At 64.9% G+C, this 56,318-nt stretch carries 52 protein-coding genes, 1 rRNA gene and 1 riboswitch (1 of these 54 running past the window's edge); of the genes, 28 read left to right on the top strand and 25 right to left on the bottom strand.

Features of this window, described 5'->3' with window-relative positions; all coding sequences use genetic code 11:
* Both QA649_RS39950 and QA649_RS39945 read left to right on the top strand, forming a co-directional pair.
* Window positions 1-96 carry the final stretch of a glycoside hydrolase family 16 protein gene (locus QA649_RS39950; protein ID WP_283021941.1) on the top strand. The gene continues 906 nt to the left of window position 1, outside the view, so only the last 96 of its 1,002 coding nucleotides appear in the window; its start codon lies off the left edge, out of view; it ends in the stop codon at window positions 94-96.
* A 2-nt stretch (window positions 97-98) separates the two neighbouring features.
* Complete coding sequence (locus tag QA649_RS39945) at window positions 99-1,562, top strand: GH1 family beta-glucosidase (RefSeq protein WP_283021940.1); 1,464 nt, start codon at window positions 99-101, stop codon at window positions 1,560-1,562.
* 9 nt (window positions 1,563-1,571) lie between these two features.
* Here the strand turns inward: QA649_RS39945 and QA649_RS39940 are convergent, their stop codons facing one another.
* From QA649_RS39940 to QA649_RS39900, 9 genes are all read right to left on the bottom strand, one after another.
* Entirely contained in the window at window positions 1,572-2,129 is a 558-nt protein-coding gene (locus tag QA649_RS39940) for an HNH endonuclease (protein ID WP_018646514.1), read from the bottom strand.
* A 202-nt stretch (window positions 2,130-2,331) separates the two neighbouring features.
* The gene (locus QA649_RS39935; protein ID WP_283021939.1) at window positions 2,332-3,309 is read right to left on the bottom strand and encodes a peptidyl-alpha-hydroxyglycine alpha-amidating lyase family protein; all 978 of its coding nucleotides are present in this window, start codon (window positions 3,307-3,309) and stop codon (window positions 2,332-2,334) included.
* 131 nt (window positions 3,310-3,440) lie between these two features.
* Window positions 3,441-5,216, bottom strand: a complete 1,776-nt coding sequence (locus tag QA649_RS39930) for an NAD(P)/FAD-dependent oxidoreductase (protein ID WP_283021938.1) — start codon at window positions 5,214-5,216, stop codon at window positions 3,441-3,443.
* 78 nt (window positions 5,217-5,294) lie between these two features.
* Window positions 5,295-6,380 carry a DUF2855 family protein gene (locus QA649_RS39925; protein ID WP_283021937.1) on the bottom strand — a complete coding sequence of 362 codons (1,086 nt, stop codon included), beginning with the start codon at window positions 6,378-6,380 and terminating at the stop codon, window positions 5,295-5,297.
* 181 nt (window positions 6,381-6,561) lie between these two features.
* Entirely contained in the window at window positions 6,562-7,188 is a 627-nt protein-coding gene (locus QA649_RS39920) for a general stress protein (RefSeq protein ID WP_283021936.1), read from the bottom strand.
* A 15-nt stretch (window positions 7,189-7,203) separates the two neighbouring features.
* Window positions 7,204-7,524: a hypothetical protein gene (locus QA649_RS39915; protein ID WP_283021935.1), complete on the bottom strand. Its 321-nt coding sequence runs from the start codon at window positions 7,522-7,524 to the stop codon at window positions 7,204-7,206.
* 295 nt (window positions 7,525-7,819) lie between these two features.
* Window positions 7,820-9,328, bottom strand: coding sequence for an acyl-CoA synthetase (locus QA649_RS39910; protein ID WP_283021934.1), 1,509 nt, complete (start codon window positions 9,326-9,328; stop codon window positions 7,820-7,822).
* A 25-nt stretch (window positions 9,329-9,353) separates the two neighbouring features.
* Window positions 9,354-10,538 carry an ABC transporter substrate-binding protein gene (locus QA649_RS39905; protein ID WP_283021933.1) on the bottom strand — a complete coding sequence of 395 codons (1,185 nt, stop codon included), beginning with the start codon at window positions 10,536-10,538 and terminating at the stop codon, window positions 9,354-9,356.
* Window positions 10,539-10,589: 51 nt separating this feature from the next.
* Entirely contained in the window at window positions 10,590-11,564 is a 975-nt protein-coding gene (locus QA649_RS39900) for a nitronate monooxygenase family protein (protein ID WP_283021932.1), read from the bottom strand.
* Between the two features lie 181 nt (window positions 11,565-11,745).
* Here QA649_RS39900 and QA649_RS39895 point away from each other — a divergent pair, with 181 nt between their 5' ends.
* Window positions 11,746-12,633, top strand: coding sequence for a LysR family transcriptional regulator (locus QA649_RS39895; protein WP_283021931.1), 888 nt, complete (start codon window positions 11,746-11,748; stop codon window positions 12,631-12,633).
* Here QA649_RS39895 and QA649_RS39890 read toward each other — a convergent pair.
* Window positions 12,630-13,280, bottom strand: a complete 651-nt coding sequence (locus QA649_RS39890) for a DNA-3-methyladenine glycosylase 2 family protein (RefSeq protein WP_283026204.1) — start codon at window positions 13,278-13,280, stop codon at window positions 12,630-12,632. The two genes, QA649_RS39895 and QA649_RS39890, sit on opposite strands and share 4 nt — an antisense overlap.
* Before the next feature lie 127 nt (window positions 13,281-13,407).
* Between QA649_RS39890 and gluQRS the strand changes: the two genes are divergently transcribed.
* Both gluQRS and QA649_RS39880 read left to right on the top strand, forming a co-directional pair.
* Complete coding sequence (gluQRS, locus tag QA649_RS39885; protein ID WP_283021930.1) at window positions 13,408-14,277, top strand: tRNA glutamyl-Q(34) synthetase GluQRS; 870 nt, start codon at window positions 13,408-13,410, stop codon at window positions 14,275-14,277.
* 103 nt (window positions 14,278-14,380) lie between these two features.
* A complete protein-coding gene (locus tag QA649_RS39880) occupies window positions 14,381-15,631 on the top strand; it encodes an ATP-binding protein (RefSeq protein ID WP_283021929.1) in 1,251 nt (416 codons plus the stop codon).
* Here QA649_RS39880 and QA649_RS39875 read toward each other — a convergent pair.
* Entirely contained in the window at window positions 15,558-16,451 is an 894-nt protein-coding gene (locus QA649_RS39875; RefSeq protein WP_283021928.1) for a YihY/virulence factor BrkB family protein, read from the bottom strand. The genes QA649_RS39880 and QA649_RS39875 overlap by 74 nt on opposite strands.
* Window positions 16,452-16,682: 231 nt before the next feature.
* Between QA649_RS39875 and QA649_RS39870 the strand changes: the two genes are divergently transcribed.
* The 6 genes from QA649_RS39870 (at window position 16,683) to QA649_RS39845 (ending at window position 20,832) form a co-directional block, all read left to right on the top strand.
* On the top strand, window positions 16,683-16,877 hold the full coding sequence (locus QA649_RS39870; RefSeq protein ID WP_018646527.1) for a twin transmembrane helix small protein: 195 nt from the start codon (window positions 16,683-16,685) through the stop codon (window positions 16,875-16,877).
* 88 nt (window positions 16,878-16,965) lie between these two features.
* Window positions 16,966-17,538: a cob(I)yrinic acid a,c-diamide adenosyltransferase gene (locus tag QA649_RS39865; RefSeq protein ID WP_283021927.1), complete on the top strand. Its 573-nt coding sequence runs from the start codon at window positions 16,966-16,968 to the stop codon at window positions 17,536-17,538.
* Window positions 17,539-17,664: 126 nt separating this feature from the next.
* The gene (locus QA649_RS39860) at window positions 17,665-18,414 is read left to right on the top strand and encodes an electron transfer flavoprotein subunit beta/FixA family protein (RefSeq protein WP_130363342.1); all 750 of its coding nucleotides are present in this window, start codon (window positions 17,665-17,667) and stop codon (window positions 18,412-18,414) included.
* Window positions 18,414-19,358, top strand: a complete 945-nt coding sequence (locus tag QA649_RS39855) for an FAD-binding protein (RefSeq protein WP_283021926.1) — start codon at window positions 18,414-18,416, stop codon at window positions 19,356-19,358. The genes QA649_RS39860 and QA649_RS39855 overlap by 1 nt, the downstream gene beginning before the upstream one ends.
* 208 nt (window positions 19,359-19,566) lie before the next feature.
* Window positions 19,567-20,448 (top strand): 3-hydroxybutyryl-CoA dehydrogenase, encoded by an 882-nt coding sequence (locus QA649_RS39850; protein ID WP_283021925.1) that lies wholly within the window; start codon window positions 19,567-19,569, stop codon window positions 20,446-20,448.
* Between the two features lie 189 nt (window positions 20,449-20,637).
* Complete coding sequence (locus tag QA649_RS39845; RefSeq protein ID WP_027562813.1) at window positions 20,638-20,832, top strand: putative motility protein; 195 nt, start codon at window positions 20,638-20,640, stop codon at window positions 20,830-20,832.
* A 4-nt stretch (window positions 20,833-20,836) separates the two neighbouring features.
* Here QA649_RS39845 and QA649_RS39840 read toward each other — a convergent pair whose 3' ends face one another.
* Window positions 20,837-21,502 carry a TlpA disulfide reductase family protein gene (locus tag QA649_RS39840; RefSeq protein ID WP_026312545.1) on the bottom strand — a complete coding sequence of 222 codons (666 nt, stop codon included), beginning with the start codon at window positions 21,500-21,502 and terminating at the stop codon, window positions 20,837-20,839.
* A gap of 101 nt (window positions 21,503-21,603) precedes the next feature.
* On the opposite strand from QA649_RS39840, the gene argH reads away from it, so the two are divergent.
* The 3 genes from argH (at window position 21,604) to lysA (ending at window position 24,675) form a co-directional block, all read left to right on the top strand.
* A complete protein-coding gene (gene argH / locus QA649_RS39835; RefSeq protein WP_283021924.1) occupies window positions 21,604-23,001 on the top strand; it encodes an argininosuccinate lyase in 1,398 nt (465 codons plus the stop codon).
* Between the two features lie 94 nt (window positions 23,002-23,095).
* A complete protein-coding gene (locus QA649_RS39830; RefSeq protein ID WP_283021923.1) occupies window positions 23,096-23,386 on the top strand; it encodes a lipoprotein in 291 nt (96 codons plus the stop codon).
* 23 nt (window positions 23,387-23,409) lie between these two features.
* Window positions 23,410-24,675 (top strand): diaminopimelate decarboxylase, encoded by a 1,266-nt coding sequence (gene lysA / locus QA649_RS39825; protein ID WP_283021922.1) that lies wholly within the window; start codon window positions 23,410-23,412, stop codon window positions 24,673-24,675.
* Between the two features lie 111 nt (window positions 24,676-24,786).
* Here lysA and QA649_RS39820 read toward each other — a convergent pair whose 3' ends face one another.
* Window positions 24,787-25,695, bottom strand: coding sequence for an NAD(P)-dependent oxidoreductase (locus QA649_RS39820; RefSeq protein WP_283021921.1), 909 nt, complete (start codon window positions 25,693-25,695; stop codon window positions 24,787-24,789).
* Window positions 25,696-25,910: 215 nt separating this feature from the next.
* Window positions 25,911-26,294 carry a carboxymuconolactone decarboxylase family protein gene (locus tag QA649_RS39815; RefSeq protein ID WP_008567285.1) on the bottom strand — a complete coding sequence of 128 codons (384 nt, stop codon included), beginning with the start codon at window positions 26,292-26,294 and terminating at the stop codon, window positions 25,911-25,913.
* 168 nt (window positions 26,295-26,462) lie between these two features.
* Between QA649_RS39815 and QA649_RS39810 the strand changes: the two genes are divergently transcribed.
* Together QA649_RS39810 and QA649_RS39805 are read left to right on the top strand one after the other, a co-directional pair.
* Complete coding sequence (locus tag QA649_RS39810) at window positions 26,463-28,376, top strand: TIGR02302 family protein (RefSeq protein ID WP_283021920.1); 1,914 nt, start codon at window positions 26,463-26,465, stop codon at window positions 28,374-28,376.
* Window positions 28,364-29,515 carry a DUF4175 family protein gene (locus QA649_RS39805; RefSeq protein ID WP_283021919.1) on the top strand — a complete coding sequence of 384 codons (1,152 nt, stop codon included), beginning with the start codon at window positions 28,364-28,366 and terminating at the stop codon, window positions 29,513-29,515. The genes QA649_RS39810 and QA649_RS39805 overlap by 13 nt, the downstream gene beginning before the upstream one ends.
* Window positions 29,516-29,733: 218 nt before the next feature.
* Here the strand turns inward: QA649_RS39805 and QA649_RS39800 are convergent, their stop codons facing one another.
* Together QA649_RS39800 and QA649_RS39795 are read right to left on the bottom strand one after the other, a co-directional pair.
* Window positions 29,734-30,108, bottom strand: a complete 375-nt coding sequence (locus QA649_RS39800) for a response regulator (RefSeq protein WP_283021918.1) — start codon at window positions 30,106-30,108, stop codon at window positions 29,734-29,736.
* Between the two features lie 45 nt (window positions 30,109-30,153).
* Complete coding sequence (locus QA649_RS39795; RefSeq protein WP_283021917.1) at window positions 30,154-31,032, bottom strand: MJ0042-type zinc finger domain-containing protein; 879 nt, start codon at window positions 31,030-31,032, stop codon at window positions 30,154-30,156.
* Window positions 31,033-31,202: 170 nt separating this feature from the next.
* Between QA649_RS39795 and ftsE the strand changes: the two genes are divergently transcribed.
* The 4 genes from ftsE to QA649_RS39775 all read left to right on the top strand — a co-directional run bounded on the left by ftsE (window position 31,203) and on the right by QA649_RS39775 (window position 34,567).
* Window positions 31,203-31,862 (top strand): cell division ATP-binding protein FtsE, encoded by a 660-nt coding sequence (gene ftsE, locus QA649_RS39790; protein WP_018646542.1) that lies wholly within the window; start codon window positions 31,203-31,205, stop codon window positions 31,860-31,862.
* Window positions 31,855-32,823: an ABC transporter permease gene (locus QA649_RS39785; RefSeq protein WP_018646543.1), complete on the top strand. Its 969-nt coding sequence runs from the start codon at window positions 31,855-31,857 to the stop codon at window positions 32,821-32,823. Before ftsE ends, QA649_RS39785 begins: the two co-directional genes overlap by 8 nt.
* Before the next feature lie 231 nt (window positions 32,824-33,054).
* Window positions 33,055-33,759: a YdcF family protein gene (locus tag QA649_RS39780; RefSeq protein WP_283021916.1), complete on the top strand. Its 705-nt coding sequence runs from the start codon at window positions 33,055-33,057 to the stop codon at window positions 33,757-33,759.
* A 34-nt stretch (window positions 33,760-33,793) separates the two neighbouring features.
* A complete protein-coding gene (locus QA649_RS39775) occupies window positions 33,794-34,567 on the top strand; it encodes a lysophospholipid acyltransferase family protein (protein ID WP_283021915.1) in 774 nt (257 codons plus the stop codon).
* On the opposite strand, the gene QA649_RS39770 is transcribed toward QA649_RS39775, so the two are convergent.
* The gene (locus QA649_RS39770) at window positions 34,564-35,172 is read right to left on the bottom strand and encodes a gamma-glutamylcyclotransferase (RefSeq protein ID WP_283021914.1); all 609 of its coding nucleotides are present in this window, start codon (window positions 35,170-35,172) and stop codon (window positions 34,564-34,566) included. The two genes, QA649_RS39775 and QA649_RS39770, sit on opposite strands and share 4 nt — an antisense overlap.
* A 110-nt stretch (window positions 35,173-35,282) precedes the next feature.
* Here QA649_RS39770 and QA649_RS39765 point away from each other — a divergent pair, with 110 nt between their 5' ends.
* Window positions 35,283-36,467 carry a DUF2125 domain-containing protein gene (locus tag QA649_RS39765; protein ID WP_283021913.1) on the top strand — a complete coding sequence of 395 codons (1,185 nt, stop codon included), beginning with the start codon at window positions 35,283-35,285 and terminating at the stop codon, window positions 36,465-36,467.
* A gap of 217 nt (window positions 36,468-36,684) precedes the next feature.
* Here QA649_RS39765 and QA649_RS39760 read toward each other — a convergent pair whose 3' ends face one another.
* From QA649_RS39760 to QA649_RS39750, 3 genes are read right to left on the bottom strand one after another with little or no spacing between them, the layout of a single operon-like run.
* On the bottom strand, window positions 36,685-37,623 hold the full coding sequence (locus QA649_RS39760) for a prephenate/arogenate dehydrogenase family protein (RefSeq protein ID WP_283021912.1): 939 nt from the start codon (window positions 37,621-37,623) through the stop codon (window positions 36,685-36,687).
* Complete coding sequence (hisC, locus tag QA649_RS39755; protein ID WP_283021911.1) at window positions 37,620-38,717, bottom strand: histidinol-phosphate transaminase; 1,098 nt, start codon at window positions 38,715-38,717, stop codon at window positions 37,620-37,622. The genes QA649_RS39760 and hisC overlap by 4 nt, the downstream gene beginning before the upstream one ends.
* A gap of 35 nt (window positions 38,718-38,752) precedes the next feature.
* A complete protein-coding gene (locus QA649_RS39750) occupies window positions 38,753-39,601 on the bottom strand; it encodes a chorismate mutase (RefSeq protein ID WP_283021910.1) in 849 nt (282 codons plus the stop codon).
* Window positions 39,602-39,805: 204 nt separating this feature from the next.
* Window positions 39,806-39,885: riboswitch (SAM riboswitch) on the top strand.
* Between the two features lie 90 nt (window positions 39,886-39,975).
* Here QA649_RS39750 and QA649_RS39745 point away from each other — a divergent pair.
* Window positions 39,976-41,178, top strand: coding sequence for a homoserine O-acetyltransferase (locus QA649_RS39745; RefSeq protein WP_283021909.1), 1,203 nt, complete (start codon window positions 39,976-39,978; stop codon window positions 41,176-41,178).
* Between the two features lie 2 nt (window positions 41,179-41,180).
* Window positions 41,181-41,843 (top strand): methionine biosynthesis protein MetW, encoded by a 663-nt coding sequence (metW, locus tag QA649_RS39740; protein WP_018646552.1) that lies wholly within the window; start codon window positions 41,181-41,183, stop codon window positions 41,841-41,843.
* Window positions 41,844-41,959: 116 nt separating this feature from the next.
* On the opposite strand, the gene QA649_RS39735 is transcribed toward metW, so the two are convergent.
* Window positions 41,960-42,823: an alpha/beta hydrolase gene (locus QA649_RS39735; RefSeq protein ID WP_283021908.1), complete on the bottom strand. Its 864-nt coding sequence runs from the start codon at window positions 42,821-42,823 to the stop codon at window positions 41,960-41,962.
* A 215-nt stretch (window positions 42,824-43,038) separates the two neighbouring features.
* On the opposite strand from QA649_RS39735, the gene QA649_RS39730 reads away from it, so the two are divergent.
* The gene (locus QA649_RS39730) at window positions 43,039-43,671 is read left to right on the top strand and encodes a TIGR02594 family protein (RefSeq protein WP_283021907.1); all 633 of its coding nucleotides are present in this window, start codon (window positions 43,039-43,041) and stop codon (window positions 43,669-43,671) included.
* A 114-nt stretch (window positions 43,672-43,785) separates the two neighbouring features.
* Here the strand turns inward: QA649_RS39730 and QA649_RS39725 are convergent, their stop codons facing one another.
* Window positions 43,786-44,589: an MOSC domain-containing protein gene (locus QA649_RS39725; protein WP_283021906.1), complete on the bottom strand. Its 804-nt coding sequence runs from the start codon at window positions 44,587-44,589 to the stop codon at window positions 43,786-43,788.
* Window positions 44,590-44,828: 239 nt separating this feature from the next.
* On the opposite strand from QA649_RS39725, the gene clpB reads away from it, so the two are divergent.
* Window positions 44,829-47,468 (top strand): ATP-dependent chaperone ClpB, encoded by a 2,640-nt coding sequence (gene clpB / locus QA649_RS39720; protein ID WP_283021905.1) that lies wholly within the window; start codon window positions 44,829-44,831, stop codon window positions 47,466-47,468.
* A gap of 84 nt (window positions 47,469-47,552) precedes the next feature.
* On the opposite strand, the gene QA649_RS39715 is transcribed toward clpB, so the two are convergent.
* On the bottom strand, window positions 47,553-47,819 hold the full coding sequence (locus tag QA649_RS39715; RefSeq protein WP_283021904.1) for a hypothetical protein: 267 nt from the start codon (window positions 47,817-47,819) through the stop codon (window positions 47,553-47,555).
* 298 nt (window positions 47,820-48,117) lie between these two features.
* On the opposite strand from QA649_RS39715, the gene QA649_RS39710 reads away from it, so the two are divergent.
* The gene (locus tag QA649_RS39710) at window positions 48,118-49,032 is read left to right on the top strand and encodes a hypothetical protein (protein ID WP_260388317.1); all 915 of its coding nucleotides are present in this window, start codon (window positions 48,118-48,120) and stop codon (window positions 49,030-49,032) included.
* A gap of 301 nt (window positions 49,033-49,333) precedes the next feature.
* Window positions 49,334-49,615, top strand: coding sequence for a hypothetical protein (locus tag QA649_RS39705; RefSeq protein WP_283021903.1), 282 nt, complete (start codon window positions 49,334-49,336; stop codon window positions 49,613-49,615).
* 178 nt (window positions 49,616-49,793) lie between these two features.
* Here QA649_RS39705 and QA649_RS39700 read toward each other — a convergent pair whose 3' ends face one another.
* Entirely contained in the window at window positions 49,794-51,413 is a 1,620-nt protein-coding gene (locus QA649_RS39700) for a hypothetical protein (protein ID WP_283021902.1), read from the bottom strand.
* A gap of 151 nt (window positions 51,414-51,564) precedes the next feature.
* Complete coding sequence (locus QA649_RS39695; protein WP_283021901.1) at window positions 51,565-53,628, bottom strand: M23 family metallopeptidase; 2,064 nt, start codon at window positions 53,626-53,628, stop codon at window positions 51,565-51,567.
* 1,025 nt (window positions 53,629-54,653) lie between these two features.
* On the opposite strand from QA649_RS39695, the gene QA649_RS39690 reads away from it, so the two are divergent.
* Window positions 54,654-56,141, top strand: a 16S ribosomal RNA gene (locus QA649_RS39690).
* The last annotated feature ends 177 nt before the right edge of the window (window positions 56,142-56,318 follow it).

The following is a 56,318-nucleotide window of genomic DNA, read 5'->3' as shown; positions in this document are numbered from 1 at the left end:
GTAGGGCCGGTCGACGCAGAATCGCCGCCGAACGTGGCCTTCGAGATCGACAGGATTTCCGTCTATCAGATCGATATGGAGCAGGCGCGGAGATAGCGATGTCAGCTGATGTCTCGCGGCGCGAATTTGCCATGCTCGCCGGCCTTGCCGCACTCGGCGCCGCGACAGGCGCCAAGGCCGCGGAGAGTGAAGCGCCGGCATCGATCGATCGCCGCGCGCCTTTCCCGAAGGATTTTCTGTGGGGCACGGCGACCTCGTCCTACCAGATCGAGGGCGCCGTCAACGAGGACGGCCGCGGCAAATCGATCTGGGACATCTTCAGCCACACGCCCGGCAAGATCGAGGACGGCTCGACCGGTGACCGCGCCAACGAGCACTATCACCGCTACAAGCAGGACGTCGCGCTGATCAAGGCGCTCGGCGTCAAGGCCTATCGTTTCTCCATCGCCTGGCCACGCGTATTCCCGGAGGGAGCCGGCCAGCCCAATCCGAAAGGGCTCGATTTCTACGACCGCCTCGTCGACGAGCTGCTCGCGAACGGCATCACACCCTATGCGACGCTCTATCACTGGGACCTGCCGCAGGCGCTGCAGGACCGCGTCGGCGGCTGGCAGTCGAGCGACACCTCGAAGGCCTTCGCCGATTACGCCGGCTATGTCGCCGCACGCCTGACCGATCGCGTCAAGACCGTCTTCACCGTGAACGAGGTCGGGCGCTTTGTGAATTTCGGCTATGGCTGGGGCATCGACGCGCCCGGCCTGAAGCTGCCGACCGCGCAGCTCAACCAGGCCCGCCATCACGTCGCGCTGGCGCACGGGCTTGCCGTGCAGGCGATCCGCGCCTCCGGGCGGGCCGGCACCCGCGTTGGCGCAGCCGAGAACATCGCCGCCTGCGTGCCGGCGATCGCGACGCCGGACAACATCCGCGCCGCCGAGATCGCGACGCGCGAGCTCAATGCCGGCTTCCTCGGCGTGGTGCTGGAGGGAAAGTACACCGACGGCTTTCTTGCTTATGCCGGCGCGAACGCGCCGAAATTCACCGCGGAGGAGTTGAAGATCATCGGCACGCCGAACGATTTCGTCGGCCTCAACATCTACGCGCCGCAGTTCTACGTCACCGCCGCCGACCGCGCGCCGGGCTTCCACGTGCTGCCGTTCCCGACCTCATTCCCGCACATGAATTCGGAATGGCTGCGGGTCGGCCCAGAGGTGATCTACTGGGCCCCGCGCCTTGCCGCAAAAATCTGGAACATCGACAATATCTACATCAGCGAGAACGGCACCTCGTCCGAGGACAGGATCGCCAGCGACGGCCAGGTCTACGATCTCGACCGCATCATGTTCCTGCGCAACTACCTGACCCAGATGCAGCGCGCGATCAGCGAGGGTGTGCCGATCCGCGGCTATTTCCTCTGGAGCCTGATGGACAATTTTGAATGGATTTTTGGCTACGGGAAGCGGTTCGGCCTCTATCGGGTCGACTTCGAGACGCAGGCGAGGGTGCCGAAGCTGAGCGCGGCATTCTATCGCGACGTGGTGGCGCGGAATGCGATCGGGGTTTGAGACCAGATCCTACGGATCCAGCTCCGTATCCCAGTACAGGTAGTCCAGCCAGCTATCATGCAGATAGTTCGGCGGGAACAGCCGGCCGTTGCGGTGGAGCTGGTGCACGGTCGGGGCGAACGCGCTCTGGCGCGGAAACATTTTTGCCTGCGCCGGGGTGAGGTTGCCCTTGCGGAGGTTACACGGCGAGCACGCGGCGACCACGTTTTCCCAGGTAGTCTGGCCGCCTTTGCTGCGCGGGATGATGTGATCGAAGGTGAGGTCTTCGGGCGAGCCGCAATATTGGCAATTGAAGCGGTCGCGGAGGAAGACGTTGAACCGGGTAAAGGCAGGATGGGTGGTCGGCTTGACGAAGGATTTGAGCGAAACGACGCTCGGTAATTGCATCTCTAACGTCGGACTTCGAACCGCCTGGTCGTAATGGGCGACGATGTTGACGCGGTCGAGGAACACCGCCTTGATCGCGTCCTGCCACGACCACAGAGACAGTGGGTAGTAACTCAGCGGCCGGAAGTCCGCATTCAGCACCAACACCGGCCAACTGCCTTGCGAGACATGTGCGTTCAAGTAACGCTCCCGGCCTCCAATATACGCTGCGAAGCAGCATGTACTGACATACTACATGCAGCGTGACGGGATTGTGAAGCCCGTTGAGCGACTTATTCAGCCGCGGCCAATGCGGCGGCGGGGTGGCGAAGCGCCCAAAAACGCCGTGATTCGGGGAGGGGCGGGCGAGGCCGGCCGGAACCGCTGGGCGGTCGCCGATATCTCATTCCGGCACCCGCTCCAGCTTCTGCAGGCACCGCGTCGCGCGCACCACGGGCGGCATCTCCTCGTCCGGAAAGCTCGTCTTCCAGTTGGTGACGCCGACCTCGCCGACATAGATGTCGCCCTTCGAATCCAGCGCGATGCCGTGCGGCGCCAGGAACCTGCCGTTGGCAACACCCGGACCTTCCTCGCCGCCAAGACGTGCGATGCGTTTGCCCTGCGCATCAACGATCGACAGCCGCGGGCCGAGATTGGGCACATTACGGTTGATGTCGAGGCCGGGACCGAGCTCGCCGATGACGAAGGTCGGGCGCTTGGCCCCACCGCAGCAGCACAGCGCGCAGGGCCGGTGAAGGTTGTTCCACTGCGTCTCGTACTTGCCTTCGCCGTCGAACACCTGCACGCGGTGGTTCTCACGGTCGGCGACATAGACCCAGCCGTCGGCATCGGTGGCGATATTGTGCACGATGTTGAACTGGCCGGGGTCGGTGCCCGGCTCGCCCCAGCTCTTGATCAGCTTGCCGTCGGGCGTGAACTTGTGCACGCGCGCATTGCCATAGCCGTCCGAGACGTAGATCTCGCCCTTCGGCGACAGCGCGGTATGGGTGCAGCGGTGGAACGGCTCGCCGCTCATGAACGGCGCCGGCTTTGCGGGGATGCCGATCGTCAGCAGTACCTTGCCGTCCGTGGTGCATTTGCGCACCGTGTGGTCGCCGTCGTCGGTGCAGTAGAGATTGTCGTCGGCATCGATGTGAAGGCCGTGCGCACGGGAGAACAGGCCTTCGCCCCAACTACGGAGAAAATTACCCTCGCGGTCCAGCACCACCATCGGATGGGCGCCGCGATTGAAGACGTAGATGCGGTCCTTGCTGTCGACGGCGACCGAGGCGACGTCGGTCAGCGTCCAGCCGTCGGGCAGTTTCGCAAAATTTTCGACGACGCGGTAGCGGTGCTCGCCGCTGCCGAGAATGGCCGGCATGGGTGTGTTCCTTTCGCTGTCTCTGTCGTGCTCGCCTGCATCCGCTTCGCCATTGCGAGCGCAGCGAAGCAATCCAGAATCTTTCCGCGGAGACAGCCTGGATTGCTTCGCTGCTCGCAAATGACGGGGGCTCAAGTTGCACCAACCTCGCGCCCCAACATCCCTTCCTCGATCGCCTTGATCTGGAGCGCGAGGTATTTCGAGTTGATGCGGCATTGCGCGAGGCTGCCGGCGATGAACCAGAGGCCGGGTTGCCCGGTGCGCGTGTACATGTTGCGCAGCTCGAAGCCGTCGCCAAAGCCCCAGATCGGGCCGACGCGGTCGGCGATGCCGTCGCCGAACAGCTTTCGCACCAGGTAGTCCTGCGGCTTGTAGCCGGTGGAGAGCACGATCAGATCAGCGGCAATGGTCGAGCCGTCCGTCATCCGCGCGCCCTCGGCGACGAAGCGCTCGATGTCGGAAAACTGCCTGAGCTTGACCGCGCCCTCGACGATCAGGTTGGAGCAGCCGACGTTGAAATAATAGCCGCCGCCGCGGGTAAGATATTTGAACTGCCAGCCGGTGCCGGCCTCGCCGAAGTCGAGCTTGAAGCCGACGCGCGCGAGGCCGTCGAGCAGCTCCTTGTCGAGTGCCTTCGACTGCTCGGTCAGCATCACATGCGTCTTCTTCGCGAGCGGCGTCGGCATCGAGGCGGCGATCAGATCGTTGTCCTCGAGCGTGCCCTCATTGTAGAGGGCGTAGGCCAGCTGCGCCGACGGCTCGATATTGGTGACCAGCGTCGGCGAACGCTGCACCAGCGTCACTTCGGCGCCGCTGGAATAAAGATCTTGCGCGATATCGTGGCCGCTGTTGCCCGTGCCGATGACGATGGCGCGCTTGCCGGTCCAGTTCTCGCCGTCCTCGTAGCGGCTGGAATGCACCAGCGTGCCCTTGAAATTGTCGAGGGTCGGAATGTCTGGAACATTGGCGATGCCGCTGACCCCGGTCGCCATGATCACATGGTGTGGCTGCATGGTGCGTCTGCTGCCGTCGGCGCGGCGCAGCGTGACGGTCCAGTGGCCCTTGGTCTCATCGTAAGAGCCGCCCTCGAACTCTGTGCCGGTCCAGAAGTTCAGCTCCATGGCATCGACATAGGCCTCGAACCAGTTGGCGAGCTTGTCCTTGGGAATATAGACCGGCCAGTTCGGTGGGAACGGCATATAGGGCATGTGATTGACCTGCACCTGGTTGTGCAGGGTGAGCGCGTGATAGCGCTTGCGCCAATTGTCCCCGATCCGCATCCCGCGATCGACGATCAGGGTGTCGACCATCAGCTGCTTCAGCCGCGCCGCAATCGCGAGCCCGGCCTGGCCGCCGCCAACCACCAGCACGGCCGGGTCGCGATCGGAATAGTCGCGCGAGGCGTTGCGCAGGTCGAGCCAGTTCGGCCCGCGGAAATCGCGCGAATAGGCCTGGCCGCGCGGCCGCGAGGTGCCGAGCTGCTCCTCAAAGCTCTTCAATTCGTCGAGGGCGGTGAGCAGCGTCCATGCCTTCAAGCGGTCGCCGTCGGCGGCGTCAGGGACGAGCCGCACGATGCCGCTGCCGCAGCCTATCGCGGTCTCGAAACTGAAGATGGCTTCGATGTTGTTCGTGCCGGCGCGCGTCACCCAGCGCGGCGGCGCGCGGTTCGGTGCGATCTTGAAACTGGCCGGCGCGGCCTTTGGTGCGAGTGCTGTCAGCGCCCGAGGGACTGCGTCGTGGCCGGCGATCGTTTGCAGGTTCCAGCTCAGTGCCAGCACATCGCGCCAGAAACATTCGGCGACGAATAGGCGGGCGAGTGCTTCGCGATCGGGGTTGCCCAGCGTCCGCTCGAAATCGTCGAGCCAGGCCTGTGCGGCGACGGAAATATCCTTCGTCCTGTCCAGCATTGGCGACCTCGTGGCCGTCTTCGCGGCGCTTCCTCTGAGATCGAACGCTATACCGGATCAATCCATGTCAAAAGCGCTTTACCCGAGCAGCGAGAGCATATGGCCCTGCTCCGGCGGAATGCGGCCCTGCAGCGTGTCGAGATAGACCTGCCGCACCGCGTCGGGCCCGCGGCCCTCGACCACGGTCAAGCATCGCTCCAACATCGGCGCGAAGCCGGCCCATGCCGCGCCAAGGCGCTGCTCGATGCCACCCGGACCCCACTCCTTGGCGCGCTTGCGGATGTGGTCGGGCGCGAAGAACCAGCGCGGCTTTGCGCCGGGCAGGACGCCTTCGTCGGCATCGGTCGCGCGATGCGTCAATCCGACGCGTACCGAGCATTTCATCTGGTCGCCGAAATGCCGGTGCAGCGTGGTGCGCAGCGCGCTGTTGCCGGCCATGTCGACGAAGGCGACCGGCGCGTCCGACGGCAGCGACGTCACGCGGTCATAGGTGACGACCTCGTCATAGCAGCCGAGCGAGGTGACAAAGCCGGTATTGCCTGACGAGGTCAGGCCGATCGCCTTGCGGCCGCGCGTGTGAAGCAGATGCGCGAGCCCGAACGCAGTCTTGCTCGACGCGCTCGAGAGGAGCACGGCGCGCGCGCCGAAATCGTCGTTCGCGGCGAGGAAGTCGTCGACCAGGAACGACAGCATGAACAGCGGCCGCAGCAGCGCCTGGTAGTCGCCCTGCCGCCCGGCGTAAGCGGGGTCGCCGCCGACGCGCGCATAGGCATTGTAGACGGGTGCAACGCCCTGCCGGTGAGCGGCGCCGTCGCGCAAGCCCCGCTTGCTGACGTCGGTCGCCTCGATCACGAGATGCGTCGCCATCGGGAAATAGCCGAACAGGCGCTCGCCGACCGGCACGTTCGGATGGTTCGAGGCGATCACCTCGCCAAAGCCCCACACCGGAATGCTGCCGAATCCCTCAGTCGTGGGAAAGATCTGCCAGTATTTCAGCTCGTCGCCCATCACCGCATAGGTGATGTTGTTGGCGGTGAACGCAAAGCGCTCGATCCTCACCAGCAGCGCATCCTGCGGCAGCGCGTCTGCCGCGGGAAGCCCGGTTGCGATCGTCTTGCAGGTTTCGAGATTGTCCCGTGCAACGATGAAGTCGGTGGCTGTCATGATGTCGATCCCGGCTCTGATCCGCACCGGCATCTCATCGGCTATGCGCGCCCCGTTTGCAACCTCAACATAGTTTTAAACGCTGTTTGCTGCTGCGGGGCATGCACAAAGGAAAGGCTCCACTTCAGCGGAGCCTTTCTTGCGAATTGAACTGCCTGTCACTCCACAGGTGGCAAGCCGACTATCTTCGGGTGCCCGCGCCATACAGCTCGCGTTCGCGCCCGACATCATCGGGGGACAACGGCGGGCTGGCGGCATCGAAGTCAGTCCAGCCGGCCTTTTGCCAGGCAGCGCTCCGATCCTGCAGGTTCACCGACCTCTCGTGCAGAAGGGCATCGAGACGCGAGCGGTCCTGATCGGGGACCTTCGCCGAAACCAGCGTTCCGCCCCTGCGAACGCCCTCTGCATAGCGCGACGCATCGTCCCTGGACACGCCGGCCTCAGTCAGCGCGCCGACGATCCCGCCCGTTGCAGCACCGGCTGCGGCACCCGCTGCGGTCGATGCCAGCCAGCCCGCAGCGACGACGGGTCCAAGGCCGGGAATAGCCAGCAATCCGAGCCCCGCAAGCAGGCCCGCCGCGCCTCCGAGGCCCGCGCCGACGCCGGCGCCCGTGCCCGCACCTTCGGCGCGGTCGTCGACGCCGTCGCGATCGCGATCGACCTTTCGGGTCGAGGTGCCGTACCAATTGTCGGAATTGTTGGCGACGATGCTGATGTCGGAGTGCGGCACTCCGGCGGCCTCGAGACGGGTGACTGCACGTTCCGCATCCGAATAGTTGTCATAGAGTCGAGAAATGGTGGTGGTCATGTTGCATCCTCCGGCTTACTTGGCGGGGTTCACGTTGCCCTGGAAGTCGACGCTCACGTCGGTCTTGGCCCCGGCCTTGTCGGCCTTGCCGCGCCACACGCCGTCGTTGTCTTTCTGCAGGCCGGATACGTTGGAATAGCCCGCGCCCTCGATCTTCGATTTCGCCTGGCCTTCGGTGAAGCTGTTGCGGCCCGCGACCGGGGCGTTCGAGTTGTTCTGATCGGAACTGTTGATCGCGTTGTTGCCCGGCCCGCTTTGTGCGGGCTGCGACTGTGCGCTGAGGGGCGCTGACCCGAGCAGCAGGAGTGCTGCGACCAGAATGGGTAGACGTGACATTATTGTCCTCCGACAGTTGATTGTGCCGGGCGACAACAGACGAGAGTCCGATTGGTTGCTCCGCGATGGCGATCAAAGCGCGCGTGAGCAATGCGCAGTGGGTGCGGCAATGGGCGCCGTTACGAACACCACGTGACGCGACGATGCGCAGGAACCATGGCCGATACGTCCCGTTGACGCATCTTTGCAACTCGGTACGCGTTGCCCCTTCGCGTGCCCTTTAGGCGACGCTTGCTGATCGCCGGCGGCATGCTTGCCGCGGTATCGATCATCGAGCCCGGGGGCGTGGACCTGATCACGCCGCCCAATAGGGATCGCGCAGCTTGCGCTTGAAGATCTTCCCGGTCGCCTCGCGGGGCAGCGCATCCAGGAACTGGACCTCCTTCGGCACCTTGAAGTTGGCCAATCGCTCGCGCAGAAAGGCCTGGACCGCGGCGGCGGAGAGCTGCGCGCCCGTCTCCGGCTCGATGCAGGCGCACAGTCGCTCGCCAAATTCGGCGTCGGGGATGCCGAACACGGCGCAGTCGCGCACGCCGGGCATTGCGATCAGCACGTTCTCGATCTCGGCGGGATAGATGTTGACGCCGCCCGAGATCACCATGTCGCGCTTGCGATCGCACAGGAACAGATAGCCGTCTTCGTCGAGATAGCCGACGTCGCCGACGCTGACGAGACCGTCGCGCCCGGCCTCTGCCCGCGCCTGCGCCTTGCCGTGATAGTCGAAGTCCGGCACCGCGGTCTGGCGCATGTAGATCTCGCCGACCTCACCAGCGCCGCAGAGGCTGCCGTCGTCGCGAAAAATCTTGACGATGCCGCCTTCGATGGCGCGGCCGACAGTGCCGGGCTTCTTCAACGCCTCCTCGGCCGAGTGCCACACCGGGATGCCGGTCTCGGTCGAGCCGAAATATTCGTTGATCACGGGTCCCCACCACTCGATCATGGCCCGCTTGATCTCGGGCGGGCAAGGCGCGGCACCGTGCACCACGAAGCGCAGCGAGGAGAGGTCGTAGCGCTGTCTCACAGCCTCGGGCAGCCGCAGCAGCCGGACGAACATGGTCGGCACCATGTGAATATGCGTGACGCGGTGGCGCTCGATCAGGGCCAGCAGCTCCTCGGCGTCGAACCGCGCCTGGAGGACGATGGTGCAGCCGCTGCGGAACGCCAGCATGCCGTAGGAGTGCGGCGCCGAGTGATACATCGGGCCGTTGATCAGCACGACCTGATTGTCCCGCGGCTTGATGCCATAGGCGATCGCGCCGACGCGCTCGGAGGCGGCTGCCTGTTCGGGCTGCATCGGCATCCGCCGCACGCCCTTCGGCATGCCCGTGGTCCCCGACGTGTAGATCATTGCCGTGGCCCGGCGCGGCGGCTCCTGATTTTCCGGATGGCCGTCGCGCCAGCGGTCCCAATCGGTCAGGCCCGCCGGGACCTGGGTCAGCTCGGGGAGAACGGCGAAGGTCGCCGCGAGCTCGGACGGCGTCGCGACGACGAGCAGGCGGACATCCTCGGGCAGGCCCGCGCGGATCTGCGGCAGCAGATCGGCATGGCAGACCAGGATCCTCGCACCGCTGTCGGTCAGGATGTAGCGGACCTCCTCGGCCTTGAGATGCCAGTTGATCGGCACCACCGGGCTGCCCAGCGCGGCAGAGGCCGCAACCACCTCGAACAGCGCAAAATCGTTGCGCAGCATCATGGCGACCGGAGCGCCTTCGAGAAGGCCAAGGGCGCGAAGCCCGCTCGCCGCCCGTCTGATGCGGATCTGGATCTCGTCGTAGCCGATCCGGCGTTCGCCGCTGATGATCATGGCGTGTCCCTTTTCGCGCTCGAGCTTAGCGATCGTCCAGCACGTCGCCGAACCCGACCCAGCTCTTGCCGTTGAAGCGCCGGAGCTGCAGCTGCTGGAAAGGCAGATAGTCATCGGGGCCGGTGGTGACGGACATGCCCGGCAGCAGCAGCGGCAGCTTCACCTCCTTCAGCGAGGCGGCCTGGCGCATGATGTTGTCGCGGCTGAAATCATCCTTGCAGGCCTTCAGCACCGTCATCAGCAGCGTCGCATAGTGGTAGCCGGCCGCGTAGTTGGAGTTGGAGAGGTCCGCGGTCGGCATGTATTGCTTCATGAAGGCGAAGTACTCCTTCACGCCGGAATCGCCGGCCCATTGCGGGTCCATCGTGTCCTTCTGGTTGCTCGACGAGATCAGGCCGACCGCGTTGTCGAGCCCGGCCGGCTCGAGGAACGAGATCGACGAGGCCGACGTCGGCACGAAGAACAGCTCCGGCTTCCAGCCGATCTCGGCGACGCCCTTGATCATCTGCGAGGTGAACTTGCCGAGCACGACGCCGAACAGCACGTCGGCGCCCGATGACTTCAGGGTCGAGAGCTGCGAGCTGATCGTCGGCGCGCTGGTCTCGTAGGTCTGCTCCGCCACGATCATGCTGGCGCCTTTTTCGCCGAGCGCGCGCTTGAAGCCGGCGACATAGTCGCGGCCGAAATCGTCGTTCTGGGACAGGATGGCGATCTTCGCGCCGGGCTTGGTTCGCAGCACGTGCTTGGCATAGACCACGCCCTCGGATTCGTAGGCGGCCATGCCGGGCATGGTCCACGGATATTTCTGCGGATCGGCCCATTTCGTCGCACCCGAGAGCACGAACAGCTGCGGCACCTTCTTGCCGTTGAGGTAGCGCTGCACGGCACTGTTGGTGGCGGTGCCGAGCGAGCCGAACATCATCAGCACCTCGTCCTGCTCCACCAGCTTGCGGGTCTGCTCCACCGTCTTGGGCGGCGAGTAGGCGTCGTCCAGTGTGATGAACTTGACCTTGCGGCCGTTGATGCCGCCCTCGGCATTGACCTTCTCGAAGAACGCCTCCTGCGTCCGTCCGATCGCACCGAAGCCGGAGGCCGGGCCACTATAGGGCAGCGTCTGTCCGATGCGGATCTCGTCGCCGCCTTCGGCACGGGCGGTCCCGGTTGCGAGCGTCAGCAACGACAGGCCGATCAGTGCGACTGCCAGCTTCATGATGTCCTCCCGTTTTTCTTGTCAGTCCAATTTTCTTGTCGGACCAGGCCGTCAGGCACTGGCGCGCATCAGGAAATCCTGCCGGGCCTGATCGAACTCGCCCTTCATCCGGTCGACGAGCTCTGCGACCGGAGGGACGTCGGTGATCTGGCCGATGCCCTGGCCCGATCCCCAGATGTCGCGCCACGCCTTGGATTTCATGTTGCCGCCGGAACCGAAATTCATCTTCGACTTGTCGGCGGCGGGAAGGCTATCCGGATCGAGCCCCGCGGCCGCAATCGACGGCCCAAGATAATTGCCGTGCACGCCGGTGAACAGGTTGGTGTAGACGATGTCGTGTGCGGCATGCTGCGTCAGCGCCGACTTGTAGGCTTGGTCGGCATTGGCTTCCTGCGTCGCGATGAAGCGCGTGCCCATATAGGCGAGGTCGGCGCCCAGCGTCAGCGCGGAGGCGATGCCAAAACCGTCGCTGATCGCGCCCGACAGCAGGATCGCGCCGCCAAACCATTGCTTGACCTCGCGCACCAGCGCGAAGGGCGACAGCGTGCCGGCATGTCCGCCCGCGCCGGCGCAGACCAGAATCAGGCCGTCGACGCCCTGTTCGGCGGCTTTGCGCGCATGCTTGACGTTGATGACGTCGTGGAACACCAGCCCGCCATAGGAATGCGCGGCTTCGACGATCTCCGCCGGCGGCCGCAGCGAGGTGATGATGATCGGCGCCTTGTGCTTCACGCAGGTTTCCATGTCCTTCATCAACCGGTCGTTGGAGGCATGGCAGATCTGGTTGACGGCGTAGGGTGCGACCTTCTTGCCGGGATTGCGCGACTTGTATTCGCCGAGCTCGTCCTCGATCCGGCTCAGCCATTCGTCGAGCTTCTCGACCGGACGGGCATTGAGTGCGGGAAACGAGCCGACGACACCCGCCTTGCACTGGGCGATCACCAGCTCTGGTCCGGAGACGATGAAGAGCGGCGAGCCGACGACGGGCAGCTCCAGACTGTTCTTGAGCAGGGCGGGCAGTGCCATCCGATCCTCCTGATGGCGCGCATCGCCGGTCCTTGCGGCCGATGGTGAGCGCTTCCATGTCGATTTGTCGCGCCGGCAGAGTGTCCTGCCTGGCGGGTTTGACCGCACTATAGGGTTGGACGGCGGGAGCGGATCGTTCAATATTGAACAAGCGGGTATTCATGTTTGAACGGAGCCGCCGGTGGACTGGGACCTCTGCAAGACCTTCGTCGCGGTCGCCGATACCGGCAGCTTCACGGCTGCGGCAAAGCGTCTGCACGCCAGCCATCCGACCGTCAGCCGCAAGGTCGCGGCGCTGGAGGCGCAGCTCGGCACCAAGCTGCTGGCGCGCGCCGCAGACGGCTTCGTGCTCACCGCCGACGGACGTACGCTGCGCGAGCATGCGGAGGCGATGGCGGCTGCCGCGCTCCGGGCCGAGGCGGCGGTCGGCGCCGGCGGCCGCAAGGCGCGTGGCACGGTCAAGCTGTCGATCGGCGCGACGCTGGCCTCTCACTGGCTGATGCCGCGGCTGCGGTCCTTTCTGGGCGCGCATGACCATATCCGGCTCGAGATCATCACCCATCCGTTTCCGGCCAGCGTGCGCCGCCGGGAGGCCGACGTGGTGCTGCGACCGGTCGACAGCGGCGAGGAAAACCTGGTCGGCCGCAAGATCGGCCGTCTCGGCACCGGCTTTTATGCCTCGCGCGACTATGCCGCTGGCCGCTCCCTGCCGGAGCGCAGCGGCGAGTGGAAGGGGCATAGTGTCATCGGCTTTGCCGACCAGGATTCCAACGCGCAGCTGGCGCGCTGGAGCGATGCGATCACGCGCCAGGGCACCGTCGTGATGCGCTGCTCGTCGCAAGGCGACATGCTGGCGGCGGTGCGTGCCGGGATCGGAATCTCCGCGCTGTCCTGCTTCGTCGCGGAAAGCTATCCGGACCTCGTGCGCGTCGCGCCGCAGAAGCTCGTCAGCGTCGCCGACCTCTGGCTGCTCGCCCATCCTGATCTGGTCGAGCTGTCCGCGGTGCGCGCCGTGGTCGACTTCGTGGCCGAATGCGCCCGCGCCGATCGCGAGCGGCTGCGGGGCTAATTTCCGGCGAGCACGCCTTCGCGCTTCTTGACGGCGCGATAATAGCTCCACCACAGATGCGCCGCCGCGCCGCGCAGGGGACGCCAGGGCTCGGCGAGCGGCGCCATCTGCTTCTCCGTCGGCCGCGCCTTGAGGCCGAGGCCAATCTTGATGCCCTCCTGCACGGCGAGATCGCCGGCCGGCCAGGCATCGCCATGGCCAAGGCAGAACAAGAGATAGACATCCGCCGTCCACGGCCCGATGCCGGGCAGCGAGATCAGCGTGTGGTGCGCGGCGTCGGCATCTTCCTCCGCGAGCACGTCGAGGTTCAGCCGCTGCGCATTGATCTCGCGTGCCAGATGCTTCAGCGTCTTGATCTTGGCGGCGGACAGGCCGAGCCGCCCCAGCCGGTCGGTGCGGGCGCGGCGCACGGCATCATGGTCGAACGGATCAAAGGCGGCGGACAACCGCCCCCAGATCGCCGACGCGCTGGCGGTTGAAAGCTGCTGTCCGCAGACGATGTGCGCGAGCCCGGTAAAGCCCGGCTCGCGCCGCCGCAGCGCCGGCATGCCCGCGGTCTCGAGCACGGGCTTGAGCCGTGGATCGCGCTTGATCAGCGCGTGGACGGCTTCTTCGAGGTCGGACTGGGATTCGAGATGGATGGTCATGTGGCTCGGTAAGCTCTCTCCGGCGTCATGGCCGGGCTTGACCCGGCCATCCATCTCCTATCGTAACAGAGTCATGGAAGATGGATTGCCGGGTCAAGCCCGGCAATGACGAGTCTTGAGAGAATTCATGCCACCCGTTTTCCGATTTGCCCCCAGCCCGAACGGCTTCCTGCATCTCGGCCACGCCTATTCCGCGCTGCTCAACTTCGATCGGGCGCGCGGGACCGGTGGGCGGCTGTTGCTGCGGATCGAGGACATCGATGCGACACGCTGCCGGCCGGAATATGAAGCCGCGATCTACGAGGACCTCGCCTGGCTCGGGATCGCCTGGGAGACGCCGGTGCGGCGGCAGTCGGAGCATCTGTCCGACTATCGCGCTGCGCTCGAAAGACTCTCCGAGCTGGGCCTCGTCTATCCTGCCTTTGAAAGCCGCGCCGAGATCGCAAGGCTGGTGACCGCGCGAGAAGCCGACGGGCCGTGGCCGCGCGATCCCGACGGCGCACCGCTTTATCCAGGTGACGCCAAATCGCTGTCTTCAGGCGAGCGGACGCGACTGATCGCCTCGGGCGCGCCCTACGCGCTCCGGCTCGACATGGCTGCCGCCTGCCGCCGCGTCGACGGCCTGAGCTGGAACGAGCTCGGCGAGGGACCCGACGGCGAGAACGGCACCGTCCCGGCGCGACCGGAGGCCTGGGGCGATGTGATCCTGGCCCGCAAGGAGACGCCGACCAGCTACCATCTGTCCGTGGTCGTCGACGACGCGCTCCAGGGTGTCAGCGAGATCGTGCGGGGGCAGGACTTGTTTCACGCAACCGCGGTGCACCGCCTGCTCCAGGTTTTGCTCGTCCTGCCGGAACCCGCTTACCGCCACCATGCCCTGATTCGCGACGAGGAGGGGCGGAAGCTGTCGAAATCCAGCCGCGCGACGGGGCTGCGGGAGTTGCGCGCCGCGGGCGCCACGCCCGCCAGTGTCCGCCGGCTGGTGGGATTAGGTTAAGTTTCTCTGGGGGTTAGCGAAACGCTGCCGTGACTCCGAGGGTTCCGTCATGCCATGCTTGCCTGATAGCCCGGGTTCGAAGGGGATACTTCGAAGGGGAATTATGGCGGCGAAAACGCGCGCGGTGCGCACTACGCGGACGTCCAGGCGACCGCCTCGGAAGCGGTCCGGGGCGGCCGGGCGGTCGCGCAAGCGCGCCACCAAGGCCGCCGCGCCAGATGTGGTCCAGGCGGCGCTCGCCGCCTTTGCCCACGAGGTCCGCACCCCCCTGACCGGCATTCTCGCCATCAGCGATCTGCTCGCGACCTCCGATCTCGGGGAGCGGGAGAGGCGCTGGGCCGACACCATCAAGGCGGGTGCCGAGCATCTGGCGAGCCTTGCTACACTGTTCGTGGACGCTGCCAAAACGGGCAAGGGCGCCGGCAGCACGCTGCGGCAGGATCTGTTCGACTTGCGGGCGCTCGCGCGCAGCACCGGCGATTCGCTCGCCGGGCGCGCCGCGGCCAAGGGGCTCCAGGCCCAGGTCGAGATCTCGGACAAGCTGCCGGGGCTGGTGGTCGGCGATCCCGTCCGCCTGCGCGCCGCGCTCGAGAACCTGATCGACAATGCCGTGAAGTTCACCGAGCAGGGCGGCGTGGCGCTCGCTGTGACGCCCTGGCGTCCGGCCAGGAAGGGCAAGGGCAGGGTCGGCGTCGCCTTCGCGGTGTCCGACAGCGGCATCGGCCTCACCATGGCCGAGATCAAGCGGCTGTTCCGCCCGTTCACCCAGGCCAATGTCACCATCGCCTCGCGTTTCGGCGGCGCCGGCCTCGGGCTGTCCTCGGTGAAGCAACTGGCGCGCGCGATGGGCGGCGACATCTCCGTCGCGCCGCGCAGTGGCGGCGGCGCGACCTTCACATTGACGGTGTCGCTGGATGCGACGGGACCGGCCAGGTCCCGCAAATCGAAGGGCCAGGCCGAGGTGGACGCGGTGGCTGCGCTGCGCGTGCTTAGCGTCGAGGACAACCCGTTCGGCCGCGTCGTGCTCAACACCATCCTCACCGAGCTCGGCCATCATGCCGAGTTCATCGGCCGCGGCGAGGATGCCGTGAACCGGCTGGAGCAGGGCGCCTTCGATGCGGTGCTGATGGACATGGTGCTGCCTGGGATCGACGGCGTCGAGGCGATCAGGCGGATCCGCACCATGCCGGCGCCGCTGGCTCAGATCCCCATCATCGGGGTCTCCGGGCGCGGCGAGGACGAGGCGGCCTCGCGTGAAGCCGGCGCCGACGCTTTCCTGGTCAAGCCTGTGTCTCCGCGGGCTCTAGCGACTGCGCTGCTTGAAGCGACACGCCGTGAGGAAGCTGCGACTTGATGATCGCGGCATTGAGCTCGCCGCCGTAAACGAAGATCGCGGCGATGAAATACAGGAACACCAGCGCGATGATCACCGAGGCGAGGCCTGCATACATCGTCACGTAATTGTTGGCGAAGCGCGCCAGATATTGTCCGAAGACGATGCCTGAGATCAGCGACGCCACGATGGTGAAGACGATGCCGGGCAGGATCTGGAAGAAGCTCCTCCGGCCCGCCGGCAGCCAGGCATGCAGGATCACCAGCGCCACCACCAGTGCGCCGATGGTGATGCCGTAGCGCAGCCAGGTGAGGATGCTCTCGTTGGATTCGACGAACAGCGGGATATGGCGCCGCGCCGCCTCGATGAAGAGCGGACCGAGCACGATCAGGAACGCCATGGCGAGCGCAGTGAAGGCCGCGACCAGCGTGTAGCCGATCGATTCCAGCCGCAGCCAGTACCAGCGCCGCATCTCCACCACGGCATAGGCGCGGTTGAGCGCGACGCGGAGCGCCTCGACGCCGTTCGAGGCGAAGTAGACCGACAGCGCCGCGCCGATGGTCAGCACCCCGGTGCGGGTGGTGGTCAGCACGTCGTGGATTTCGCCCGAGATCGAATCGGCGACCTGCTTGGGCCAGACCTGGAGCATCAGGCTGGCGGCTTGATCGGCGAGTTCCTTGGAGCCGAAGAAGCCGGCGAGCGAGGTCAGCACGATCAAGAACGGAAACAGCGCCATCAGCGTCGACAGCGCGATATGGCTCGCGATCGCCCAGCCGTCGTCGGCCAGGAACGTATAGAACGCATCCTCCAGCACGCAGTAGATGTAGCGGATCGCTTTCACGGCTTGCTCCAGAGCAATGTTGCTCTCGCTCCGCTTGCGGCCCGGATTCGCCTCGCCCCGCTTGCGGACTGCGCGCGCATTCCGGCTTCTCCGCGCAGGCGGGGAGAGGCGAAGAGAACAGGCCGCTCGCGCAAATCGGAAATCATCCAGCCAGCTTCTGATATAATTGGCTTAAAAGCCAGATCGGGAACGCCATGGCGAACCGCCGCACACGGTGTTATCTACCCTCAGATGGCATCTATCCTGAGTACTTTCATCCTGCCGATCGCGGTCGGCGCCGTGGCACTGGTGCTGCTGCTCGGTCTCGTCAACATGATGCGCGGCGGCTCGCCAAACACCTCGCAGAAGCTGATGCGCTGGCGGGTGCTGCTGCAGTTCGTGGCGATCGTCATCGCCATGGCCGCAGTCTGGGCGATGGGGCGGTAGGGCATGATCCGGACCCGTAGGGCCGCGTTCGCGCAAAGTGCGAAGCGGTTTTCCGACAAGATCATGACCTAAGATTGAGGAATCTATCATGGTGGTGCTGAACCGCATCTATACCAAGACCGGTGACGACGGCACGACGGCGCTCGGCTCGGGCGAGCGCCGTCCGAAATACGATCTGCGCATCGAGGCCTATGGCACCGTCGACGAGACCAATGCCGCGATCGGCGTTGTCAGGCTCCACACCCATGACATGCCCGAGTTCGACGCGATGCTCGGCCGCATTCAGAACGACCTGTTCGACCTCGGCGCCGATCTCGCCGTGCCCGAGCGTGAGGGCAAAGCGGAGCGGCTGCGGGTGGTCGCGAGCCAGGTCGAGCGGCTCGAGCGCGACATCGACGCGCTCAACGACAAGCTCGCGCCGCTGACCTCCTTCGTGCTCCCCGGCGGCACGCCGGCCGCAGCCCATCTCCATGTCGCGCGCACGATATGCCGCAGGGCGGAACGCGTCATCGTGGAACTGGCGGCCCGACCGGGCGAGCCGGTCAGCGCGGCTGGCATCCAGTATATGAACCGCCTGTCGGATTTCCTGTTCGTGGCGAGCCGTGCCGCTAACCATAACGGCGCCGGGGACGTGCTCTGGGTTCCGGGCCAGAACCGCTGACCCATTTGGGCGGTGCATTTCTAAGGTCTAAAAATTGGCCGCTTCGCGCGTTGACCGGGCCGGATCAGGCCTTTAGGTTCCGCGCCAGTTGATAACCCCCCTCCCAAATTGAGTGAAAGAGGATCGATGAAGGTCTTAGTGCCGGTAAAGCGGGTGGTCGATTACAACGTCAAGGTCCGCGTCAAGGGCGATGGATCGGGCGTTGAACTCGCCAACGTCAAGATGTCGATGAACCCGTTCGACGAAATCGCGGTCGAGGAAGCGCTGCGTCTGAAGGAAGCCGGCAAGGCGACCGAAGTCGTGGTGGTCTCCATTGGACCGGCGCAGGCGTCGGAAACGATCCGCACCGGTCTTGCCATGGGCGCCGATCGCGGCATCCTGGTGAAGGCCGAAGGCACCGTCGAGCCGCTCGCCGTCGCCAAGATCCTGAAGAAGGTTGCCGAAGAAGAGCAGCCTGGCCTCATCATCCTCGGCAAGCAGGCGATCGACGACGACAGCAACCAGACCGGCCAGATGCTGGCCGCGCTGCTCGGCTGGTCGCAGGCGACGTTCGCTTCCAAGCTCGAGGTCGAGGGCTCCGACTTCAAGGTCACGCGCGAAGTCGACGGCGGCCTGCAGACCGTCAAGCTGAAGGGACCGGCGATCGTCACCACCGACCTCCGTCTCAACGAGCCGCGCTATGCCTCGCTGCCGAACATCATGAAGGCGAAGAAGAAGCCGATCGCGGAGAAGACCGTCGCCGATTACGGCGTCGATGTCGCCGCGCGCCTCGAGGTTCTCAAGACCACTGAACCGGCGGGCCGCAAGGCGGGCGTCAAGGTCAAGGACGTCGCCGAGCTGGTGTCGAAACTCAAGAACGAAGCCGGGGTGCTCTGATGACGACGCTTCTGATTGCCGAACACGACAATTCGTCGCTCAAGGATGCGACCAACAAGACCCTCACCGCGGCTGCCGCGCTCGGCGCGGACGTCGAGGTGCTGGTCGCCGGCCAGAACGCCAAGGCCGCGGCTGATGCCGCCGCCAAGCTTGCCGGCGTGAAGAAGGTGCTGCTCGCCGACGGCGAGCTCTACGCGCATGATCTCGCCGAGCCGCTGGCCGCGCTGATCGTCTCGCTGGCCCCGTCCTATGACGCGATCGTCGCGCCCGCGACCTCGCGCTTCAAGAACGTGATGCCGCGTGTCGCCGCCCTGCTCGACGTCATGCAGGTCTCGGAGATCATCAAGGTGGTCGCCCCCGACACCTATGAGCGCCCGATCTATGCCGGCAACGCCATCCAGACCGTGAAGTCGAAGGACGCCAAGAAGGTCATCACGGTGCGGACCTCCACCTTCGCCGCGGCAGGCGAAGGCGGCAGTGCTCCGGTCGAGACCGTGGCGGCGGCGGCCGATCCCGGCCTGTCGTCCTTCGTCGGTGAGGAAGTGGCCAAGAGCGACCGTCCCGAGCTGACCTCGGCCAAGATCATCGTCTCCGGTGGCCGCGCCATGCAGAGCCGGGAAAACTTCGCAAAGTACATCGAGCCGCTCGCCGACAAGCTGGGCGCCGGTGTCGGTGCCTCGCGCGCGGCGGTGGACGCGGGCTATGCCCCGAACGACTGGCAGGTCGGCCAGACCGGCAAGGTCGTGGCCCCCGAGCTCTATGTCGCCGTGGGCATTTCCGGCGCGATTCAGCATCTGGCCGGCATGAAGGACTCCAAGGTGATCGTCGCGATCAACAAGGACGAGGACGCGCCGATCTTCCAGGTCGCCGATTACGGCCTGGTCGCCGACCTCTACCAGGCGGTTCCGGAGCTGACGGCCGAACTCGGCAAGCTCGGCAAGTAAAACGCGTTCAAAACACCGGCCGGAGGTATAAACTCCGGCCGGTGTTTCATTTTTGAGCGTTTTCTTTGGCGTGGGGCACGCCTTCGAAGCGATCCAATCTAGGTTTCGAGCCAAGGTTCTGATTAAATCAGGCTTCTGGTCAAATCAGACCTCCCGGCTCAGGGGATAGGCAGGGCGCGATCTGCGCGCCGTTCCGGTGGATGACATTATGGCGGCAGTGATCAAGAAGGTCGGCGTGATCGGCGCGGGTCAGATGGGCAATGGCATCGCGCATGTTGCGGCGCTCGCCGGCTTCGACGTGGTGCTCAACGACGTTTCGGCCGACCGCCTCAAGTCGGGCATGGCCACCATCAACGGCAATCTGGCCCGCCAGGTCTCCAAGAAGGTCGTTACCGAGGAGGCCAAGACCAAGGCGCTGTCGCGCATCGTGGCCGCCGAGAAGTTCGACGACCTCGCCGATTGCGATCTCGTGATCGAGACCGCGGTCGAGAAGGAAGAGGTCAAGCGCAAGATCTTCCACGAGCTCTGCGCCATCTTGAAGCCCGAGGCGATCGTCGCCTCCGACACGTCCTCGATCTCGATCACCCGCCTTGCTGCCGCCACCGACCGGCCCGAGCGCTTCATCGGCATTCATTTCATGAATCCGGTGCCGCTGATGGAGCTGGTCGAGCTGATCCGCGGCATCGCCACGGATGATGCGACCTTCGAGGCGGCCAAGGAATTCGTCGCCAAGCTCGGCAAGCAGGTCGCGGTCTCCGAGGATTTCCCGGCCTTCATCGTCAACCGCATTTTGCTGCCGATGATCAACGAGGCGATCTACACGCTGTATGAAGGCGTCGGCAATGTCGAGGCGATCGACGCTGCGATGAAGCTCGGCGCGCACCATCCGATGGGGCCGCTCGAGCTTGCCGATTTCATCGGCCTCGATACCTGCCTGTCGATCATGCAGGTCCTCCACGAAGGCCTCGCCGACTCCAAATACCGCCCGTGCCCGCTGCTGGTGAAATACGTCGAGGCCGGCTGGCTCGGTCGCAAGACCCAGCGCGGCTTCTACGACTACCGCGGCGCCAAGCCGGTTCCGACGCGCTGACGTCGTAGGGTGGGTTAGCGAAGCGTAACCCACCTCTTCTGCCTCTCCGGATACGAAGAGTGGTGGGTTACGCCTTCGGCTAACCCACCCTACGGCACTGTCGCCCTACGGCCGCACATCCGCTTCGTGACAATTCATGTCCCATTAACCCCTCGCGTCTAGGTTACAGCCGGTACGAGGGTTCGCGTAATGGACATGATGGCGATGGTCAGCACCATGCTGGCCGCTCAGCAAGGCGCGCTGCAGTCGAATATTGCGGCGACGCTGACCAAGCAGAACATGGACATGGAGAAATCCACCGTCCTGACCCTGCTCGGCGCCGGTCAGCCTTCGCTGGCCAATGTCGGCCCCGGCGTCGGCGGCAACCTGAACGTGACGGCCTGAGCGCTTAAAGCGACGCAGCGGCCTTGCCGGTCGCGGCCCGCAGCAGCTTCAGCGCATCCTCGCTCGCCCATTCCGCCGGCCCCGCGATCGTCGCGATCTCGCAGCCTTGCGGGTCGACCAGCACCGAGGTCGGCATGCCCAGCGCCCGGCCTATCGCTTTAAGATCCTGGAAAACCTTGGCTTTCTGGTCGTTGAAGTAACCCAGCCGGGTCAGGTTGGCCTCTTTCAGGAAGGTTTTCGGCTTTTCGGGGTCGCGGGTGTCGATGTTGATCGCCACCACCTCGAAATTCGGCCCCGACAGCTTGCCCTGGAGCTCGTCCAGCGCCGGCATCTCCTTCCGGCACGGCACGCACCAGGTGGCCCAGAGGTTCACCAGCAGCGTCTTGCCGCGGAAATCGGACAGTTTCTTCGGCTTGCCGTCGGCGTCCTCGAAGGCCAGGTCGGGCAGCTTCAGGGGCGCGGTCGCCATGGTCAGCGCCGCCACCTCGCCATGGGCGAGCGGGGCGATTTTTTGCGCCGTCGCCACCGCCGGCTTGCAGGTCGGATCGCCGCCAGGAGCCCGGCTCAGGCCCAGCCCGTACAGCGCGGCGAAGCCGGCCAGCCCGCCGATCGCCACGGTGGCGATGACGAGGGGTATCCGGCGCGTGGCGGAGGGCTTTTTGTCGAGCATATCGTTTGTCATCCGGTCGCAGATATGGCTATCAGGGGCCTCTTAATACGGCTGGCCTCGGCCAGCAAACGTGCGGCAAAGCAAGGCGTGAGCAGGGGATCATGAGCAACAAGATGTGGGGCGGCCGGTTCTCGGAGCGTCCCGATGAGATCATGGAAGAGATCAACGTCTCCATCGACGTCGATCGTCACCTCTTTGCCCAGGACATTGCCGCGTCCAAGGCCCACGCCGCGATGCTCGCCGCGAAGGGCATCATCACGGCCTCTGATGCGAAAAATATCGGCAAGGGTCTAGACACGATTTTGTCAGAGATCGGCAAGGGCGGCTTCGAGTTCAAGCGCGCGCTCGAGGACATCCATATGAATGTCGAGAGCCGCCTGTCGGAGCTGATCGGCCCCGCGGCCGGCCGCCTGCACACCGCGCGCTCGCGCAACGACCAGGTCGCGACCGACTTCCGTCTCTATGTCCGCGACGTCCTCGACGAGACCGACGCGGCGCTCGCCGCATTCCAGCAGGCACTGGTCCAGCGCGCGCTGGAGCATGCCGGCACCGTGATGCCCGGCTTCACCCATCTGCAGACCGCGCAGCCCGTGACCTTCGGCCATCATCTGCTCGCCTATGTCGAGATGGCCGCGCGCGACCGCGGCCGTTTCCAGGATGCGCGCAAGCGGCTCAATGAATCGCCGCTCGGCGCCGCCGCGCTCGCCGGCACCTCGTTCCCGATCGACCGCCATGCCACCGCGAAGGCGCTCGGCTTTGACCGCCCGATGGCGAACTCGCTCGATGCCGTCTCCGATCGGGATTTCGTGCTGGAGACGCTGTCGGCTGCGTCGATCTGCGCCGTGCACATGTCGCGCTTTGCCGAGGAGATCGTGATCTGGACCTCGCCCTTGGTCGGTCTGATCCGGCTGAGCGACAAGTTCACCACCGGTTCCTCGATCATGCCGCAGAAGCGCAATCCGGACGCCGCCGAGCTGGTGCGCGCCAAGACCGGCCGCGTCATCGGCGCGCTCAATGGCCTGCTGATCGTGATGAAGGGCCTGCCACTCGCCTATCAAAAGGACATGCAGGAGGACAAGCAGGGCGCCATGGAGGGCTTTGCCGCGCTGTCGCTGGCGATCCGCGCCATGACCGGCATGGTCCGCGACCTCGTCCCTGACGAAGCCAAGATGAAGGCGGCTGCCGGCGAGGGCTATGCCACCGCAACCGATCTGGCCGACTGGCTGGTGCGGACCCTGAAGATGCCCTTCCGCGACGCGCATCACGTCACCGGCCGCATCGTGGCCAAGGCCGCCGAGGGCGGCGTGGCGCTGCACGAGCTGCCGCTGAAGGAGATGCAGGCGATCGAGCCGAAGATCACCAAGGACGTGCTCGGCGTGCTCTCGGTCGAATCGTCGGTGAAGAGCCGCACCAGCTTCGGCGGCACCGCGCCGAAGAACGTGGCCTCTCAGGCCAAGGCCTGGGCGAAGCGGCTGGAAAAAGAGCGAAAATTGGGCTGAGCGGCAAAATTTCGCTTATGTTTCATGGTCATCCGGCTCTCGCCAGAGCGTGCCAATCTCTGTATGGTGCGGCCCGCGTAGTGGGGATTTCGTCGTGACGTCAAAGTTTCGCCCGGCCGGCTCGGGGTGGGCCATCATTGTCTTGAGCCTGACAGCGCTCGCGCTTGCCGGCTGCGGCCGCAAAGGGCCGCTCGACCTGCCGCCGACCGCGTCCAGCGCGTCCACGGCCAATGTCGCCGCGCCCACCGACACCGAGATCGAGACCCAGAGGACGCCGAGCCTGTTCAACCCCACCTACGGTGCGGACGCTGCGCCTGCGGCTGCCAAGGGCAGCAAGAAATCGTTTATTCTCGACCCGCTCCTGGACGACAAGCCCGGCCGGTAGGCTGGAGTAACTGAGCCAACGCCATGAACCATTTCGACTATCGCAACGGCGTGCTGCACGCCGAGGCGGTGAACCTGTCCGAGCTGGCCGCAACGGTCGGCACGCCGTTCTATTGCTATTCGACCGCGACGCTGGAGCGGCACTACCGCGTCTTCACCGAGGCTTTCGCCGGCGAGAAGGTGCTGGTCTGCTACGCCATGAAGGCGAACTCCAACCAGTCGGTGCTGCGCACGCTGGCAAAGCTCGGCGCCGGCGCCGACGTGGTCTCGGGCGGCGAGTTGAAGCGCGCGCTGGCGGCCGGCATTCCCGCCAGCAAGATCGTGTTCTCCGGCGTCGGCAAGACGGAAGACGAACTGAGGGCCGCACTGGCCGCCGACATCCTCTGTCTCAACGTCGAATCCGAGCCGGAGCTCGAACTGCTCTCGCGCCTTGCGACCGAGGTGGGCAAGACCGCGCGGATCTCGTTGCGCGTCAATCCCGACGTCGATGCCGGCACGCATGCCAAGATTTCCACCGGCAAATCCGAGAACAAGTTCGGCATCCCGATCGTGCATGCCCGCGAGGTCTATGCGCGCGCGGCAAAGCTGCCCGGAATCCAGGTGACCGGCACCGACGTGCATATCGGCAGCCAGATCACCGATCTCTCCGGCATGGAGACGGCGTTCCGCATTCTCTCCGAATTCGTGCAGACGCTGCGTAGCGACGGCCACGACATCAGCCATGTCGATTTCGGCGGCGGCCTCGGCATTCCCTATTACATGGACCGCGAGGCGCCGCCGGCGCCCGCCGCCTATGCCGCCATGGTCAAGCGCGTCAGCCACAATCTCGGCTGCACGCTGATGTTCGAGCCGGGCCGCATGATCGTCGGCAATGCCGGCATCCTGGTCGCCAAGGTGATCTATGTGAAGCACGGCGACGGCAAGAATTTCGTCATCATCGACGCCGCGATGAACGATCTGATCCGCCCGACACTGTATGAAGCCCATCACGACATCCTGCCGGTGACGCAGCCGGCGAAGGACGCCGCCACGATCACGGCCGACGTGGTCGGTCCGGTCTGCGAGACCGGCGACTATCTCGCGCTCGACCGCACGCTGCCGACGCCGAAGGCGGGCGATCTTCTCGCCATCATGACCGCCGGCGCCTATGGCGCCGTGCAGGCCGGCACCTACAACACGCGCCCGCTGGTGCCCGAGGTGCTGGTGAAGGGCGACCAGTACGCCGTGGTGCGCCCGCGCATCGAGGTCGAGCAGCTGATCGCGATGGATACGCCCGCGCCGTGGCTGTGAGCAATTGATCGTAGCCCGGATGGAGCGAAGCGAAATCCGGGTTCTCGTCCGCTGCAATAACCCCGGATTACGCTACGCTCCATCCGGGCTACAGCGGCGGATGTGGGTGCGCTACTTCCCCGCCAATCCGCCCTTGGCTCTACCCACCACGACCCCCGCCTTCTTCTCGATCGGCTTGATCGCCGCGGTGAAATCCGACTCCGCGCCTTCGGCGCTGATCACGGTCTCCCACAGCCGCCCGACGGCGTCGGCGACCTCCATCGACAGGCCGAGCTGCTTCATCTCCTCCAGCGCCAGCCGCACGTCCTTGACCATCAATCCCGTGGCGAAGCCGAAATCGAACGTGCGCGGCAGCACCGAGCGCGGAAACTTGTCGCGGCTCGCGGTGTTCATGCCGGAGCCGGCATTGATGACGTCGATCATCACGGCGGGATCGAGCCCGGCCTTGACGCCCATCACCACGGCTTCCGACGTCGCCACGATCGCCGTGGCCGACAGGAAATTGTTGGCGAGCTTCATGGTCTGCGCCGCGCCCGGCTTCTCGCCGATGAAGAACACTTTTCCGATCACGTCGAGCGCGGGCTTGAGCAGCTCGAACTCCGCCTTCGGCCCCGAAACCATCACCGCCAGCGTGCCCTTCTCGGCGCCGCCGACGCCGCCGGAGACGGGAGAGTCGATCTGCACGATGCCGCGCTCGGCGAGCAGGCCGTGAATCTTCGAAGCCATCGCCGAGCCGACGGTGGAGAGATCGATGAAGCGCTTGGCGCGGCTCCCCTCGATCACGCCGTTCGCGCCGGTTGCAACGTCAAGCGAAGCCTGCAGCGAGGGCAGGCTCGCCATCACGGTCTCGACCTGATCGGCGACGTCCTTCGGCGAGGTCGCCGCGATGGCGCCGCGCGCCACCAGCTTGTCCGTGACCTCCTTGCGCGTATCGAACACAACGAGCCTGTGTCCGGCTTCGATCAGCCGCCGCGCCATCGGGAAACCCATGTTTCCGAGCCCGATGAATCCGATGTCCATGGTGTTTCCCTTTTTCGTTTTCGTTGTTTATCGATCTGCGCGCGTCCATTCCCGGTGTCGTCCTGGCGAAAGCCAGGACCCATTACCCCAGGCAGCAATCGCTACGCGCGGTGGCAACCACCAGTCTTCGCATCACATCCGTCGGTGGTTATGGGTCCTGGCTTTCGCCAGGACGACGGCGGTGAGGGAGTTCGCGTCCCTCACGCATGCCTGCCTCACGCCTTCCCATCGATCTCCGCGAACACCTCGCGCGCGATGCGAAAGCTGTCGACGGCGGCCGGCATGCCGCCGTAGATGGCGACCTGCATCAGGATCTCGCGGATTTCGTCGCGGGTGACGCCGTTGGTGAGCGCGCCCTTCAGATGCGCGCGAAACTCGTGCTGGCGGTTGAGGATCGCGATCATCGCGATGTTGAGCATGCTGCGGGTCTTGCGCGGCAGCTCCTCGCGGCCCCACACCGTGCCCCAGCAATATTCGTTGAGCATCTCCTGGAACGGACGGTTGAAATCGTCGACGTTCTTCAGGGCATTGTTGACATAGGCTTCTCCCAGTACCGCTTTGCGGACCTCGAGGCCCTTGTCGTGCATCTTCTTGTCCATGGCGTTTCCTTCGTTTCCCTCAGGTGGCGGCACGGAAATTACGGGGTTGCGGCAGGCCAGTCACGTCCTCGTGTTATGCGGGAAAAGGGGTGTCTCCCGTACAGGAACGGATGCCTCAGTGCTGCCGTTGTGGTACGCTTCTCTCTACCGGGCAACCTGGAGAGCTGATTGAACGGCGTCACCCCCGACCCGTCAGACCCGAACCGCGATGGCGACGCTCTGTCGCGGCTGAAGCTGGCGCAGGCCCTCGACAGGGCCATCTATGCCATCGCGTGGGAGCGTGCCTGGCCAAATTTCGCGCGGCTGCTGACCGTCATCGGCCTGTTCCTGGTGGTGTCCTGGGCCGGTCTCTGGCTGGCGCTGCCGTTCCTGGCCCGCGCCGTCGGCCTCGTTATTTTTGCCGGCATTGCGATCGCCGCGCTGTTCCCGCTGCTTCGGTTCCGCTGGCCGAGCCGCGAGGAAGCGCTGAGCCGGCTCGACCGTGGCTCAGGCATCCGGCATCGCCCGGCGACGACACTCACGGACACGCTGAGCTCGCAGGACCCGATCGCGAAGGCGCTGTGGCAGGCGCAGCGTGAACGCACGCTGGCTTCGCTGAAGCGCATCCGTGCCGGTCTGCCGCGCCCGCGGCTCGCGCTTCACGATCCCTGGGCGCTGCGGGCGCTGGTCATGGTGATGCTGGTTGCGACCTTCTTCGCGGCCGGCGACGAACGCGCGATGCGCGTCGGGGCCGCCTTCGACTGGAACGGCGTGCTGGCGCCGGCCAATGTTCGCGTCGATGCCTGGGTCACGCCGCCGCTCTACACCGGCAAGCCGCCGGTGATCCTGTCGGCCGCCAACAAGGAGGCGGCAGCGCTGCCGGCGAGCGGTCCGCTCGCCGTTCCCGCCGGCTCGACGCTGATCGTGCGCTCGTCCGGCGGCAGCCTCGATGTCGTCGTCTCCGGCGGCCTCAAGGAGGTCGCCCCCACCGAAGCCACGCCCAAGGGCACCAACGAGAAGCATTTCGCCATCACAGCCGACGGCACCGCGCATGTCCGCGCGCCTTCCGGCCAGCCGCAATGGGCGTTTGCCGCGACGCCCGATCGTGCGCCGACGATCTCGCTCGCCAAGGATCCCGAGCGCCAGGCGCGCGGCGGACTTCAGCTCTCCTACAAGATCGAGGACGATTACGGCGTCACCGGCGCCGAGGCGCAAATCGGTTTGCGCGATGGCAAGGACGACAGCAAGGCCGCGGCGCGGCCGCTGTTCCAGCCGCCGCAATTCCCGCTGGTGCTGCCGAACGCGCGCACCCGCAACGGCGTCGGTCAGACCGTGAAGGACCTCAGCGAGGATCCCTATGCCGGCGCCGACGTCACGCTGACGCTCACCGCCAAGGACGAGGCCGGCAACGAGGCGAGAAGCGAGCCGTTCAACATGCGCCTGCCCGAGCGCCTGTTCACCAACTCGCTCGCGCGCGCGCTGATCGAGCAGCGCCGCATCCTCGCGCTCGACGCCAACAAGAATTCCGACGTCTACGCCGCGCTGGACGCGCTGATGATCGCGCCCGAATTGTTCACGCCGGATGCCGGCTGCTATCTCGGCCTGCGCAGCCTCGCTGCCCAGCTCGAGGCGGCCCGCACCGACGATGCGCTGCGCGAGGTGGTGGCGAGCATGTGGGCGTTCGCGGTCACCATCGAGGACGACGGTGTCGCCGGCAGCGTCAACGCCGCGCTGCGCTCGGCGCAGGACGCGCTCAAGCGGGCGCTGGAACGCGGCGCCAGCGAGGACGAGATCAAGGTGCTGACGCAGAAGCTCCGCGAGGCCATGGCCGGCAAGGTGCGCGATCTCGCCCGGCGCGCCGAGCAGAATCCGCTCGGCCCCCGGCAGCCGTTCCCGGCGGAGGTTCAGCTCATCCTCGACAAGGCGATCGAGCTGCGACAGAAGACCCAGAAGGCGACGGCGGAGCAGCTCGAGGAGCTGGCGCAGCAGCAGGACGCACTTCGCCAGCAGCTCCAGGCCTATCGGAAGTCGGCGAGCAACCGGGCCAAGGCGGGCAATGACGGGGCCAACCAGTTTACGCGGGACCGGAAATGCGGAAGCTAGCACGCGTGCCAGTCTTCAAGGCGATCTCGATCGCCTGTCTCGCCGTCCTGTTGGGCGGCGTCTCGCCGGCCGCTGCCCAGCTGGACCAGGATCCCGATGCGCTGCTCGACAGCGCCGAGAAGGCGATGCAGGATTCCGGCGACAGCCTCAAGCAGAAGGAATCCGGCAAGAGCCTGAGCAATCAATCCGACGCCATCCAGAAGCTCGAGGAATACAAGCGGGCGACGGAACGGAGCCAGTCCTCCAGCCGTGATCGCAACGTCATCACGCAGCGCGATCTCGACGAGCTGCTGAAGCAGATCGAGAAGGCGGCGCGCGAGGGCAATCGCGAAGCGGCCCAGCGCATGCTCGAGCAGCTCGCGCAGATCATGGAAAATCTCCAGATGGCGCAGCCCGGGCAATCCGGCGACAGCGACATGGAGCAGGCGCTGAACGAGCTCAGCGACATGATCCGCAAGCAGCAGCAATTGCGCGACAAGACGTTCAAGCAGGGCCAGGATTCCCGGCGTGACCGCTCCCGCGGCAAGCAGGGCGACCAGTCGATGTCGGACCTGCAGCAGGACCAGCAGACGCTGCGCGACCGCCTGAAGAAGCTGCAGGACGAGCTCGCCAAGCGCGGCCTCACGCAGAAGGGACAAAAGAGCCAGAAGGGTCAGCCGGGGCAGAAGGGCCAGCAGGGCGATCCGGGACAGTCCGGCCAGGATGGCGATCAGGACGGCGACCAGGGCGATGATGACGGCAGCCTCGACGCCGCCGACGGCGCCATGGGCGATGCCGGCTCGAAGCTCGGCGAGGGCAACGCGGATGGCGCCGTGGACTCGCAGGGCAAGGCGCTCGACGCGCTGCGGAAGGGCGCGCAGAAGATGGCCGAGGCGATGCAGCAGGGCGATGGCGACGGGCAGGGCGATGGCCCCGGCAACCGGGCCGGCCGCCAGCAGAGCGGCGGCAATCAGACCGACCCGCTCGGCCGGCCGCTTCACGGCCGTGAGTTCGGCGACGATTACACGGTCAAGATCCCTGGCGAGATCGACGCCCAGCGCGTCCGCCGCATCCTCGAAGAGCTCCGCCGCCGCTTAGGCGATCCCTCGCGCCCGCAGATCGAGCTCGACTACATCGAGCGGCTGCTGAAGGATTTTTAGGGGCGATAGCCTCGATGCCTCCCCGACGTCGTCCTGGCGAAAGCCAGGACCCATTACCCCAGGGAGGCGTTTGGCGAAGACTCGTTGCCCGGTACGACTTTCATTTCCGACAGATAGATCATGCGGTATGGGTCCTGGCTTTCGCCAGGACGACACCGAATGTGTAGCGGTGGCGTCGCGTCATAGAGGCATGGCCGACGCAACTGCAGCGCCGCCCGCTACCCCTTCTTTGCCGCCAGCGCATCCGCCACAGCGGTACGGATATCCGCGACTGAGAACGGTTTTGTCACGACGTCGTGCACCAGCGCATTGAGGTTCGATGCGCGCTCGCGCTGGTCGGCAAAGCCGGTCATCAGCAGAATGGTGAGGCCGGGGAAATCGCGCGCGGCGGACAGCGCCAGCGCGATGCCGTCCATGACGGGCATTTGGATGTCGGTGAGCAGCAGGTCGAACGCGCCGTCCTCGCGGGTCAGGATCTCCAGCGCCTCGGCGCCATCCTGCGCGGTCACGGTCTCGTGGCCATCCATGGCGATGGCGCGCGCCACCAGCGTGCGCATCGAATCCTCGTCATCGGCGATCAGGATTTTTGGCATGAGACCAACTTTGGGACGAACTCCGCTCGGACCTTGCGAGGTTGACTATACGCTGCCGCCGGCGATGTCGCGCCGGCTGAAGAAGCGAACGTCGATGTTGCGGCCCTCCGGCGGGGGCGAAGCCAGGCGCGAACGGAAGAAGGCGCGCTCGCCGGGTTGCAGCACTGTCTGCTCCAGCACCGAGTTCCAGGCGTAGATCTCCGCGCCTTGCGCGTCGCGCACGGCAAAGCGCAGCCGCGGGATATCGAGCGGCTTCTTGCCCTGGCCGACGATCACGCCCTCGATCACCAGCACCTGCTTACCGTCAACGGTCTCGCTGGAGAGCTTGACGTCCTTGAAGGCCAGCCCGCGCAAATTCACCTCGAGCCCGACCATCTTGTAGAAGGCCGCCGTCTGCGGCAGCAGGCGCACCACGTCGCCGCGCCACATGATCAGGGCCAGCACCAGCGCGGCCATGGCGGCGCAGGCGGTCGGCAAGCCGAAATAGGATTTTCGCGGCGCCACAGTCGGGGTCGGACGCTTGACCCGTGCGCCGCGCCGGCTGAACAGGCTGCGGAACCAGGATTGGTGCTGTGCGCCCACGGCTTCTTCCTCGGCGGCCCGGGCCGCCGCTGACCACTCGTCCTCGAGCTCCCGGGCCTCGTCGGCCGGCCAGTCGCCGGCGATCGAGGGGCTGTCGACCACCGGGGCGTCCGCGGCGTTGTCGTCCCTGGCATAGGAGTTCCACTGCGCGGCGAGGTCGGACTGGTCGTCGGCCTGGCGGGCCGCAGCCATGGCCGGGACGGACGCCTCCTCGATGGCATCCTCGGCATAGGCGACCCAGGTCTCCTTGCAGCGGGAGCAGCGGACCGTCCGTCCGTTCGCCCCCAGGCTCGCGGGCTTGATGGCGTAGGATGTCGTACAATGGGGGCAGACGATATGCATGGACGAGCCTTGATGCATGGACTGGTCTTGATGATCCGGAGAGCCGGTTGCCCTGGATGCTACAAGGCGACCGTTAACGAACCGGAAACCATAACGGTCGCAAAAACCGTTGATCGCGTAAGGTAGCGCGCCGCGTCGCGTCTATCGCCCCCTCTCGAACGGAGCTGAGCTTGGTTCGGTTCGAAAATGTCGGATTGCGTTACGGTCTGGGGCCGGAGATCCTGCGCGACCTCAGCTTCCAGATCCCGGCGCATTCCTTCCAGTTCCTCACCGGCCCGTCCGGCGCCGGCAAGACCTCGCTGCTGCGCCTGTTGTTCCTGTCGCATCGGCCGACGCGCGGCCTCGTCAATCTGTTTGGCCACGACATCTCGCAACTCGGCAAGGACGAGATCGCGGACTTGCGCAAGCGCATCGGCATCGTGCTCCAGGATTTCCGCCTGCTCGACCACATGACGACGTACGAGAATGTCGCGCTGCCGTTCCGCGTCATGGGCCGCAGCGAGTCGAGCTATCGCAAGGAGGTCATCGACCTCTTGCGCTGGGTCGGCCTCGGCGACCGCATGGATGCGCTGCCGCCCATTCTCTCCGGCGGCGAGAAGCAGCGCGCCGCCATCGCGCGCGCGGTGATCTCGCGGCCGCAACTGCTGCTCGCGGACGAGCCGACCGGCAGCGTCGATCCGACGCTCGGCCGCCGCCTGCTGCGGCTTTTCATCGAGCTCAACAAATCCGGCACCGCCGTCATCATCGCAACCCACGACATCGGCCTGATGGACCAGTACGAGGCGCGGCGGCTGGTGCTGCATCAGGGACGGCTGCACGTCTATGAGTAAGACCGACGAGCGCGGCGTGCTGGTCGACCTCGGACAGGAGCGTCCGCAGCTTCCGGCCAAGGCGCGCAACATGTCGCCGATCGTGCCGCGCGCCTCGATCCAGGGCCGCGCGCTGGTCGCCGTCGTCGCCATCATGACCTTCCTGGCGTCGATGACCACTGGCACCGTGCTGCTGGTCAGCGCCTCCGCCGCGGAATGGCAGTCGGAGGTCGCAAGCGAGATCACCATCCAGGTCCGTCCGCAATCGGGGCGTGATCTCGACCGCGACAGCGCGGCGGTGACCGAGGCGATGCGCGCGCAGCCCGGCATCGTCGAGGTCAAGCCGTTCAGCAAGGACGAGAGCGGCAAGCTGCTCGAGCCGTGGCTCGGCACGGGGCTGTCGATGGACGATCTGCCGGTGCCGCGCATGATCATCGCGCGGGTGCAGCCGGGAACGCCGCTCGATCTCGGCGCCCTGCGCGCCCGCGTGACGCAAGTGGCGCCGGGCGCCAGCGTCGACGATCACCGCGCCTGGATCGAGCGCATGCGCTCGATGACCAATGCCACCGTGCTCGCCGGCCTCGGCATCCTCGCGCTCGTCATCATCGCGACCATCATCTCGGTGTCGTTCGCGACCCGCGGCGCCATGGCGGCGAACCGTCCGATCGTCGAGGTGCTGCATTTTGTCGGCGCCGGCGACCGCTACATCGCCAACCGCTTCCTGCGGCATTTCCTCAGGCTCGGCCTCGAAGGCGGCGTGATCGGCGGCGGCGCCGCCATGCTGGTGTTCGGCTTCTCCGAGTCGGTCGCCGGCTGGTTCTCGGGCACCCCGGTCGGGGATCAGTTCGCGGCCTTGCTGGGCACCTTCTCGCTGCGGCCGTCCGGCTATGTCGTGCTCGCAGTGCAGGCGGTCCTGATCGGCGCCATCACCGCCGTCGCCTCACGCCAGACGCTGTTCGCGACGCTGAATGATATCGATTGAGGTGGTTTTTCTTCCTTCTCCCCTTGCGGGAGAAGGTGGCGCGAAGCGCCGGATGAGGGGTTCTATCTGCTCGTTCAACTCTGAGAGATGCTCTCGCGGAGACAACCCCTCACCCGTCTCGCCGCTATCGCGACGAGCCACCCTCTCCCAAGGGGAGAGGGTGAAGAAACCGGACTCCACTTCGCCTCAAAACGTCCTAAAATCATCCAGGGAAGGGATCACCGACATCGCATGACCTCGCCGACCGACGATCGATCGCCGAAACTGCCGCGCGGCTGGCTGCGCGCGACAATCGTGTCGACGATTGCGCTCGCTTTCGTCGCCGCGGCGGCGGGCTTCGTCGCGTTCCTGTCGCAGATGCGCGGCGCCGAGATCGCGCCGGACCGCAAGGCCGACGGCATCGTCGTCCTGACCGGCGGTTCCTCGCGGGTGTCGGACGCGATGGAGCTGCTGGCGGCCGGCTATGGCAAGCGGCTGCTGATCTCCGGCGTGCATCCGACCTCGACGGCAAACGACATCTCGCGGACCCTGCCGGAGAACCAGGCCTTCATGACCTGCTGCGTCGACCTCGATCGCACCGCGCTGACGACCCGCGGCAACGCCGCGGAGGCGCGGCGCTGGGCCGAAGGCCGGCGCTTCAAGTCGCTGATCGTGGTGACCTCGAATTACCACATGCCGCGCGCGCTGGTGGAATTCTCGCACGCGATGCCGGAGACCACGCTGATCCCGTTCGCGGTGGTCGGCGATAAATGGCGCGAGGAGCCGTGGTGGACCTCGGCATCCACCCTGCGGCTGCTGTTGTCCGAATATGTCAAGTACATCGCGGCCGAACTCAGGGTGCGGCTGGAGGATTTCGGGATTGACCTTTCGCCCGAGATGTCGGAGCAGCCTGCAGGTCAGCAGCCGAAGCGGCCCGCCACCGCCCAAGCCAATTGACCGGCAATTGATCGGCAAATTAATCGGATCGTCGATGTTTCTGATTTTCCTGCGCTCGCTCGTGTTCAACGTGCTGTTCTACGCCGTATTGGTCTGCCTTGCGATCGTGGCGCTGCCGACCTTCGCATTGCCGCCGCGTGCCATGCTCACGGTCGCGCAATGGTGGGCGAAGGCGACGCTTTTCCTGATGCGCGTGATCTGCAACATCAAGGTGGAATTCCGGGGGACTGAGAAGATCCCGCAGGGGCCGCTGGTGATCGCAGCAAAGCACCAGTCGTTCTGGGAAACGTTCGTTTTGCCCGGCTTCTTCAATCGCCCGATCTTCATCCTCAAGCGCCAGCTCATGCAGATCCCGGTGTTTGGCCAGTTCCTGGTCAAGACTGGCATGATCGCGATCGACCGCAATGCCGGCGTGAAGGCGCTGCTCGACATGACGCGGCGGGCGCGCGAGGCGGTGCGCAGTGGAAAGCAGCTCGTGATCTTTCCGGAAGGCACGCGCCGCGCACCGGGCGCGCCGCCCGATTACAAGACAGGTTTTGCGCAGATCTATTCGTCCTGCGGCGTGCAATGCCTGCCGATCGCGCTCAACTCCGGCCTGTTCTGGCCGCGCCGTACCTTCATGCGCTATCCCGGCACGCTGGTGGTCGAATTCCTCGATCCGCTGCCGCCGGGCCTGCCGAAGGACGAGTTTCTCGCGCGCGTACAAACGGTCATCGAAGACGCGACCGGCCGCCTCGTCGAAGCGGGGCGGAAAGAGCAGGAGCAGCTGATCGGCAGCGCGCCGAGCTACGCGCCGTCGGAGAGTTAGCGGCTCTCCCGATCTTCGGGAGCTGGCGCGTGCAGCACATGTGCATCACCATGCAGCATCGTCGCGAGCTGATGCAGCTGCGCGTCGCGAAAACCTTCGGCCTCGATGGCTTTCACCGTTGCCGTCACATAGTCGCGGTTGGCGCCGGACTGGCCGTGGCCTTGGACGACATGGCGGTGCTGGTCGGCAAGCGACAGGCGTCCGGCATATTGCACATGGCCGCGGTCGACGACATAGGCGAGCGCCGAGACGCGCTGGCGCGCATCGTTCTCCAGCCATACCGAGCGCATCACCTCGCGATAGACCGACGTCACCTGCTCGCGTTCGCGCAAATAGGCGACGACGTCAGCGCGGTTCTTTTCGGCGACGCGGAAGGCGATGCCGCGGCACGCGCCGCCGCGATCGAGCCCGAGCACCAGGCCCGGCTTCTCCGGCGTGCCGCGATGCACGAAGGAATAGACGCAGAGCGCGCGGTGCTCGCCGACCAGCCGCGCCGGGACGCGCTCCTCGAATTCGAAGCCCGGCCGCCACATCAGCGAGCCGTAGCCGAACACCCAGAGGTCGCCCTTGGCTGTGGTGACGGAGGGGAGGGTGATTTCCGACATTTCGGGCACGGCTACCAGAACCCCGGCCCCAAGCGAAGCGAATTCTCCGTCTTTCGTCGGGGGCCGGCCCCGCTTACATTTGCCTGAATCTGGGGCCAAAGGGTCGCCGCATGTCCGATATGACCGTTGCCACAGGCCGCCGCTCCCGTTGGGGCCTTTTCATCGCACCCGTTCTCCTGCTGATCCTCGCCGTCGCGTGGACCTGCTTCTGGTTCTATGCCGCGTCGCAGGCCGAGGTCGCCGCAGACGCCTGGCGTGCGCAGGAGGCCAAGTCCGGCCGCATCTATGATTGCGCCAAGCGCTCGATCGCAGGCTTCCCGTTCCGCTTCGAGGTCCAGTGCTCCGGTGCCAGCGTCGCCCTGGTCTCGCAGAACGCCAGCAAGACGCCGTTCACGGCCAGGCTCGACAACATCCTGGTCGTTGCGCAGGTCTACGATCCCAAGCTCGTGATCGCCGAGTTTTCGGCGCCGGCCACGTTGACCGACGGCGTCACGCAAAACACCTTCGTAGTGAATTGGAGCAAGGGCCGCAGCAGCGTCGTCGGCCTGCCGGCCGTGCCGGACCGCGCCTCCATCGTGTTCGACGATCCCAACATCAACCGGCTCGACGGCAGCGTGCAGGTGCCGCTCGCGCGCGCCAAGCAGATCGAGCTGCATGGCCGCCTTGCGGATGGCTCGCCGGCCGATCATCCCGTGATCGAGACCGTGCTCCACGTTGCGCAAGGCAGCATCCAGGGCGTTCATCCCCTGCTCGCCGAGCCGTTCGAGGCCGACACGCGCGCCAAGATCACGGGCCTCTCCGACCTCACGCCAAAGCCCTGGCCGCAGCGCTTCCGCGAGATCCAGGCCGCTGGCGGCCATATCGAGATCGTGCAGTCGCGCATCCAGCAGGGTGAGATGATCGCGGTCGCGGCCGGCACGCTCGGCCTGTCGGCCAATGGCCGACTCGACGGCGAGCTGCAGATGACGGTGACCGGCCTCGAGCGCGTGATCCCCGCGCTCGGGATCGAGAAGATGCTGGAAGAGGGCGTGCCGCAGGCAACGCTGGATCGCGTCGCGCCCGGCGTGAAGTCGCAGGACCTCAACAATCTGTTCGGCGCGCTCGACCGCGCCGTTCCCGGCCTCGGCAAGGTCATCAAGCAGAACGCCAATGCCGGCGTTGCCGCCGGCATCAATTCGATCGGCACCGAGAGCACGCTCGAAGGCAAGAAGGCGCGCAGCTTCCCGCTGAAATTCGTCGATGGCGCGGTGCTGCTCGGACCGGTCAAGGTTGGCCAGATTCCGCCGCTGTATTGATTGGCTCCCGTAGCCCGGATGGAGCGCAGCGCAATCCGCGGGTTCTTCGATACGGCTGGCACTGTCCCGGATTACGCTTGCGCTCCATCCGGGCTACGCGGCTGTATCGATGCCCTCGTCATTGCGAGCGAAGCGAAGCAATCCAGACTTTCTCCTCGGAAACAGTCTGGATTGCTTCGTCGCTGCGCTCCTCGCAATGACGGAAGAGAGAGGGGGGCTACGGCTTCTTCGCGAGCTGCCCGTGCTGGCGGCCGAAATCGGCTGCCGCCGAATCCTGGCCGATCTCGACGATGCCGCGGCGGATGGCGCGGGTGCGCGTGAAGTGCTCGAACAGCGCCTCGCCGTCGCCGCGCCGGATCGCGCGGGTCAGCTTGGCGAGATCCTCGGTGAAGGTGCCGAGCATCTCCAGCACAGCCTCCTTGTTGGCAAGGAACACGTCGCGCCACATCGTCGGATCGGAGGCCGCGATGCGGGTGAAATCGCGGAAGCCGCCGGCGGAGAACTTGATCACCTCGGACTCTGTCACCTGCGCCAGCTCGTCGGCGGTGCCGACGATGGTATAGGCGATCAGATGCGGCAGATGGCTGGTGATCGCGAGTACCAGATCATGATGATCCGGCGTCATGATCTCGACCTTGGCGCCCATCGCGGCCCAGAACGCGCGCAGGCGATCGGTGGCAGCGGCATCGACGCCTTCCGGCGGCGTGAGAATGCACCAGCGGTTGATGAAGAGCTCGGCGAAGCCGGAATCCGGCCCCGAATGCTCTGTGCCCGCGACCGGATGCGCCGGCACGAAGTGGACGTTCTTCGGCAGGTGCGGCGCCATGTCCCTGACGATCGCGCCCTTGACCGAGCCGACGTCGGAGATGATTGCGCCGGGCTTGAGATGCGGCGCGATCTCCTGCGCCACCGGGCCGCAGGCGCCGACGGGAATGCAGAGGATGACGAGATCGGCATCCTTCACCGCTTCCGCATTGGTGGCCACCACCTGGTCGACAATGCCGAGCTCGATCACCCGCGCGCGCGTCTTCTCCGAGCGCGCGGTGGTGACGATCTCGGAAGCCAGGCCCTGGAGCTTCGCAGCGCGCGCGATCGAGCCGCCGATCAGGCCGAAGCCGATCAGGGCGACGCGCTGAAAGTGCGGGTTCGCGCTCATTTGCCGGCCATGAAGTCGCGCAAGGCATCGACGACGAGGCGGTTGGCCTCTTCGGTGCCGATGGTCATGCGCAGGGAATGCGGCAGGCCGTAGTTCTTCAGCGCGCGCAGCACGAGGCCGCGCTTCGTAAGGAAGGCGTCGGCGTCGTCCGAAGTCCTGCCCTTGTCGGTCGGGAAGTGGATCAGCACGAAATTGGCAACGCTCGGCGTCACCTTCAGCCCGAGCTTGGTGATCTCCTCGGTCAGCCAGTTGCGCCAGGTCTCGGTGAACTGCTTCGACATCGCCTGGTGCGCGGTGTCCTCGATCGCGGCGACCGCGGCATACATCGCCGGCGTCGACACGTTGAAGGGTCCGCGGATGCGGTTGACCGCGTCGATGATGTGCTCGGGGCCGAACATCCAGCCGATGCGCAGCGCGGCAAGGCCGTGGATCTTGGAGAAGGTGTGCGTCACCACCGTGTTCTCGGTGGTGGCGACGAGCTCGATCCCCATTTCGTAATCGTTGCGCGAGACGTAGTCGCAATAGGCGGCGTCCAGCACCAGCAGGACATGCGAGGGCAGTCCGGCGCGCAGCCGCTTGACCTCGTCGAACGGGATGTAGGTGCCGGTCGGGTTGTTCGGATTGGCGAGCCAGACCAGCTTCGTCTTCGGCGTTACCGCCTTCAGGATGGCGTCGACGTTGCAGGTGAGGTTGGTCTCCTCCGCGATCACGTTCCTGGCGCCGACCGCCATGGTCGCGATCGGATAGACCAGGAAGCCGTGCGTGGTGGAGATCGCCTCGTCGCCCTGGCCGAGATAGGTGTGGGCGAGCAGGTTGAGGATCTCGTCCGAGCCGGCGCCGCAGATGATGCGGTTCGGATCGAGCCCGAACGAGCGGCCGATCGCTTCGCGCAGCACGCGCGAGGTGCCTTCCGGATAGTCTTCCAGATGTGACGCCACGTTCTTGAAGGCCTCGATCGCCTTGGGCGAGGGCCCGAACGGCGTCTCGTTGGCCGAGAGCTTGAACACCTTGCGGCCCGGCTCCGGCACCGGGGTCTTGCCGGGCGTGTAGGGCGCAATATCGAGAATGCCGGGGTTCGGCACGGGGCGGGACATCTTCAACTCCGGATAGGCTTCAGGCGGTGCGCGATTTACGATTTCGACCCGGTCGGGGCCACCGTATAGCGCGTTGCGTGGCTGCCGACGAGGGCCGTGGAGCGCACCGAGGCCCCTGCCTCGATCAGGGCAGCCTTGATTTTGTCGATGCTGCTCGCAGCCGTGACCGAGACCAGCAGCGCCGCGCCGTCGAAGGCGGTATCGGGCACCGCGACGATGTCGGCGAGCGGCGACAGCGCCCGCGCGATCTCGGCATTCCACCCCGACACGCGCACGCTGAAGGTCTCGACTTCCGTCACCAGGGCGCTGTCGGCGACGCGCGAGATCGCGAACACGGGCAGCGCGGCCGGATGGTCGGCGCGCTCGACGAAGGGCATCCGGGCGATGATCTTCGGTGCGCCTTCTGCTTCCAGCTCCAGCCACCACGGTGTGCGGCTGGAGGTCGCCGAGACCAGCGCCAGATCGCCCTTGGATTTCGCCACCGCCTCGACCGCGGCCTGCGCGCTGAAATGCGCGACGTAGGGCACCGTGAAACCGAAATGGAAGCGGACGGAATCGCGCATCGCGGGCTCGCTCACCGAGATGTCGGCATGCACGGAGAACGGCGCCTGCACGTAGGTGAAGGTCGAAATGATGACGCGCCAGATGCTCTCGACCGTGTCGAGCGGCAGGATGCCGCGATGACGCTGCACGATCTCGCGCATCATGGAGGCCTCGCGCGCGGGACGGAAGGCCGAGCCGACCTCCTGGGTCTGCTTCACCTGGATCAGGCGGTCGATGATGTCGCCGCGCTGCATCAGCAGGCGATGCATTGCCTCGTCGATCGCATCGATCTCCTTGCGCAATTCCTGCAATGATGGTGGCGCGGGCGGACGTTGGGACATATCTGCCGGGACTGTTGAGAGGCGTTCCAATGCGGATCGGCCAAATGCTTGGCAAAGGCGGTCCGCTGCGGTTGATGTCCTGATTAGGCAGTCGGAGCGGCGAAAGCAAAGAGAAATAACGGCTCCTTTCGGCTGACATGCCAGGGACGAATTAGGCTGATCCGGACCGCGACTTGACGAAAACCGTCCAAGCCGGTAAGTTTTTGCCTGTTCCGTGGTCATTTGAGCCGGCCGGCTTGCAGCCACGTTAAAAAACTCGCTAAACAGGCCGGGGACGCTTCCGATCCCGGCCGAACCTATCGTTCAGGCCGGGTTTTTCATGGCCTGATGTCAATGCGGTCTGAAGTCCGATCGCAAACGAGGTCGATGGTCAGATGGTTGGCGTCAAGTCGATTCCGAGCCCCGCGATCAGTGCCGACGATCGGTCGCATGAGGTCGATCATCCGAGCTCGCTCATCGCGCATTTCGGCACCGAGCAGCCGCTGCGGCTCGATTGCGGCGTCGATCTCTCCCCGTTCCAGATCGCCTACCAGACCTATGGCGAGCTCAACGCCGATCGCTCCAACGCGATCCTGATCTGTCATGCGCTGACCGGCGATCAGCACGTCGCCAATGTGCATCCCGTCACCGGCAAGCCCGGCTGGTGGGAGACCCTGGTCGGCCCGGGCCGGCCGCTCGATCCCGACAGGTACTTCATCATCTGCTCCAACGTGATCGGCGGCTGCATGGGCTCGACCGGGCCCGCCTCGATCAATCCCGCCACCGGCAAGGTGTGGGGCCTGGAATTCCCCGTCATCACCATTCCGGACATGGTGCGCGCGCAGGCGATGCTGATCGACCGGCTCGGCATCGACACGCTGTTCGCCGTGGTTGGCGGCTCGATGGGCGGCATGCAGGTGCTGCAATGGACCGCGGCCTATCCGAGCCGCGTGTTCTCTGCGCTCGCGATCGCCTGCTCGACGCGGCACTCGGCGCAGAACATCGCGTTCCATGAGCTTGGCCGCCAGGCCGTGATGGCCGATCCCGACTGGCACAATGGCGGCTATGCCGATCGCGGCATCCATCCGCATCGCGGCCTCGCGGTGGCGCGGATGGCGGCGCACATCACCTATCTCTCCGACGCCGCGCTGCATCGGAAGTTCGGCCGGCGGATGCAGGATCGCGAGCTGCCGACCTTCTCGTTCGACGCCGATTTCCAGGTCGAGTCTTATCTGCGTTACCAGGGCTCGTCCTTCGTCGAGCGCTTCGACGCCAACGCCTATCTCTACCTGACGCGCGCGATGGACTATTTCGACATCGCCGCCGACCATGGCGGCGTGCTGGCGAAGGCGTTCGCCGGCATCCAGACGCGGTTCTGCGTCGTCTCCTTCACCAGCGACTGGCTGTTCCCGACCTCGGAATCGCGCGCGCTGGTGCATGCGCTGAATGCGTCGAGCGCGCGGGTGTCGTTCGCCGAGATCGAGACCGATCGCGGCCACGATGCCTTCCTGCTCGACGTGCCCGAGTTCTTCGACATCTCCCGCGCCTTCCTGCAATCGGCCGGCAAGGCGCGCGGACTGAATGGCGGGGGTGACTAGCAATGTCAGTGCAGGAAGTTCTGCCGCTGGGCGGCGTTGCGGCCGGGCAGTCCGGCCAGGTTCGCGCCGACCATCTGCTGGTGGCCGAGATGGTCAAGCCGGGCTCGAAAGTGCTCGATGTCGGCTGCGGCGACGGCGACCTGCTTCAGCTGCTCGAGGCCCGCGGCATCGACGGCCGCGGCATCGAGCTGTCGCGCGAGGGCGTCAACCGCTGCGTCGCCAAGGGCCTCGCGGTGGTGCAGGGCGACGCCGACACTGACCTCGTCAATTACCCCGACGACGCTTTCGACTACGTGATCCTGTCGCAGACGCTGCAGGCGACGCGGCAGCCGAAGGTCGTGCTGGAGAATTTGCTGCGCATCGGCCACCGCGCCATCGTCTCGTTCCCGAATTTCGGCTTCTGGAAGATGCGGCTGCAGCTCCTGATCGGCGGCCACATGCCGCGCACGGAGAATTTGCCTGCGACCTGGTACGACACCGCCAACATCCACTTCTGCACCATCAAGGATTTCGTCGAGCTCTGCGACGCCATCAACGTCAAGATGGAGCGCTCGGTGGCGCTCGATCTCTACGGCCGCCCGGTGCCGCTGAACCTGCCCTGGTGGGTGTGGAACATGTTCGGCGAGCAGGGCGTGTTTCTGCTGAGCCGCGGTGGCGGGAAGTAGTTTCTCCGTCATTGCGAGGAGCTCTTGCGACGAAGCAATCCAGGCCATCCCCGCGGAGGGATTCCGGATTGCTTCGCTGCGCTCGCAATGACGGAATACTTGGCAGCGCCTTCGCTCTAATTCCCCGCCAGCGACCTTGGATCGCGCACCGGCCAGCGTCCGGCCTCCACCAGCGCCACGAACCGCTCCACGCTCGCGTTGAACAGCGCGGGCTCCTCGAGATTGAGCACGTGGCCCGACTTCGGAAACATGGCGAGCCCTGCGGCCGGCAGGTGCTTCTTCAGGAACAGGCTCGGCCCGACGCAAGGGTCGTCCTCGTCGCCGCAAATGATCAGCGCGGGCGTTGCTACCTTCGCGATCGTGTCCGCCATCGTGTAGATCGACGGACGGCCGCCCTGGAAGCCGCGCATCGTGTTAGCCGAACCCTTCGCATCGTGCCGCGCCAGCGCGGCATAGAAATCGGCGTGGCCGCGCGGATCCTTGACCAGGAAGGGGATCCGGCTCGGCGCCTCGCGCGTGACCTTGGCGACCTCAATGGAGCCCAGCGTCTCGAACTGCTCGGCATTGGCGCGGCACTGCTTGCGCCAGGCCTCTAAGTTCTCGATCTCCGAGCCGGAGCCGACGCCGGCCAGCGTCATCGACAGCGCGCGATGCGGCGCATTCAAACCGATCTGCAGCGAGGAGTAGGCGCCCATCGAGAGGCCAACGAGATGCGCGCGCTCGATCTTGAGATGGTCGAGCACGGCCAGCGCATCGGTGTAGAAATGCGTGTAGGTGTAGACCTCGCCATCAGGCACGTCCGACGGCGTGTAGCCGCGCGCCGAATAGGTGATGCAACGGTGGCCGCGCGAGAAGTAGCGCATCTGCGGCTCCCAATTGGTGTAGTCGGCCGCGAACTCGTGCAGAAAAATAATCGGCGTTCCCTGACCCGCCTCTTCGAAATAGATGCGGACGTCATCCCAGGTCGTGGCGTGGGGCATTAACCGTTTCCCTCTCTTCAAGCCGCCTTTGCAGGATCGCAGTTAATGCTGTTGTCCGCAATGCGGCAGCTTCGCATCAGCACCGGCACAAAATCATCGCAGCTATTCGCGGGCGTTGCGTCTTTTTCTCGCCACATCCGGAAGCTTTACGGCCCGGCGGATGTCGGCCACCGCACGGGCCGACGGGAAAGAGGGGTGTCAACCAAGGATGAAGAATGTTTGAGTTGTTTGCGTTCCGCCTGTCGCGTTCTGTTGTCGCGCTGGCGGTTTTCTTCGCGGCGGTCGCCGCATTTGTTTCTCCGGCCTCGGCGCGGCCGCATCATCGTCATAGCGCAGAGCGGCACGTTCACGTGCACCACGCCAGACATCATCACTCTCGCCATCATGCACGCAGCTCGCGCTTCGAGCGCAGCGCGGTGCAGTTGCAGGCGGGCGGCTTCGCCGACACGCAGGCCAGCTATGATCCGAATGCCAGCGCCGGCGGTGCGGGCATGGGCGGAGGATCGGGCCTCGTGTCCGAGGCGCGCCGCTATCTCGGCGGCAATCCGACCGGGCGCGGCAGCCTGTGGTGCGCGCGCTTCATGAACATGGTGCTGGAGCATACCGGCCATCGTGGCACCGGCTCGGACATGGCGAATTCGTTCGCGCGCTACGGCACGCGCGTGTCCGGCCCGCAGGTCGGCGCCATCGCCGTGATGTCGCGCGGCCGCCGCGGCGGTCATGTCGGCATCATCACCGGCATCGACGCGCAGGGCAATCCGATCATGATCTCCGGCAACAACGGCAACCGCGTCCGCGAAGCGCCGGTCTCGCGCGGCCGGATCTATGCGTATGTGATGCCGAACTGAGGCTCGTCATTGCGAGCGCAGCGAAGCAATCCAGAATCCCTCAGCGGAAACAGTCTGGATTGCTTCGTCGCAAGTGCTCCTCGCAATGACGGAGTGTGTTGAGCCGACGTCGGCTCACACCAGCTTCGGCTGCTCCACCGCAACCGCATCGCCTACCCCGATCTCGCCGTCGGCAATGACCTCGGCATAGATGCCGCAGTCCATATGGCCGAGATGGCGCGAGAGCGTCGGCGGGATCTCGAGATCGCGCTTGGCCGTCACGGGGTCGACATTGGTGGCCGGGCAGCGGACGATGCGCTTGACTACCTTGAGCCGGGCCTCGCCGATCGCGAGCGTCTGGCCGACGAGGTCGAGCTCGGACCAGGCCGGCCAGCCTTTCACGTAAAGATTGCCGCGGAAGCGCAGCGGATGCACGGCGGTGCCGCCGAGCATGGTCTCGATGGCGCGGACGCTGTTCAGATTGATGATGGACACGACCTTGCGGGCGACGTCGGAGAAGCTGTGGTCACGGCCCGAGAGCACCTTCGGCGGACCCTTCAGTTCCGGCTGAAAATTCTCGGTGAAATAGCTCTCGATGGCGGCGCGCCCCGCGGCCGTCTCGAGATCGCCGCTGACGACGATCTGGCCGTCCTTGCGGATGGTCAGGCGGTTGGTCGCGTCCTCGAAGCGGCTGTCCAGGGAGGCCAGGCGCTCATTGCGCGCCAGCATCAAGAACAGGATCTTCGGCTTCCATTCGGGCGCCTCCGGATCGAACCCGCTCGGGCCGTTCTCGATGGCGTAGCGGCGGTCGGCGGGCAGCGTTTCCCCTCGCCGCAGGGGCACGCGGGTCAATGACTCCGGTGTCAGGCCCTTGATCGGGTAGCGGTAGAGGCCGGCGATTTCGGCGGTCTGGCTGGCTGGCTTTGCGTTAGGTGTCATGCCGCTACTTAGGGGATTCGACGCAGCCCCGCCAAGCCGGCCGATCAGCGCACGAAATTGTGAAGTCGCCTCTTTCGCATCCGCAACCCGCTTCCCACATCTGCCTCAGGCTGGCGGCCACGCCGGTCCACGACGACCGTTACCGGTTGAGAAACGTCAATGCGGTAATCGGAAACCCAATGAAGATGCCATTTGGGGTGCCTTAGAGGGCCCCAGGGGCAGGCCGAGGGACAGAAAAGATGAATATCGACAAATACACCGAACGCTCCAGGGGCTTCATCCAGTCCGCGCAGTCGCTCGCGGTGCGCGAGGGGCACCAGCAGTTTTCCACCCTGCACGTCCTGAAAGTCCTCCTGGACGACAATGAGGGGCTCGCGGCTGGCCTGATCGACCGCGCCGGCGGCAATTCCCGTGCGATCCTGAAGGCGACCGAGGAGGCCCTGGGCAAGGTGCCGAAGGTCTCCGGCGGCGGCGCCGGCCAGATCTATCTCGCGCCCGAGCTCGTCCGCACCTTCGACGCGGCTGAGAAGGCCGGCGAGAAGGCCGGCGACAGCTTCGTCACCGTCGAGCGGCTGCTGCTCGGCCTCACGCTGGAGAAGACCAGCGAGGCCGGCGCGATCCTCAGCAAGGGCGGCGTCACCCCGCAAAACCTCAATGCGGCGATCGAGGCGCTGCGCAAGGGCCGCACCGCGGATTCGGCGACCGCCGAGAACGCCTATGACGCCCTGAAGAAATATGCCCGCGACCTCACCCAGGCTGCGCGCGACGGCAAGCTCGACCCGGTCATCGGCCGCGACGAGGAGATCCGCCGCACCATCCAGGTGCTCTCGCGCCGGACCAAGAACAATCCCGTCCTGATCGGCGAGCCCGGCGTCGGCAAGACCGCCATCGCGGAAGGCCTCGCGCTACGCATCGTCAACGGTGACGTGCCGGAGAGCCTCAAGGACAAGAAGCTGCTGTCGCTCGACCTGGGCGCGCTGATCGCGGGTGCGAAATACCGCGGCGAGTTCGAGGAGCGGCTGAAGGCCGTGCTCCAGGAAGTCACCGGAAGCGAAGGCACCTTCATCCTCTTCATCGACGAGATGCACACGCTGATCGGTGCCGGCAAGGGTGACGGCGCAATGGACGCCTCCAACCTGCTCAAGCCGGCGCTCGCCCGCGGCGAGCTGCACTGCATCGGCGCGACTACGCTCGACGAGTACCAGAAGCACGTCGAGAAGGATGCGGCGCTGGCGCGGCGCTTCCAGCCGATCTTCGTCAGCGAGCCCTCGGTCGAGGATACCATCTCGATCCTGCGCGGCCTGAAGGACAAGTACGAGCAGCACCACGGCGTCCGGATCACCGATTCCGCACTTGTTGCCTCCGCGACGCTGTCCAACCGCTACATCACCGACCGCTTCCTGCCCGACAAGGCGATCGACCTCATGGACGAGGCCGCGGCGCGGCTGAAGATGCAGGTCGATTCCAAGCCGGAAGAGCTGGATTCGCTCGACCGTGAAATCATCCGGCTCAAGATCGAGCAGGAGGCCCTGAAGAAGGAAAGCGATCTCGGCTCCAAGACCCGTCTCGAATCTCTGGAGAGGGAGCTGGCCGAGCTCGAGGAGAAATCAGCGGCGCTGACGTCGCGCTGGAGCGCGGAGAAGAACAAGCTCTCCAACGCCCAGAAGCTGAAGTCCGAACTCGACGCACTTCGTGTCGAGCTCGCCAATGCGCAGCGGCGCGGCGAATTCCAGAAGGCTGGCGAGCTGGCCTATGGGCGCATTCCGGAGCTGGAGAAGAAGCTCGCGGAGATCGAGGCGCGTGAAGGCTCCGGCGAGATGATGGAGGAGGCGGTCACCGCCAACCACATCGCGCAGGTGGTCTCGCGCTGGACCGGCGTGCCCGTCGACAAGATGCTGGAGGGCGAGAAGGAGAAGCTCCTGAAGATGGAGGAGCAGCTCGGCACCCGCGTCGTCGGCCAGGCCGAGGCCGTGCGTGCGGTCGCAACCGCCGTGCGCCGCTCCCGCGCGGGCCTGCAGGACCCGAACCGCCCCACCGGCTCGTTCATGTTCTTAGGCCCCACCGGCGTCGGCAAGACCGAGCTGACGAAGGCGCTCGCGGAGTACCTGTTCAACGACGAGACCGCGATGGTTCGCCTCGACATGTCCGAATACATGGAGAAGCACTCGGTCTCACGGCTGATCGGCGCGCCTCCGGGTTATGTCGGCTATGACGAGGGCGGCGCGCTCACCGAGGCGGTGCGGCGCCGGCCTTATCAGGTCGTGCTATTCGACGAGATCGAGAAGGCGCATCCTGACGTCTTCAACGTCCTGCTGCAGGTGCTCGACGACGGCCGCCTGACCGACGGTCAGGGTCGCACCGTCGACTTCCGCAACACGCTGATCATCATGACCTCGAACCTCGGTTCGGAATTCCTGGTGAACCAGCCGGAGGGCGAGGACACCGCCGCCGTGCGCGACCAGGTGATGGGAACGGTGCGGGCGCATTTCCGCCCCGAATTCCTCAACCGCGTCGACGAGATCATCCTGTTCCACCGCTTGCAGAAGAGCGAGATGGGCCGGATCGTCGAGATCCAGTTCGCGCGGCTGCAGAAGCTTTTGACCGATCGCAAGATCGTGCTGACCCTCGATGCCGCCGGCCGCGACTGGCTCGCCGCCAAGGGCTGGGACCCCGCCTACGGCGCACGGCCGCTGAAGCGGGTGATCCAGCGCTACCTCCAGGATCCCCTCGCCGAGATGATCCTCGGCGGCGAGGTCAGGGATGGTGACACGGTCGCGATCTCCTCCGAAGGCAACGTGCTGACCTTCAACGGCAAGGCGCCGCAGACCGCGGAGATCGCCCAGTTCGAGGCGCCGGTGTCGAAGCGGAAGCTGAACTGAGCGTCATCGCGGCCTGAAACGACAGATCGCCCCGGAGAGGTTCACTTCTCCGGGGCGAATTGTTTTCGTCGGTCCGGTTGAGTCCTAGCCGGCTGGGAACGCGGGGGCGGGCTCGGCCGGTCCAACTTCGGCGTCGTCCTCTTCGAGCTCCGACAGGATATCGACAAGCTCGCGTACCCGCCCCTGCGCCAGTGGCCGCAAATCGTTGATCATGGGCTCGTCGTTGGCGAGCCAGGCTTGGGCTTCGGCCAGCTCGTCCATGGTGGCGCCGGTGCCAATGATGCTGGCGATGGTCAGGTCGTCAGCTCCACCGACGGACTTGATGACGTCGTCTCGTGTCAAAGGCTGCATGGCATTCATCCCCTTTGCCGCTGCACCGGACACTTCAACCAAGTGACCATCGTGTCGGTTCCCCCAATGGAGACCGATCTGCTCATGGGGGCAGATGCCGGGTAGAGATCGCACAGCCTCGACGGTGCATCCTTACCGCAATCGGCCGCGTCCCTACAATTTTGACGCGTTGCACGCAAAAAGGGTGTTGTTTGAAAGCGACACGGAGACCGCTTTAACGCGGAGGATGTCTGAATCCCCTTGAACAACCTGCCTCATCGTCGCCACAATCCTTACCGGGGAGTTAAGGGGGCGTGCGATGCGTGGTGTGGCGGAGTTGCGTCGCGTGGGGCGGTCGTTTGCCGGCATTGCGCTGGTTGGACTGTTATTGGCGGGGTGCGAAACCTTCCGCGGAAGGCCAGATCGAATTTACACTGTTGCCGAAGAGGTGGCGAACGCGCGGGAAGCATTGCCTGGTATCGCGACCAGCTACGAGTTCGCCAGGTCCGACAATGATCGGATATTCTATCGCAATGAGTACATCGCTCGCCGGATGTACATCATCGACGCAGAATTCACCGAGTTCGAGACCGCTCTGACAAAGGAGCGGGGCGAGTTTGGCTTTACGACGGCGGTGGTCACGCAAGGATTGACGACCGCCGGGGCCGTGTTCACGCCGGCTAATACCGTGCGAACCCTGAGTGCGCTCGCGGGGGGCGTGAATGCAAGCAGGGGCTTTTACGATTCAGAGTTGCTTGTAAACAAGACCATTCAAATCGTGCAGGCCCAGATGGAAGCAAAGCGCGACATCGTCGCCTCCCGCATCATCTCAAAGGTGAACTTCGCTCCACGCACCTATCCTCTCTCCGCTGCCCTTCATGATCTTGAAGACTACTATCGTGCGGGCACACTGACGGCCGGCTTGATCAAAGCGAGCGCCGAGGCGGGAGAAGCTGCCAAGGAAGCTGCCACCCAGAAGGAAGCCGCGATGGTTCTCCAGGGAGGCGCTTTCCAACCGAGCGAAGATACGACCAAGCGTGTGCTGGCGTACTTTGCGCCAGGCCCGAAGCGGGCTGACCGACTCGCAAGAATGAGCGAATGCTTGTTCGCGGTAGGATTCCGTAGTCCTTCGGGAGGCGCTCCGAGCGCCCTCAGTTTTTCCATAGGAGCAAATAACCGGGGTGCGCGATTGAACATGATGAAGTGCGCGAGTGAAAACAAAGATCCGATGTAGTTTCGATCAATTGATGGAGGCGAACATGTCTCAGTATCACAAACACGGTGCCTATGACCCTAATGGACCCACGACAAAGAGGGTGGTCGCGTATTTCTCGAGCGGAGCGAAACGCACTCAGCGATTGCAACAAATGAGTGCGCGACTGTTTGAAATGGGTTTACGCTCCCCGAAGGGCGGTCCTCCAAATGCTTTGGCGTATGCAATTGGATCGGGCAATCGGAGCGTCAGATTGCAGATGATTGAGCACGCAAAGACGCACGATCCGATGTAGTTGCGTTCGTATATAGGGGGATAGACGATGACTACGACGAACGTCGATATTTCGACCAAGGATGACGCAAAAGCGCTTGTGCAGACCTTTGTTGATCAGGATGAGCAAGTCGCAAAAATAGAAATTACCGTGACGAATGGCGTGTTTGCCGGGGCAGTCACCTTTAACGATCCGCCTACGCCCGAGGCAGTAGGAGACGGAACAATGGACACGGCCAAGGCGGATGCGGCCAAAGCCATTGACGATGGAAAATCCAAAATAACCATCGAGAGAAGCGACGCCGGTAAATGGACCGTAACAGCCACATAGTAGCGCAGGCGACACGCCGGTGCGCGGCTCGGCGTGGCTTCGCGCGATTGCGTCTGCTCGGTCTTGTACTTCATTATCACGCGCGGGCAGCGGGTGCGGAAAGCATAGCCCTGCGTGGGCCAGAGGAACAACCCGCGGCGGGCTCGCCAAGTCCGGCTGACTGGAACGCGCCGAAAACTTATTTCTTCACTACCTTGTAGATCGCATTCTCCACGTCCGAGGAGACGTAGACGACGCCAGTCGCACCGATCGCGACACCCGTCGGGATATGCGTCGGCAGTCCTCCAGGTGCCCCGGTCAGGCCGATTGGAAGGTTAGCCGCGATCTCGGTGACCTTGCCGTTCTCCGGCTCGATCGCGATCAACCGCTTCGCGCCGACCTCGGCCACGATCAGCCTGCCGTCGCTCGCGCGCGCGATGCCTTCGGGCATTTTCAGCTCCCTGACGAGCACGGTCTTTTCGCCGTTGCTGTCGACCCTGGCGACGGTGCCGGCAAAGGCCTCGGTGACATAGACCTCACCGCTCGGGCCGCCTACGAGCCCGACCGGTCCCTCGAGGTCGCCGATCAGCGACGTGCGATCCTTGCCGTGCTCGCCGCTGACGCGGACCAGCGACTTGGTGCCGAGCTCGGCCACCAGGATGCTGCCGTCCGCGAGCACGATGGCGTCATGCGGCGCCTTGAAGCCGTGCAGCATGTCGCGCGTCGTGCCGGTCCTGCCGTCGATCACCTGCACCGTGCCGGTGAACCAGCTCGACAGGACCACGTCGTTGCCCTTCGCCGTCGCGCTCATCGGATATTCGAGCGTGACGCCGGCGGCGTGCATGCGCGCCTTCTCGCTGACCTCGCCGGTCACTCCGTCCACCGTGCGATAGGCGAACACGTCGGCGACGTGAATCGTGTCCTTGCCGTTCTCCGAGGTGACACCGATGCCGCCGGGCAGGGCGAGCTTGCCGATGATGATCTGCTTGGCCTGACCGGTCGCGGGATCGACCTCCTGGATGCCGTTGTCGGCCATGTTGGAGACGTAGATGCGGTCCTTGTCGTCGATGGCGAGGTTGTCCAGCGACGGCTTCAGCTGCGCGACCACGGTCTTTGCGCCCGACCTGGGATCGACCCGCACGAGCTGGCCGAGCGCGGTATCGACCACAAAGAGGTTGCCCTTGGAATCGAAATTCACCGCGGCCGGGACCTTGAAGCCGTCGGCAACCACCGTCAGTTCGGCCTTGTCGACGTCGACCTTGGCGACCTGTCCCTTGAACCAGAGCGGACCGTAGAGCTTGTCGTCGGGACCGAATTCGAAGCCGTTGAGGCCGCCCATCTTCTCCATGATCTGGCGGGGCGGTTTGACGCCTTCGACGTCGATCTCATAGAGCGTGTCGCCGAGAAAGACGGTGGTGGCGTAGAGCCTGCCGTCCTTGCGGAAGGCGAGGGAATTGATACCGGGAAGGCCCGAGGCGAGCTTCCTGATCGGGCCGTCGCCCTTGCGCGCGTAGAGATCGCCGGCCAGGAAGCCGGTCCAGGCCATGGTGCCGTCGGGCGCGAAGGCGATGTCGTCGGCCATTCCGACCGGTGAGGGGATTGCAACCTTGGCGGTACCACCGGCGATGTCGACCTCGTAGAGCGCAGCGCCCGCGACGCTGCCGGCAAACAAATGGCCGGCCTTGTCGATCGCAAGCCCGTGCACGCCATGGAATGCCGAGCCGGGAACCAGCCTGCTCACCTCCCAGTTTTCTGCGGATGCGCTCGAGATGCAGAAAACCGCAGCAATCAGGGCCGCGCAGGCGAGCCTGTTCTTCATGGCGAGACCTCCCGTTTTTTGGAAAGTATTCGCCCGTCACACGGCTTTGGCAAACGAAACTTGACGTTGTGGCGGCGTGAAGCGGCCGCGCCCCGCAGCGTTCCGTTCGATCGTGCTTGAAGACGTCTGGTTCGTGTGCGCCGTAGCCGGCTTAGCGGTTGGTGACCTGCAACGGCCCGCCGGTTGCGTCCGACATGCGGGCGATGGCGGCACCCCGGCCGCTCATCATGGCGTCGAGCCGGTCGCGCTCCTTCTCGAAGCCCGCCAGAACCGCGCCTTCCAGCGAACGGCCGCGCGGCAGTTTCACGCGGAGCGGATCGACGAAGCGGCCGTTGACGAGGATTTCGTAATGGACGTGGGGACCCGTCGACTGGCCGCTCGAACCGACGAAGCCGATCACCTGGCCCTGCCGCACCTTCTTGCCGATCTCCATGCCCTTGGCGAAGGCCGACATGTGGCCGTAGGCGGTCTCGTAGCCGTTGGAATGCTTGATGCGGATGTATTTGCCGTAGCCGCCTTCAGGGCCGGCCTTCTCGATCACACCGTTGCCGGAGGCGAAGATCGGCGTGCCGTAGGTGGTGGCCCAGTCGACGCCGGTGTGCATCTTCACATAGCCGAGGATCGGGTGGCGGCGGCCGCCGAAGCCCGAGCGCATGATAGCGTTGTTGACGGGCTTCCTGACCAGGAACTTCTTCGCGCTCTTGCCGGTCTCGTCATAGTAGTCGACGACGCCGTCGTCGGGGCTCTGGTAGCGATAGTATTTCTTGGTCTCGCCGCCGACCGTGAGCGAGGCGAACAGCACGTCGTTCTTTTCGGTCGACGTCACGCCTTCGTCCTCGCCGGCGTAGAACACGTCGAAGGAATCGCCCGGCTGCACCTTGCGCTGGAAATCGACGTCGTAGGAGTAGATCTTGATCATGTCCTCGATGACCGGCATCGGCACCTTGTTGCGCATCGCGGTCTCGTAAATGCTCTGGTAGAGCCGGACGCCAGTGCCGTCATCGTCGTCATCGTCGTCGCTGTTGGCGTTGGCCGCAGCGTCGGCGACGGTGTTCATGCTGGAGACGTCGACCGCGACGTATTTGCCGAGATCGGACAGCGCCGCGATCGCTTCCACCATGGTGTCGTTTGCAACCACGACGCGATAGGGCTGGAGCCGGGCGCCGGGGCTTGCGGGCGCCATCAGGATGCGGAGCTTTTCGCCTTCCTTCAGGCCGCCGTCGCGGCCGCGCGGGCCGAGCGTCGCTGTGATCGCCTTGATCTCCTCAGGCGTCGCGCCGAGATCGCGCAGCACGGAGCCGACGCTGTCGCCCTTCTTGACCAGATGGACGCGTTCGCCATTGGGATTGCCGCCGGTGATCTGTTCCTTGGTTTTCGGCAGCAGCGTGACGTTTTCCGGCACCACGCGCGTCTCGAAGCCTGCATAGGGATCGGACGGCGACACCTCGGTGGCGTAGGCCATCTTCATGTCGGACGGACCGGTCGCGCCGGAGACGTCGGCGGCGGCATTGGCGAGCGAGGCGTAGCGCACCCCGCCATTGCCGCGCCAGTTGGCGGCATCGCGCACCCGCATCAGGATGTCGTCGAGCGCCACCACCGCGGAGATCTTGGCTTTCGGCAGCACCGGCGACAGGTCCTTGGTCACGAAGGAGACCTCGGCGTCGGGCTCGACGGCTTCGGGATTGTTCGGATCATCGGCCGCCGTCTTCGGATCGGAGCCGACGTCGGTGAGAAGTCGCTGGGCGTTGAACGGCGGAATCTTCGCCGACAGATCGCTCGTCGTCATCGACAGATTGCCGGCGATCCGGACGAAGGGGCGCACCCGCATCACGTCGCGGTTGCCGACGCGGGCGACCGTCGAGACGCGCATGATGTTGCGCGAGGCGGTAGATTCACTGGGGGGCGGCAGGCGATCGCTCTTGTGCAGCGTGGCGGCGCGATCAGCTGCGCCGAACGCCCCACGCAGCGCGCCTTCGACCCGTTCCGGAACCTTCGCGAACGTCATCTCGCCGTCGAGCGACGCGAAAACGGCGCCGCCGATCAGGGCTGCGCCGCACAGTCCGGTCAGAATTGTACCGCTGAACCATTGTACCGAGACGCGACGGCGGTCGATGACGGCGGCTTCCGAACCATCGACGGACAGCGGCGGCTCGTGGCCGAGATCGATGATCCCGGTCTCACGCCCGTAAGCGCCGCGTGACGTCCTGTGGTTCAACCCAAGTCCCCCAATCAACGACCCAAGAGGCCAATTCCAAGAGCCCAATTTCAAGAGCCCGGTCTCAAGCCCCTTCCTGACCGCCCTCTTCGAGGGGCATCGCAGGAACGGGCAAGCCGCACAGGCGTCCGCGGTCAGAAGGCCCCGATGACGGGCCGGCCGAATTTACGAACAGCTAAGCGGAAAAAGATCTCTCGATGTCTCTCGAATGTCCGAAGAAGGCCGCTTCATCGTCTGATCGCCTTCCTCTGACCCCACTAAAATCGCCGGCAGCCCCCACTGGCATCCCGCGATTCAAGCTTGTCTCTTATCAGAACGCCGCGGGATTGTGGCTCTAGTACGGCGCCTAATATGGAAAAAGTTTCCTGAACGGGCGGTCGCGACGGTCTCCTGGGAGGGCCCGCCCCAAGCCGGCCCCGGAGCCCCTTTGGGACCCTTCCGGAGCCCGCCGAGGGCCAGACTTTTCTTCAGATTTTTTTGCCGCGCCGCTTCGGTTTGCGCATCCAGGGCCTCGCTAACCGGCGGGAATCACGCGATTTTTTTCGACAATCCACTGTGCGACGATTTGTTGACGATTGGCGTTGACAGCCCGGAAGGCGGGGCCTATAACCCCAACCACTGAGCGCGGCGCCGCCGGGTCATTGACCAAGGCGAGCGAACGCGCCACTGATGCTCCTCACCTTGTTGAGTGACACAACAGCCGGCACCAGTCGGTTGGAGTTGATCCATCGTCGGTAAGAGTGTCGGAACCCTTCTTCTCAGGAAGGTTGGGGCCTCTCCGGTCCCGGGCTGTTTGACAAGTGAAGATGAAGAAAGAGAAACGTGGACGGCGGAGTCCTTGCGGGTCTCGCTTCTGGAAAGCTTCGGCTTTTCTGATCGAGACCGGACGAAAGACTTCGGCGGTACACGTTTCAAAGGAAACACCATCGTTGCCAGCGATGTGAATCGCAGGCAGCACATCGACTTCGGTCGATAATGGTGGGACCTCGTCAAACGTTGTGATCAGCCGGTTCAAAGTTCAAGTCCAACTTGAGAGTTTGATCCTGGCTCAGAGCGAACGCTGGCGGCAGGCTTAACACATGCAAGTCGAGCGGGCGTAGCAATACGTCAGCGGCAGACGGGTGAGTAACGCGTGGGAACGTACCTTTTGGTTCGGAACAACACAGGGAAACTTGTGCTAATACCGGATAAGCCCTTACGGGGAAAGATTTATCGCCGAAAGATCGGCCCGCGTCTGATTAGCTAGTTGGTAGGGTAATGGCCTACCAAGGCGACGATCAGTAGCTGGTCTGAGAGGATGATCAGCCACATTGGGACTGAGACACGGCCCAAACTCCTACGGGAGGCAGCAGTGGGGAATATTGGACAATGGGGGCAACCCTGATCCAGCCATGCCGCGTGAGTGATGAAGGCCCTAGGGTTGTAAAGCTCTTTTGTGCGGGAAGATAATGACGGTACCGCAAGAATAAGCCCCGGCTAACTTCGTGCCAGCAGCCGCGGTAATACGAAGGGGGCTAGCGTTGCTCGGAATCACTGGGCGTAAAGGGTGCGTAGGCGGGTCTTTAAGTCAGGGGTGAAATCCTGGAGCTCAACTCCAGAACTGCCTTTGATACTGAAGATCTTGAGTTCGGGAGAGGTGAGTGGAACTGCGAGTGTAGAGGTGAAATTCGTAGATATTCGCAAGAACACCAGTGGCGAAGGCGGCTCACTGGCCCGATACTGACGCTGAGGCACGAAAGCGTGGGGAGCAAACAGGATTAGATACCCTGGTAGTCCACGCCGTAAACGATGAATGCCAGCCGTTAGTGGGTTTACTCACTAGTGGCGCAGCTAACGCTTTAAGCATTCCGCCTGGGGAGTACGGTCGCAAGATTAAAACTCAAAGGAATTGACGGGGGCCCGCACAAGCGGTGGAGCATGTGGTTTAATTCGACGCAACGCGCAGAACCTTACCAGCCCTTGACATGTCCAGGACCGGTCGCAGAGACGTGACCTTCTCTTCGGAGCCTGGAACACAGGTGCTGCATGGCTGTCGTCAGCTCGTGTCGTGAGATGTTGGGTTAAGTCCCGCAACGAGCGCAACCCCGTCCTTAGTTGCTACCATTTAGTTGAGCACTCTAAGGAGACTGCCGGTGATAAGCCGCGAGGAAGGTGGGGATGACGTCAAGTCCTCATGGCCCTTACGGGCTGGGCTACACACGTGCTACAATGGCGGTGACAATGGGATGCGAAGGGGCAACCCCTAGCAAATCTCAAAAAGCCGTCTCAGTTCGGATTGGGCTCTGCAACTCGAGCCCATGAAGTTGGAATCGCTAGTAATCGTGGATCAGCACGCCACGGTGAATACGTTCCCGGGCCTTGTACACACCGCCCGTCACACCATGGGAGTTGGTTTTACCTGAAGACGGTGCGCTAACCCGCAAGGGAGGCAGCCGGCCACGGTAGGGTCAGCGACTGGGGTGAAGTCGTAACAAGGTAGCCGTAGGGGAACCTGCGGCTGGATCACCTCCTTTCTAAGGATGATCCTTCAGCGAGCCTCAAGCTCACTATCGGATCGTTTTAGAAACATCAGTGGCCAACAGATCGCCAGATCGTTGAGCTGCATTGGCGGGATTTCGCCGTCTTCGTTTCTCTTTCTTCGCGGACGAACACGCGCTGGGCCTGCAAGGGCAGGATCCAGGGTCCTTAAC

Source organism: Bradyrhizobium sp. CB1717 (assembly GCF_029714325.1).
Classification (GTDB): Bacteria; Pseudomonadota; Alphaproteobacteria; order Rhizobiales; family Xanthobacteraceae; genus Bradyrhizobium.
Note: the sequence above shows the minus strand (reverse complement) of the source record. Positions and strands in the feature narration are given on the sequence as shown.

Bases quoted from the DNA above. Each gene is read 5' to 3' on its own strand.
- QA649_RS39945 (WP_283021940.1), top strand. From the start codon at position 99: ATGTCAGCTGATGTCTCGCGGCGCGAATTTGCCATGCTCGCCGGCCTT.
- QA649_RS39935 (WP_283021939.1), bottom strand. From the start codon at position 3,309: ATGCCGGCCATTCTCGGCAGCGGCGAGCACCGCTACCGCGTCGTCGAA.
- QA649_RS39930 (WP_283021938.1), bottom strand. From the start codon at position 5,216: ATGCTGGACAGGACGAAGGATATTTCCGTCGCCGCACAGGCCTGGCTC.
- QA649_RS39925 (WP_283021937.1), bottom strand. From the start codon at position 6,380: ATGACAGCCACCGACTTCATCGTTGCACGGGACAATCTCGAAACCTGC.
- QA649_RS39920 (WP_283021936.1), bottom strand. From the start codon at position 7,188: ATGACCACCACCATTTCTCGACTCTATGACAACTATTCGGATGCGGAA.
- QA649_RS39915 (WP_283021935.1), bottom strand. From the start codon at position 7,524: ATGTCACGTCTACCCATTCTGGTCGCAGCACTCCTGCTGCTCGGGTCA.
- QA649_RS39910 (WP_283021934.1), bottom strand. From the start codon at position 9,328: ATGATCATCAGCGGCGAACGCCGGATCGGCTACGACGAGATCCAGATC.
- QA649_RS39905 (WP_283021933.1), bottom strand. From the start codon at position 10,538: ATGAAGCTGGCAGTCGCACTGATCGGCCTGTCGTTGCTGACGCTCGCA.
- QA649_RS39900 (WP_283021932.1), bottom strand. From the start codon at position 11,564: ATGGCACTGCCCGCCCTGCTCAAGAACAGTCTGGAGCTGCCCGTCGTC.
- QA649_RS39890 (WP_283026204.1), bottom strand. From the start codon at position 13,280: ATGACCATCCATCTCGAATCCCAGTCCGACCTCGAAGAAGCCGTCCAC.
- gluQRS (WP_283021930.1), top strand. From the start codon at position 13,408: ATGCCACCCGTTTTCCGATTTGCCCCCAGCCCGAACGGCTTCCTGCAT.
- QA649_RS39880 (WP_283021929.1), top strand. From the start codon at position 14,381: ATGGCGGCGAAAACGCGCGCGGTGCGCACTACGCGGACGTCCAGGCGA.
- QA649_RS39870 (WP_018646527.1), top strand. From the start codon at position 16,683: ATGGCATCTATCCTGAGTACTTTCATCCTGCCGATCGCGGTCGGCGCC.
- QA649_RS39865 (WP_283021927.1), top strand. From the start codon at position 16,966: ATGGTGGTGCTGAACCGCATCTATACCAAGACCGGTGACGACGGCACG.
- QA649_RS39860 (WP_130363342.1), top strand. From the start codon at position 17,665: ATGAAGGTCTTAGTGCCGGTAAAGCGGGTGGTCGATTACAACGTCAAG.
- QA649_RS39855 (WP_283021926.1), top strand. From the start codon at position 18,414: ATGACGACGCTTCTGATTGCCGAACACGACAATTCGTCGCTCAAGGAT.
- QA649_RS39850 (WP_283021925.1), top strand. From the start codon at position 19,567: ATGGCGGCAGTGATCAAGAAGGTCGGCGTGATCGGCGCGGGTCAGATG.
- QA649_RS39845 (WP_027562813.1), top strand. From the start codon at position 20,638: ATGGACATGATGGCGATGGTCAGCACCATGCTGGCCGCTCAGCAAGGC.
- QA649_RS39840 (WP_026312545.1), bottom strand. From the start codon at position 21,502: ATGCTCGACAAAAAGCCCTCCGCCACGCGCCGGATACCCCTCGTCATC.
- argH (WP_283021924.1), top strand. From the start codon at position 21,604: ATGAGCAACAAGATGTGGGGCGGCCGGTTCTCGGAGCGTCCCGATGAG.
- lysA (WP_283021922.1), top strand. From the start codon at position 23,410: ATGAACCATTTCGACTATCGCAACGGCGTGCTGCACGCCGAGGCGGTG.
- QA649_RS39820 (WP_283021921.1), bottom strand. From the start codon at position 25,695: ATGGACATCGGATTCATCGGGCTCGGAAACATGGGTTTCCCGATGGCG.
- QA649_RS39815 (WP_008567285.1), bottom strand. From the start codon at position 26,294: ATGGACAAGAAGATGCACGACAAGGGCCTCGAGGTCCGCAAAGCGGTA.
- QA649_RS39805 (WP_283021919.1), top strand. From the start codon at position 28,364: ATGCGGAAGCTAGCACGCGTGCCAGTCTTCAAGGCGATCTCGATCGCC.
- QA649_RS39800 (WP_283021918.1), bottom strand. From the start codon at position 30,108: ATGCCAAAAATCCTGATCGCCGATGACGAGGATTCGATGCGCACGCTG.
- QA649_RS39795 (WP_283021917.1), bottom strand. From the start codon at position 31,032: ATGCATATCGTCTGCCCCCATTGTACGACATCCTACGCCATCAAGCCC.
- QA649_RS39785 (WP_018646543.1), top strand. From the start codon at position 31,855: ATGAGTAAGACCGACGAGCGCGGCGTGCTGGTCGACCTCGGACAGGAG.
- QA649_RS39780 (WP_283021916.1), top strand. From the start codon at position 33,055: ATGACCTCGCCGACCGACGATCGATCGCCGAAACTGCCGCGCGGCTGG.
- QA649_RS39775 (WP_283021915.1), top strand. From the start codon at position 33,794: ATGTTTCTGATTTTCCTGCGCTCGCTCGTGTTCAACGTGCTGTTCTAC.
- QA649_RS39770 (WP_283021914.1), bottom strand. From the start codon at position 35,172: ATGTCGGAAATCACCCTCCCCTCCGTCACCACAGCCAAGGGCGACCTC.
- QA649_RS39765 (WP_283021913.1), top strand. From the start codon at position 35,283: ATGTCCGATATGACCGTTGCCACAGGCCGCCGCTCCCGTTGGGGCCTT.
- QA649_RS39760 (WP_283021912.1), bottom strand. From the start codon at position 37,623: ATGAGCGCGAACCCGCACTTTCAGCGCGTCGCCCTGATCGGCTTCGGC.
- hisC (WP_283021911.1), bottom strand. From the start codon at position 38,717: ATGTCCCGCCCCGTGCCGAACCCCGGCATTCTCGATATTGCGCCCTAC.
- QA649_RS39750 (WP_283021910.1), bottom strand. From the start codon at position 39,601: ATGTCCCAACGTCCGCCCGCGCCACCATCATTGCAGGAATTGCGCAAG.
- QA649_RS39745 (WP_283021909.1), top strand. From the start codon at position 39,976: ATGGTTGGCGTCAAGTCGATTCCGAGCCCCGCGATCAGTGCCGACGAT.
- metW (WP_018646552.1), top strand. From the start codon at position 41,181: ATGTCAGTGCAGGAAGTTCTGCCGCTGGGCGGCGTTGCGGCCGGGCAG.
- QA649_RS39735 (WP_283021908.1), bottom strand. From the start codon at position 42,823: ATGCCCCACGCCACGACCTGGGATGACGTCCGCATCTATTTCGAAGAG.
- QA649_RS39730 (WP_283021907.1), top strand. From the start codon at position 43,039: ATGTTTGAGTTGTTTGCGTTCCGCCTGTCGCGTTCTGTTGTCGCGCTG.
- QA649_RS39725 (WP_283021906.1), bottom strand. From the start codon at position 44,589: ATGACACCTAACGCAAAGCCAGCCAGCCAGACCGCCGAAATCGCCGGC.
- clpB (WP_283021905.1), top strand. From the start codon at position 44,829: ATGAATATCGACAAATACACCGAACGCTCCAGGGGCTTCATCCAGTCC.
- QA649_RS39715 (WP_283021904.1), bottom strand. From the start codon at position 47,819: ATGCAGCCTTTGACACGAGACGACGTCATCAAGTCCGTCGGTGGAGCT.
- QA649_RS39710 (WP_260388317.1), top strand. From the start codon at position 48,118: ATGCGTGGTGTGGCGGAGTTGCGTCGCGTGGGGCGGTCGTTTGCCGGC.
- QA649_RS39705 (WP_283021903.1), top strand. From the start codon at position 49,334: ATGACTACGACGAACGTCGATATTTCGACCAAGGATGACGCAAAAGCG.
- QA649_RS39700 (WP_283021902.1), bottom strand. From the start codon at position 51,413: ATGAAGAACAGGCTCGCCTGCGCGGCCCTGATTGCTGCGGTTTTCTGC.